Raw genomic sequence first — 56,869 nt, forward strand, 5'->3', positions numbered from 1 at the left:
CAAACGGGCGTATGAATTGAGCGTTTGTATGTCAGACCGCTCGTACGAATCCCGACTATCGCGCTGACGGGTGTGCCTGGTAAGACCGCTGAATAGACAGCGTTTCAGCCAGCGTTCGGCGTGTACAGTTCAGCTTCCATATCGTGGAGATCAGTTGATGATTTACGAAGGTAAAGCCATCACGGTTAAGGCTCTTGAAAGCGGCATCGTCGAACTCAAGTTCGACCTCAAGGGTGAGTCCGTCAACAAGTTCAACCGCCTGACCCTGGACGAACTGCGCCAGGCCGTAGCTGCCATCAAGGGCGACGCTTCGGTCAAGGGCGTTATCGTCAGCAGTGGCAAGGATGTGTTCATCGTCGGCGCCGACATCACCGAATTCGTCGACAACTTCAAGCTGCCCGAGGCCGAACTGGTCGCTGGTAACCTGGAAGCCAATCGCATCTTCAATGACTTCGAAGATCTCGGCGTGCCTACTGTGGCTGCCATCAACGGCATCGCTTTGGGCGGTGGCCTGGAAATGTGCCTGGCCGCCGACTACCGGGTCATGTCCAGCAGCGCCAAGATTGGCCTGCCGGAAGTCAAGCTGGGCATCTACCCAGGCTTTGGCGGCACCGTGCGCCTGCCGCGCCTGATCGGTTCGGACAACGCCATCGAGTGGATTGCCGCCGGTAAGGAAAACCGTGCCGAAGACGCCCTGAAAGTCGGCGCAGTCGACGCTGTAGTCGCGCCTGAGCTGCTGCAGGCTGCCGCCCTGGACCTGATCAAGCGCGCTATCAGTGGTGAGCTGGATTATCAGGCCAAGCGCCAGCCCAAGCTTGAGAAACTCAAGCTCAATGCCATCGAGCAGATGATGGCCTTCGAAACCGCCAAAGGCTTCGTTGCCGGCCAGGCGGGTCCGAACTACCCGGCGCCGGTCGAAGCGATCAAGTCCATTCAGAAAGCGGCCAACTTCGGCCGTGACAAAGCGCTGGAAGTCGAAGCCGCAGGTTTTGCCAAGCTGGCCAAGACTGACGTCGCCGCCAGCCTGATCGGCCTGTTCCTCAACGATCAGGAGCTCAAGCGCAAGGCCAAGGCACATGACCAGATCGCCCAGGACGTGAAGCAGGCCGCCGTGCTCGGCGCCGGTATCATGGGTGGCGGTATCGCCTACCAGTCGGCGGTCAAGGGTACGCCTATCCTGATGAAGGATATTCGTGAAGACGCCATTCAGTTGGGTTTGAACGAAGCCTCCAAGCTGCTCGGCAACCGCGTCGAGAAGGGCCGCCTGACCCCGGCGAAGATGGCCGAGGCGCTCAATGCCATTCGCCCGACCCTGTCCTATGGCGACTTCGCCAATGTCGACATCGTCGTCGAGGCGGTGGTCGAGAACCCCAAGGTCAAGCAAGCCGTGCTGGCTGAAGTGGAAGGCCAGGTCAAGGAAGATGCGATCCTCGCTTCCAACACCTCGACCATCTCCATCAACCTGCTGGCCAAAGCCCTCAAGCGCCCAGAAAACTTCGTCGGCATGCACTTCTTCAACCCGGTGCACATGATGCCGCTGGTGGAAGTGATCCGTGGCGAGAAGTCCAGCGAAGTGGCCGTGGCCACCACCGTTGCCTACGCCAAGAAAATGGGCAAGAACCCGATCGTGGTCAACGACTGCCCGGGCTTTTTGGTCAACCGCGTGCTGTTCCCGTACTTCGGCGGCTTCGCCAAGTTGGTCAGCGCCGGCGTCGACTTCGTGCGCATCGACAAGGTCATGGAAAAGTTCGGCTGGCCGATGGGCCCGGCCTACCTGATGGACGTGGTCGGTATCGACACCGGCCACCACGGCCGCGACGTGATGGCCGAAGGCTTCCCGGACCGCATGAAGGACGATCGCCGCTCTGCCGTCGACGCCCTGTACGAGGCCAATCGCCTCGGCCAGAAGAACGGCAAGGGCTTCTATGCCTATGAGACCGACAAGCGCGGCAAGCCAAAGAAAGTCGCCGATGCCAGCGTGCTGGATGTGCTCAAGCCGATCGTCTTCGAACAGCGTGAAGTCAGCGACCAGGACATCATCAACTGGATGATGATCCCGTTGTGCCTGGAAACCGTCCGTTGCCTGGAAGATGGCATTGTCGAAACCGCCGCCGAAGCCGATATGGGCCTGGTGTACGGCATCGGCTTCCCTCCCTTCCGTGGGGGCGCGCTGCGCTACATCGACTCGATCGGGGTCGCTGAGTTCGTCGCCCTGGCCGACCAGTACGCCGATCTGGGGCCGCTGTACCACCCCACCGCGAAGCTGCGCGAAATGGCCAAGACTGGCCAGCGCTTCTTCAACTGAGCGCCCAAACGAGTTAGAGCGAGAGTATTGATATGAGCCTGAATCCAAGAGACGTGGTGATTGTCGACTTCGGTCGGACCCCGATGGGCCGTTCCAAGGGTGGCATGCACCGCAACACCCGTGCCGAAGACATGTCCGCGCACCTGATCAGCAAACTGCTGGAGCGTAATGACAAGGTCGATCCAAAAGAAGTCGAGGACGTGATCTGGGGCTGCGTCAACCAGACCCTGGAGCAGGGCTGGAACATCGCCCGCATGGCCTCCTTGATGACCCAGATCCCGCACACCTCGGCTGCGCAGACCGTCAGCCGCCTGTGTGGCTCGTCGATGAGCGCGCTGCACACCGCCGCCCAGGCGATCATGACTGGCAATGGTGACGTGTTCGTCATCGGTGGCGTCGAGCACATGGGCCACGTCAGCATGATGCATGGCGTCGACCCTAACCCGCACATGTCGCTGCATGCGGCAAAAGCCTCGGGTATGATGGGCCTGACCGCCGAAATGCTCGGCAAGATGCATGGCATCAGCCGTGAACAGCAAGATGCCTTTGGCTTGCGCTCTCACCAGCTCGCTCACAAGGCGACCTTGGAAGGCAAGTTCAAGGACGAGATCATCCCGATGCAGGGTTATGACGAAAACGGCTTCCTCAAGGTCTTTGACTTCGACGAAACCATTCGCCCTGACACCACCCTGGAAAGCCTGGCCGCCCTCAAACCTGCCTTCAATCCAAAAGGTGGTACGGTCACTGCCGGTACTTCTTCGCAGATCACTGACGGTGCTTCGTGCATGATCGTCATGTCTGGCCAGCGCGCCATGGACCTCGGCATCCAGCCGCTGGCGGTGATTCGCTCCATGGCAGTAGCTGGCGTCGACCCGGCAATCATGGGTTACGGCCCGGTGCCATCGACCCAGAAAGCCCTCAAGCGTGCCGGCCTGACCATGGCCGATATCGACTTCATCGAGCTCAACGAAGCCTTCGCCGCACAGGCCCTGCCAGTGCTGAAAGATTTGAAAGTGCTCGACAAGATGAATGAGAAGGTTAACCTGCACGGCGGCGCCATCGCTCTGGGACACCCGTTCGGTTGCTCTGGTGCTCGTATTTCGGGCACCCTGCTCAACGTCATGAAGCAAAATGGCGGTACCCTGGGCGTCGCCACCATGTGTGTAGGCCTGGGCCAAGGCATCACCACTGTCTTCGAACGCGTCTGATCGCGATCGCTAGGCAGCAACCGGGGCCATGTGCCCCGGTTTTTGTTTTTTACAGAATTTGTTCAAGAGGGTCAGCGAGATGCACATACAGCCAGGCGTATACCGCCACTACAAGGGCCCTGAGTATCGTGTATTCGGCGCTGCGCGGCACTCCGAAAGCGAAGAGTGGGTAGTCTTCTACCAATGCCTGTATGGTGATTACGGGCTTTGGGTGCGACCCCTTTCGATGTTCCTGGAGTCAGTCGAGGTTGACGGCGAGCAGGTGCCACGCTTTGCTTTGGTCACGGCCGAAGAAGGGCGGTTCGAGCATCCCGGTGCAGACCAGGCTTAGTCGACTGCGCTTGACCTCACCCTGTTGCCACTATATATAGCGGTGCCGCGTGCGGCACCTGACGCGTTTTTCATCTTCAGATTCAGGAATACTCCGATCCATGGGCAAATCGCTGGTCATTGTGGAATCCCCGGCCAAGGCCAAGACCATCAACAAGTACCTGGGCAGCCAGTACGTGGTGAAGTCGAGTATCGGCCACATCCGTGACCTCCCCACCAGCGGTTCGGCCAGCACCAGTAAGGAGCCGGCGGCCAAGCGTGGCAAGGCTGCAGCGGGTGAGGCGCCGACCTTGTCGCCGAAAGAGAAGGCTCGGCGCCAGCTGGTCGCGCGTATGGGCGTCGATCCGGATGCGGGCTGGAAGGCCAAGTACGAGATCCTGCCGGGCAAGGAAAAGGTCATCGACGAGTTGCGTCGTTTGGCTAAAGATGCCGACACCATCTATCTCGCGACCGACTTGGACCGCGAAGGGGAGGCGATTGCCTGGCACCTGCGTGAGGCCATCGGCGGTGACGACACTCGCTACAAACGCGTGGTGTTCAACGAAATCACCAAGAAAGCCATCCAGGAGGCGTTCTCGCAGCCAGGTGAGCTAGATATCGACCGGGTCAACGCCCAGCAGGCACGGCGCTTCCTCGACCGCGTCGTGGGCTATATGGTCTCGCCGCTGCTGTGGTCGAAGATCGCCCGTGGCCTGTCGGCAGGTCGCGTGCAGTCGGTAGCGGTCAAGCTGGTGGTCGAGCGTGAGCGCGAGATTCGTGCCTTCAACCCTGAAGAGTACTGGGAAGTGCACGCCGACCTCGGCACCGCCAAGGATGCCAAGGTGCGTTTCGAAGTGGCGCGCGAGAAGGGTGAAGCCTTCAAGCCGCTCAACGAAGCCCAGGCCATGGCTGCCCTGGACAAGCTCAAGGCCTCCAGCTACAGCGTGGCCAAGCGCGAAGACCGGCCAACCAGCAGCAAGCCTTCGGCGCCGTTCATTACCTCTACCCTGCAGCAGGCCGCGAGCAATCGCCTGGGCTACGGCGTGAAGAAGACCATGATGATGGCGCAGCGCTTGTACGAAGCCGGCTACATCACCTACATGCGTACCGACTCGACCAACCTGTCGGCTGACGCTGTGGACATGGCTCGCAGCTACATCGAGAAAGAATTCGGCAAGCAGTACCTGCCTGAAGCGCCGATCGTGTACGGCAGCAAGGCAGGCGCACAGGAGGCGCACGAGGCGATTCGTCCTTCCGATGTCAACACCCATCCCACCAAGCTCAGTGGCATGGAGCGTGACGCCGAGCGTCTGTACGAGTTGATCTGGCGCCAATTCCTGGCCTGCCAGATGCCGCCTGCGCAGTACCTGTCCACCAGCGTCACAGTCAACGCTGGTGACTTCGAGCTGCGTGCCAAGGGCCGTATCCTCAAGTTCGACGGTTACACCCGGGTGCTGCCGCAACAGAGTAAGCCAGGCGAAGACGATGTGCTGCCGGACATGGCCCAGGGCGAGGCGCTCAAGCTGATCAAGCTCGACCCAAGCCAGCACTTCACCAAGCCGCCGGCGCGCTTTACCGAAGCCAGCCTGGTCAAGGAAATGGAAAAGCGTGGCATTGGCCGTCCATCGACCTATGCGGCAATCATTTCCACCATTCAGGACCGTGGCTATGTGACCCTGCATAACCGCCGCTTCTACTCCGAGAAGATGGGTGACATCGTCACCGAACGTCTGTCGGAGAGCTTCTCCAACCTGATGGACTACGGCTTTACCGCCGACATGGAAGAAAACCTCGACGACGTCGCCCAGGGCGAGCGCGATTGGAAGAACGTTCTCGACGAGTTCTACGGCGACTTCAGCAAGAAGCTGCAGACTGCCGAGTCGTCGGAAAACGGCATGCGCGCCAACCAGCCGACCATGACCAACATTCCGTGCAAGGAATGCGGCCGCCCGATGATGATTCGTACCGCCTCCACCGGCGTGTTCCTTGGCTGCTCGGGCTACAGCCTGCCGCCTAAAGAGCGCTGCAAGGCTACCGTCAACCTGGTGCCAGGCGACGAAATTGCCGCCGACGACGAAGGTGAGTCGGAGTCGCGGGTGCTGTTGGGCAAGCATCGCTGCCCGATCTGCGCCACAGCGATGGATGCCTACCTGCTCGATGAGAAGCACAAGCTGCACATCTGCGGTAACAACCCAGATTGCGTCGGCTACGAGATCGAACAAGGCAGCTACCGCATCAAGGGCTACGAAGGGCCGAGCCTGGAGTGCGACAAGTGCGGCAGCGAGATGCAGCTCAAGACTGGCCGTTTCGGCAAGTTCTTCGGTTGCACCAACCCTGCGTGCAAGAACACCCGCAAGCTGCTCAAGAGCGGCGAAGCGGCGCCACCGAAGATGGACAAGGTGGACATGCCGGAGCTCAAGTGCGAGAAGGTCAACGACACCTACGTGCTGCGTGACGGCGCATCGGGGTTGTTCCTGGCTGCCAGCCAGTTCCCGAAAAACCGCGAGACGCGTGCACCGCTGGTAATGGAAATCATCCCGCACAAGCACGAGATCGATCCAAAGTATCACTTCCTCTGCGAAGCGCCGCAGAAAGACCCGGAAGGTCGCCCGGCGGTGATCCGCTACAGCCGTAAGACCAAGGAGCAGTACGTGCAGTCCGAGGTCGATGGCAAGCCGACGGGTTGGAAGGCGTTCTACGATGGCAGCGTGTGGAAGGTAGAAGACAAGCGCTGATATCGCACTGCCTTTCTTGATATGGGGCCGCTTTGCGCCCCTTCGCGGGCAAGCCCGCTCCCACAGGGATTGCGCCGCTTCTCAGGATAAGCGCAATAACTGTGGGGGGCGGGCTTGCCCGCGAAACAGCTCCAAAAACAGCTATGCCCCGCGATATTTTTGAGCTTGCGAGAGGGCGGGGCGATGGCTGAAACTGGGCTATCGCCTTGCAGCCTTTGGGAGGGCATTGAAATGGCCCAGGAACTCTACACTCGCACCAACCAGAAACTGTTCTTTGCCGGTCTTGCACTGGAATCCATGGCCAAGGCTGAGCAAAGCCGGGCGATGAACGCCCAGGGGTTGATCCAGGCCGAGCGCGAATCGGCGCTGTTTCACCTGTACGGCGCGCTGCTGGGGTTGTGCCACGAAATCGGTGGTTTCTATCGTCTGCCCCAGGCTAGCGCCGCGCGTGCTGAGGTGTTGCTCAACGATGAAGTCCTGCAAAGCGTGGCGATTCCGGAAATGGCCGAGATGCTCGAACTGGCGCGCCAACCGGAAACCTGGCTGGCGCAATTGCTAGCAGCTTATGCCGATTTGTTCCGACCACCTGTCGCCAAGAAAGTCGCCAAAACCGACGTTACCCAGCCGCTGATTCAAGCCATAAATCTCGACGAAGCCGAGCAGCCCGCGCTATCTCGGGAAGAACTGGAAAGCTGGCGGAAAAATCTGAAAGATCTGGTGCGACGTTTTCGTGACGCGTTGAGTGAGTGCTGATAGGCCACTTGGCTGGTACAATGCCCGCCTTTCGTGGAGAACAGCCCTTTATGTCAACGTCCTTTCTTGAAATTGTAGAGTTGCCTGATGGCCGGATCGAGCTGCGTCGCGCCGAAGATGAAGGCTCTCTGGTAACCCTGGATTTCTCCGAGGACGCCAAGGCATTCCTGCAGGGACAGCACGTTGAAGTGGCCAAGGCCATGCTCAGTGTTGGTGTGCAGATGGCAGGCAAGCTGGTCGAAGGTGACTTCGAACGCGAAGAAGGCCCGCGCGTTCTGCACTGAGTATCAGCTACACGATAGCGATCAATACAGGCAAAGCCTGAACATCAGCCGAGGCGGATGTTCAGGCTTTGTGCATTTCCACTGTTGGCAGCGCGGATCAGCTGCTGACGGGTGTTGGCGTTGAGGTTGCCCAGCCAGCTGACCACGGTGTGGCTGTGGCCCAGGCGCAGGGCTTCACAGGCCAGCTGCAGGGCGCTCTGGTTGCCGCCCGGTTGCAGCAGCAGGATGCGTTCGCGGTTAAGGCCTGCATCGCGCAGCCAGGCCTGGGTCAGGCTGGAGGGTGGGGCGATCAGGGTCAGCCAGCGTGCATCTTGCTCTTCGCTCAGGTCGCGTAGCACAGGCGCCAACAGGCTTTGGCAGTGACCCGGCGCACCGCGCAGGGCCAGTTCGCTGAACCGCTCGGGCTGGCTGCTCTTGCGCGCGCGTGCGCTAGCCTTCAGGCCCGGCAGTACCGGTGCGGCCAGAAAGGCTTCGAACAGCGGTAGCTGGGCGGACTGGGGTGCGTGGATGAACTGCTGCATGGCGCCTCCTGGATCAGCGGCGTATGACGCCGACACTCAAGCCCTCGATAACCAGCTCCTGTTGTTTCAGGTCGACTTCGATGGGGGCGAATTCGGGATTCTCGGCGATCAGCCAGACCTTGCTGCCTTCGCGCTTGAAGCGCTTGACGGTCACTTCATCACCGATACGGGCGACGACGATCTGGCCATTACGGGCCTCGCGGCAGGTGTGTACCGCCAGCAGGTCGCCGTCGAAGATGCCGACGTCCTTCATGCTCATGCCGTGGACACGCAACAGGTAGTCGGCAGGAGGGTGGAAGAAGGTCGGATTGATGTTGCAGGATTGCTCGATGTGCTGCTCGGCGAGAATCGGCGCACCGGCCGCGACCCGGCCGATGATCGGCAAGCCGCTCTCTTCCGCCTTGGCTTCGTGGCCAGGGATGCGGATGCCGCGGGATGCACCTGGGGTCATCTCGATTGCACCCTTGCGGGCCAGGGCCTTGAGATGCTCCTCGGCAGCGTTGGGCGACTTGAAGCCCAGTTCCTGGGCAATCTCGGCACGCGTTGGCGGGAAGCCGTTGTCGTCGAGGCAGCGTTTGATGAAAGCCAGGATCTCGGCTTGGCGTGGCGTCAGTTTCAACATGGCGAGCGCTCTGTCTTTTTATACAGTGACTGGGATTATATACAGTGTATGGCCCGCTGCAAGCAGTTAACTGAAGAAGATGCGTGAGGGGGCGTATTGCGGGGGCTGCAGCTTGAAGCGCAGCGCTGTGTTTTAATGGCGACCCATGGGTCACCGAGCCTTGACAGATGATGGTCTGAAACGTATGTTTCAAACAACTGTTTGTCAGGCCCCGTCCCGGAGTAGTGAGTAGTCATGGCCCAATCGGAAACCGTTGAACGCATTCTCGATGCTGCCGAGCAGCTATTCGCGGAAAGGGGGTTCGCGGAAACCTCGTTGCGGCTTATCACCAGCAAGGCCGGGGTCAACCTGGCGGCGGTGAACTATCACTTCGGCTCCAAGAAGGCCCTGATCCAGGCAGTCTTCTCGCGCTTCCTCGGCCCCTTCTGTGCCAGCTTGGAGCGTGAGCTGGAGCGTCGCCAGGCGCGTCCGGAGAGCAAGCCCAGCCTTGAAGAACTGCTCGAGATGCTGGTCGAGCAGGCGCTGGTAGTGCAGCCGCGCAGCAACAATGACCTGTCGATCTTCATGCGTTTGCTGGGCCTTGCGTTCAGTCAGAGCCAGGGCCACCTGCGGCGTTACCTGGAAGACATGTACGGCAAGGTATTCCGTCGTTACATGTTACTGGTCAATGAAGCGGCCCCGCGTATTCCGCCGCTCGAATTGTTCTGGCGGGTGCACTTCATGCTCGGCGCCGCGGCGTTCAGCATGTCGGGTATCAAGGCCCTGCGGGCGATTGCCGAGACCGATTTCGGTATCAATACCTCGATCGAGCAGGTCATGCGCCTGATGGTGCCGTTCCTGGCGGCCGGTATGCGCGCCGACAGCGGTGTCACCGATGAGGCCATGGCCGCAGCGCAACTGCGCCCGCGGGCCAAGTCAAGCGCCTCCAGCACCCCCGCCAAGGCCTGAGCGCCGAGGCTGGGCGAGCAAGAGCAGTTGGGCTAAGCTAGCGCCCATGCCCGACCTCGATTTCCTGCACATTTCCCTCGCCGACCAGCACCTCTACGGTTTTGCCCATGGGCAGTTGCGTCTGCGCCTGGCGGTTTCCACCGCGCGCAACGGTGCCGGTGAGCTCAATGGTTCGGGTTGCACCCCACGCGGCCTGCATCAAGTGCGGGCCAAGATCGGTGCCGGCTTGCCCCTCGGCGCGGTGTTGAGCAGTCGCCGCTGGACGGGTGAGGTGTGGTCGCCGGCGCTGCACGCAGCATTTCCCGGGCGCGACTGGATCCTCAGTCGCATCCTCTGGCTCAGTGGCTGCGAACCCGGGGTCAATCGTCTGGGTCGGCGCGACACGTTTCGCCGCTATATCTATCTGCACGGCACGCCGGATACGCAACCGCTGGGTATACCTCTGTCCCATGGCTGCGTACGCCTGCGCAATGTTGATTTACTGGACCTGTTCGATCGCGTGCCCGCCCACTGCCCGGTGCGGATCGACGAGGCCGCATGCCCGCAATGGCTTTCCCTGAATATCGAATGAAGGACTTTCCATGACTGCCAGCCTGCAAGGCTCCCTGATGGTCGACATCGCCGGTCTCTGGCTGACCGCCGAGGACCGGCATCTGCTGCGCCAGCCCGAAGTGGCCGGCCTGATCATCTTTGCGCGTAACATCGACAGCCCGCGCCAGGTGCGTGAGCTGTGCGCCTCGATTCGCGCCATTCGCCCTGACCTGATTCTTGCCGTCGATCAGGAAGGTGGCCGGGTCCAGCGCTTGCGCCAAGGCTTTGTGCGCCTGCCAGCGATGCGCGCAATCGCCGATAACGACAACGCCGAGTACCTGGCCGAGCAGTGCGGGTGGCTGATGGCCACCGAGGTGTTGGCGGTAGGCTTGGACTTGAGCTTCGCCCCGGTGCTGGATCTTGATCATCAGCGCAGCGCAGTGGTGGGTAGTCGTGCGTTCGAGGGTAATCCTGAGCGTGCCACGCAGCTGGCCGGTGCGTTCATCCGCGGTATGAATGCTGCGGGTATGGCCGCTTGCGGCAAGCACTTCCCGGGGCATGGTTGGGCTGAAGCGGATTCGCATGTGGCGATTCCTACTGACGAGCGCAGCCTTGAGCAACTGCGCCAGGCCGACCTGGTGCCCTTCACCCGTCTGAGCGGTCAATTGGCGGCGGTAATGCCGGCGCATGTCATTTACCCGCAAATCGACACTCAGCCTGCTGGTTTTTCCCGACGCTGGTTGCAGGACATCCTGCGCGGCGAGTTGGGCTTCGACGGGGTGATCTTCAGTGATGACCTGTCGATGGCTGGGGCGCATGTGGTGGGCGATGCTGCCAATCGGATCGAGGCGGCGTTGACTGCCGGTTGCGATATGGGCCTGGTATGCAACGACCGGGCGGCGGCGGAGCTGGCGCTGAGTGCGGCGCAGCGCTTGAAGGTCAAGCCTTCGCCGAGGATTGCCGGGATGCGCGGACGTGGTTTTGCACGCACCGATTATCGGCAGCAGCCGCGTTGGCTGGAAGCGTTGGGGGCCTTGAGAGAGGCGCAGCTGGTCGATTGACAGGTTGGCCCTCATCGCGGGGCAAGCCCGCTCCCACAGATCTTATCCATCTCTGTAGGAGCAGGCTCGGCCCGCGATGCGGCTGTGGCAATTATGGCTACTTGCCGCGCTTGCCTGGCAACGGCGCGAACAGCGCTTCAATCTCCTCATCCCCAAGCCGCCACTGCCCGGCCTGGCCGCCATCCAGCAGCCCGGCTGCCAGTGCCGCTTTCTCTTGCTGTAGCAGCTGGATCTTCTCTTCCACGGTTCCTCGGGTAATCAGCTTGAACACGAATACCGGTTTGTCCTGGCCGATGCGGTAGGCTCGGTCGGTAGCCTGGTTCTCGCTGGCGGGGTTCCACCACGGGTCATAGTGAATCACGGTATCAGCCGCAGTCAGGTTCAAGCCGGTGCCGCCGGCCTTGAGGCTGATCAGGAACACCTCGCTATCGCCCTTCTGGAACTGCTGCACCGGCGCGCGCCGGTCACGGGTGTCGCCGGTCAGTAGGCTGTAGCGGATCTCGCGTTTCTCAAGCTCTTGCTCGATCAGCGCCAGCATCGAGGTGAACTGCGAAAACAGCAGTACCCGGCGGCCTTCGCTGAGCAGCTCTTCGAGCATCTGCATCAGGCTGCCTAGTTTGCCTTTGTCGGCCTGGTTGCCTTTGCTCTCCACGCTCTTGACCAAACGCAGGTCGCAGCACACCTGGCGCAGCTTGAGCAGCGCGTCGAGGATGACGATCTGGCTGCGCGCTGCGCCATTGCGCGCCAGCTCGTCGCGGACCTTCTTGTCCATCGCCACCCGTACCGCTTCATAAGTGTCGCGCTGGGCGTCGCTGAGCTCGACCCAGTGAACCATCTCGGTCTTGGCGGGTAGATCCTGCGCCACCTGCTCTTTGGTGCGTCGCAGCAGGAACGGGCGGATGCGACTGGCCAGGTGGGCCATGCGTTCGTGGTCGCCGTGGCGCTCGATCGGGGTGCGGTAGTCGTGGTTGAAGCGTTTGAGATCGCCCAGCCAGCCGGGCATCAGGAAGTGGAACAGCGACCATAGCTCACCCAGGTTGTTTTCCATCGGTGTGCCCGTCAGGCATAGGCGCTGAGTGGCTTGTAGCTCGCAAACGGCCAGGGCGGCCTTGCTGGTGCTGCTCTTGATGTTCTGCGCCTCGTCGAGCACTAGCGTATGCCAAGGCTGTGCGCGTAGGTGTTCAAGGTCGCGCGGCACCAGGGCGTAGGTGGTCAGAACCAGGTCGTACTCACTGAGCGTGGCAAAATGCTTGCTGCGGCCTGGGCCGTGCAGGGCGAGTACGCGCAAGTCGGGGGCGAAGCGCTGGGCCTCGTCCAGCCAGTTGGGTACCAGGCTGGTGGGCATGACCGCCAGGGCTGGCTGCTGCAGGCGTCCGTGCTGCTTTTCCAGCAGTAGGTGGGCGAGGGTTTGCAGGGTCTTGCCCAGGCCCATGTCGTCGCCAAGGATGCCGCCGGTGCCCATCTCGCGCAGCGCCTGTAGCCAGTTCAGGCCCTGTTGCTGGTAAGGGCGCAAGGTGGCCTTGAGCTGTTTGGGCGCCTCGACCTCAAGCTCGCGGGCGTCACGCAGGCGCCGACCGAGGCCGCGTACGTGCTCGCCGCCTTCCCAGTGCAGCGGCAGGTGCTCGATATCGTTCAGGCGGGCGGCGTCGGCGCGGTCCAGGCGCAGGGCGGGGCCTGCGGCGTCCTCGTGCAGGTAGAGCTCGCCGAGGGTGCCCATCACCGCCTTGATGCGGCCGTAGGGCAGGGCTACCCGCAGGGCCGGGCTCTCTGGTCGGCCCCGGTTGAGGTCGATCAGCAGGTGTTCATCGTCATTGCGCCGGGCCAGCTCGCTGGGGCGCAATAGCTCGGGGTTGCTGCGCAGTAGCTGCAGGACGATCGGCAGCAGGCTGTGGCGTTCACCATCGACGACGATGCCCAGCTCCAGATCGAACCATTCATGGCCAGGGGCTTCCTCGACCGTGGCGTACCAGTCGTCCACCTCGTGCAGGTTGAAGGCGAAGTCGCGGTGTACTTCGACCTCCCAGCCGGCCTCGCGCAGGCGCGGCAGGCCTTCGCGGGCGAACTGCAGCCAGGCTTCATCGTCGGGCAGTTGGTGCATGTCGCCAGCGCTGTCGGGCAGGGCCTTGCTCTGCCGGGTGGCCGGCTTGAAGCCGAACTCACGCAGGGTTTTGCGAATGGCCTGCTCGGCCTGGGGTTGGCGCTGGATGCGCTGGCTGGTCTCGCCGACCAGGCGGGTCAGCGGTTTGTCATCAGTGCCGGTGGCGCGCAGGCCGTCGTAGTCGAAGGCGAGGGCGGCGCGGTGTTGCATCTGGCGCTGCATGCGTCCGGTCTTGGGCATGTAGGCGCTGAATTCGAGGCTGCCCAGGGTCAGCCGCGGCGTGGGGGTGAGGCTATCAATGGTTTCACTGCGCACTGGCGTTGGCGTTGGCACGTGACGGTTCAGGGCGTTCAGGCGATGGCTCAAGGGGATGACCAGGTGTTCGGGTACGGTAGGTGCACGTGCTAGTTGGCTGGCTATGAAGGGGTCCAGGTCGTGGCTGAGCTTACCCGCCAGGTGATTTTCGGTATCGATGTAATACAGCGGGTCGAGCGGCAGGGCGAGCAGGGGCATGTGTTCATCGTGGTACCAGGCGCCGCGATAACTGCCGTTGTTCAGCCGCACCCAACGAAACGCGGCATGCCGTACCGGCCCGGCGGCGAGGGTTGCCTGGGGCTCGGCGAGCAGCACCCGCCCGGTTGCCAAGGCGTACTCCAACAGCTCCGCACCCTTCTTGCCTTCCAGGCAAAGCATGGGCAGTGCTGCGCCTCTGCTCTGGGTATCGATCAGGCGTAGCACGCGTGCGTCTTCGTCGGTGACGTAGCGCGGGGTGTAGTAGATCATCTCCGGCATCGAGGTGATCCGGCTCAGCTTCAGGTGGCCGTCGGCTTGCGGCGTGCCCTTCATCGCTGTCAGCAGCCAGCGCTGTTGATCAAGGCTGATCTGGTAATAGATGGCCGGGCCTTTGCGCGAGGCTTCGCGGGCTTTGGCTGCTGGGGTTGGCGTTTCCAGGCCCTCCACCCATTTGCTCAGTTCGTGCGGCAAGGCCAGCGTGTGGTCGTTCAGTGCTGGCCGATCGCCCTGCAGATGAAAAAGGGCGGCGGCGCAGTGCTTGCAGTTGATCCCGACCGGGCAGGAGCAGCGTGCTAGGACCCGCAGCCTGCCAGCATTCATCACCAGGTTGATCTTCTGGCTGTAGAGATGCCGAGCAGAGCCGGTGCAGGTCGACTCGATGGTGTTGTCGTGGATCGAGTGGAGGGTCACGCGGTCCTGTGCCGCATAGTCGCGACCACGCCCAAGGGCGCCGGGATCAAAATCTGCGGTCCAGCTTTCGTGGTCCCTGAGCAGTTGCCGCGCCTCGCTCTCGCTCACTTCACTGCTCCATCATCTCCGGATCCATCACCGGCAGCTTGCGCGCACCAACCGGCGCGACTTTCAGCAGCAGGGCCAGATGCCCACCATCGAGGAAGGTCAGTTGGCCGCTCTTCATATTGCTGTTGGTTTGCTTGAACTGCTCGCTGCGCAGCACGCTGCCATTGCCGTCGAGTTGGTTGACCCAGAAGTTCGCCTCAACTGCGATGAAACGGCCTTCGGTAAGGCTCAGGTTGCCTTCGATGGGAAAGTGGCCAAATTGCTCTTCACCCGCGCCGACGGCAATCCGGCTTGGCTCGCTGCCAAGCTGTTGTTGCCAGGCCTTGTGCAGCAGCACGGTGTAGCTGGGCGTCGCTTCCAGGCGAGTGGCCTCATCGCCCAGCACGGGCGGACGTTCAGCGTCCTTGGCCAGGCGTGGGGCGCCGGCGCTCCAATCTTCCGGGGCGAACTGGCTGGTCACTGCCGGCACCTCGTTCTGGCGCACCAGAATCATTTCTACCTGATACAGGCCTTCGGCGAAGGCGGCCGGCGCAAACAGCGTCAGCAGCAAGGTCAGGCAACGGATGGCACGCATGGATCTTCCTTCAGGCAGTCTGTGGGGTCAGGCGCTCGAACAGCGCCTCCAGGGTATTGAAGCGTTCGTCGGGGCGTTCCATCGGCACCAGGAAACGGAACTGGGTTGCGCCTTCGAACTTATAGCGTTTGGGCTGGCCCTGGATCAGTTTGATCAGGGTCAGCGGGTCGACCGGCGTCTCGGCCTCGAACTCGATCTTGCCGCCATTGGGGCCGCCATCGACTTTCTTGATGCCGAGCTTTTCCGCCTGCAGCTTGAGCTGGGTCAGGCGGATCAGGTTCTTGGTCGGCTCCGGCAGCAGGCCGAAGCGGTCGATCATTTCCACTTGCAGGTCCTTGAGACCTTCTTCGTCGGCCGCCGAGGCGATGCGCTTGTACAGGATCAAGCGGGCGTGCACGTCGGGCAGGTAGTCCTCGGGGATCAGTGCCGGCAGGCGCAGGTTGATCTCCGGGCCGCCGCCCAGAGGTTGCTCAAGGTTTGGCTGGGTGCCCTTGCGAATGGCCTTGACCGCGCGCTCGAGCATTTCCATGTAGAGGGTAAAGCCCACTGCCTGGATTTGCCCGCTCTGGCCTTCGCCGAGCAGCTCACCGGCGCCACGGATTTCCAGGTCGTTGGTGGCCAGGACGAAGCCTGCGCCCAGGTCCTGGGTGTTGGCGATGGCCTCCAGGCGTTTCTCGGCGTCGCTGCTGATTTTCTGCCGGGCTGGCGTGAGCAGGTAGGCGTAGGCCTGGTGGTGGCTACGACCGACCCGACCGCGCAGCTGGTGCAGCTGGGCCAGGCCGAACTTGTCGGCACGCTCGATGACGATGGTGTTGGCGCTGGGCACGTCGATGCCGGTCTCGATGATGGTCGAGGCGATCAGCACATTGAAGCGCTTGTGATAGAAGTCGCTCATCACCTGTTCCAGCTCACGTTCGCGCATCTGCCCGTGGCCGATGCCGATACGAGCTTCGGGAACCAGCTCGGCGAGGTCGGCGGCGCATTTTTCGATGGTTTTCACATCGTTGTGCAGGTAGTACACCTGGCCGCCCCGCAGCAGCTCACGCAGGAGTGCTTCCTTGACCGTGCTGTTGTTCTGCTCCATGACGAAGGTGCGCACCGACAGCCGGCGCGCCGGCGGGGTGGCGATGATCGACAGATCGCGCATGCCGGCCACGGCCATGTTCAAGGTGCGCGGGATAGGCGTGGCGGTCAGGGTGAGGATATCCACTTCGCTGCGCAGGGCCTTGAGCTGTTCTTTCTGACGCACGCCAAAGCGGTGTTCTTCGTCGATCACCACCAGGCCGAGGTCTTTGAAGCGCACATCGTCCTGCAGCAGCTTGTGGGTGCCGATGAGGATGTCGATCTTGCCTTCGGCGAGGTCTGCGGCGGCGCTGGCGATATCCTTGGCCGACTTGAAGCGGCTCATCACCTCGACCGTCACCGGCCAATCGGCGAAGCGGTCACGGAAGCTGTTGTAGTGCTGCTGGGCGAGCAGGGTGGTGGGCACCAGCACAGCCACCTGGCGACCGCTGTGCACGGCGATGAAAGCGGCACGCATGGCCACTTCGGTCTTGCCAAAGCCGACGTCGCCGCAGACCAGGCGGTCCATCGGCTTGCCGGCCAGCATGTCGGCGCGCACCGCTTCGATGGCGTTCTGCTGGTCGGGGGTTTCCTCGAACGGGAAGCCGGCGCTGAAGGTGGCGTAGTCGGCGGCAGGGTCGGCGAAGGCATAGCCTTTGCGCGCGGCGCGGCGGGCATAGATGTCGAGCAGCTCGGCGGCGACGTCACGCACTTGCTCGGCAGCTTTGCGCTTGGCCTTCTGCCAGGTTTCCGAGCCCAGGCGGTGCAACGGCGCCAGGGCGTCATCGCTGCCGGTGTAGCGGGCGATCAGGTGCAGGTTGGCGACCGGCACATACAGCTTGGCGTTCTCGGCGTATTCGAGGGTCAGGAACTCGGCGGCCTGGCCATCGATTTCCAGCGTTGCCAGGCCCAGGTAGCGGCCTACGCCATGGTCGATGTGCACCACCGGGGCGCCTTCGCGCAGCTCGGTAAGGTTCTTGATCACCGCGTCGTTGGCAGCTTCGCCGCGTTTTTCACGGCGGCGGCGCTGCATCACCCGTTGGCCGAACAGCGGGCTTTCGGCGATCAGGGCGATGGCTGGGTCGTCCAGCAGCAGGCCATCGTCGAGTGGGGCGATGGTGATCGCCAGGCGCTCTTTGCCGGTGACGAAGTCGGTCCAGCCTTCGACTGTCTGGGGCCGTAGCTTGAGGCGTTCGAGCAGCTCCAGCAGCACCTCGCGGCGGCCTGCCGATTCAGCGGTGAACAGCACCCGCCCAGGGAACTGGTCGAGGAAGTTCGCCAGTGCCGCCAGAGGCTGGTTGGCCTTGGCTTCGATGGCCAGGTTGGGCAGGGCGCGCGCCGGGAAGCGTTCGCGGCCGGCGGCGGGCTCGACGTCGTCACTGCTGACCACCACGCGTGGCCACTGTTTGAGCTGGGCGAAGCAGTCCTCGACCGGCAGGAACAACTCTGCTGGCGGCAGCAGCGGGCGGGTCAGGTCGCCGCGGCGATCCTCATAGCGCCCACGCACATCATTCCAGAAGTGCTCCGCCGCCTGTTCGACGCCCGGCAACGAAAACACCTGGGTGTCGGCCGGCAGGTAGTCGAACAGGGTCGAGGTTTCTTCGAAGAACAGCGGCAGGTAATACTCGATGCCGGCCGGAATGATCCCGCTGGCCAAGTCCTGGAAGATCGCGCTGCGGCGGAAATCGACATCGAAGCGTTCGCGAAAGCGCGCCTTGAAGCGGGTCACTTCCTCTTTTTGCATCGGGAACTCGCGCGCCGGCAGCAGGCGCACCGAGTCGACCTTGTCGATCGAACGCTGGGTTTCCGGGTCGAACGTGCGCAGGGTCTCGATTTCGTCGTCGAACAGGTCGATCCGGTAGGGCAGCTTGCTGCCCATCGGGTAGAGATCGATCAGTGCCCCGCGCACGGCGAACTCGCCATGCTCGTAGACGGTGTCGACGCAGCGATAGCCGCTGGCCTCCAGGCGGGTGCGCATCTGTTCGACGTCAATCGTCTGGCCAACGTCCAGCACCAGGCTGCTGCCGAGCAGGAACCGCGTCGGCGCCAGGCGGTGCAGGGCAGTGGTGATCGGCACGACCAAAATGCCGTGATCCAGCTCTGGCAGCCGATACAGGCTGGCAATGCGCTGGGAGATGATGTCCTGGTGCGGCGAGAACAGGTCGTAGGGCAGGGTTTCCCAGTCGGGGAACGGCAGCACCGGCAGCTGCGGGGCGAAGAAGCGCAGCTCCTGCTCCAGACGATCGGCCGCCTGGCTGTCGGCGGTCAGCAACAGGGTGAACCGGCGGGCGCCGCTGGCGGCCTCGGCGATGGCCAGGCTGAGGGCGGCACCGGGCAGGTTGCCCCAGGTTTGTTTGCCGGCTGTGGCCGACATTTGCGGTAGGCGCAGAACTGACACGGGAGATTGCACTCCAAGCGTTGCGGCAAAGAGGTCGATTGTACCGACGCCAGTGCCGGCTGTCAGGCTCGCGAGGGCCAGAACAGCGCGGTGTGGCGACGGCGACAGGCGCTCATTGCCCGATACGCTGTGGGGCGTCATAATGTAGCCCCTTTTTTCTCCCCCTACATGTGGAAGGTTCCCGTGACTCAGAAGCCCGACCAGTGTCTTGGTGAGTGGATCGATCGTGAAGCGCTTGCTGAAGCGATGATCCCGCTTATCGGTCAGCTCTACCGCAATAACAACGTGGTGAGCTCGATCTATGGCCGCAGCCTGATCAACCGTTCGGTTATCTCGATCCTCAAAGCCCACCGCTTTGCGCGTCACCGTCAGAGCGACGAGACCGAGCTGTCCGTCCACGAGACATTCCCGCTGCTCAAAGCGATGAGCGAGCTGAAACTGGGCGCCGCTTCGGTCGACCTGGGCAAGCTGGCCAACAAGTTCAAGCTCGAAGGCAATGGCCGCAGCGCCGAGCAGTTCGTGCGCGAAGAGCTGGCTGACGTGGTTGGCCAACAGAACGCCTCGGCGCGCAAAGGCACCGACGTTGTCCTGTACGGCTTCGGTCGCATCGGCCGCCTGCTGGCGCGCATCCTGATCGAAAAAACCGGTGGTGGCGACGGCCTGCGTCTGCGCGCCATCGTCGTGCGCAAAGGCGCCGAGAACGACCTGGTCAAGCGTGCCAGCCTGCTGCGTCGTGACTCGGTGCACGGCCCGTTCGATGGCACCATCACCATCGACGAAGCCAACAACACCATCACCGCCAACGGCAACCTGATCCAGGTTATCTACGCGAAGAACCCAAGCGAAGTCGACTACACCCAGTACGGCATCGAAAACGCCCTGATCGTCGACAACACCGGCGTATGGCGTGACGCTGACGGCCTCGGCCAGCACCTGGCTTGCCCGGGCGCTGCCCGCGTGATCCTCACCGCGCCTGGCAAAGGCGCGCTGAAGAACATCGTGCATGGCATCAACCATGGCGACATCAGCGCAGATGACAAGATCATCTCCGCCGCCTCCTGCACCACCAACGCCATCGTGCCGGTGCTCAAGGCGATCAACGACCAGTACGGCATCGTCAATGGTCACGTCGAAACCGTTCACTCGTTCACCAACGACCAGAACCTGATCGACAACTTCCACAAGGGCAGCCGTCGTGGCCGCGCCGCGCCGCTGAACATGGTTATCACCGAAACCGGTGCTGCCACTGCTGCTGCCAAGGCGCTGCCAGTGCTCAAGGGCAAGCTGACCGGTAACGCGATCCGCGTTCCGACGCCTAACGTGTCGATGGCCATCCTCAACTTGAATCTCGAGAAGGGCACCAGCCGCGAAGAGATCAACGAGTACCTGCGCCAGACCGCCATGCACTCCGAGCTGCACAAGCAGATCGACTACGTCAGCTCGCAGGAAGTGGTTTCCACTGACTTCGTAGGCTCGCGCCACGCTGGTGTAGTGGACGCTGAAGCGACCATCTGCAATGACAACCGCGTTGTTCTGTACGTCTGGTACGACAACGAATTCGGCTACAGCTGCCAGGTGGTTCGTGTGATGGAAGACATGGCCGGTGTGAACCCGCCAGCGTTTCCACGCTGATTCGCTTGTAAGGCAATGAAAAAACGGGAACCTTTGGGTTCCCGTTTTTTTTGTCCAGCCTATTGTGGTATCTGTGCTGGCGCTATCGCGGGGCAAGCCCGCTCCCACGTAGCCCGCTCCTGCGCAGTCTAGTTTCCCCCGTAGCCTAGTCTCCCGCGTAGCCCATGCGCCCCCGCAGCTTGTGTTGTTATACGTGGGAGCGGGCTTGCCCCGCGATAGCGCCGGCCCAGACAACCGAGACTCAATGAATGCGCGCAACGCTCCTGCTCACCCTGCTACTGCTTGGCGCCTGCGACCAGCGCTCAACCCTGGAGCGCCTCAGCGGACCGACCATGGGCAGCAGCTACAGCATCCAGTACGTGCGTGAAGCCGATGGCCCGCCCCCCGAGCAGGTCCGCCAAGCCGTCGAAGCGATCCTGCACGACATCGACCAGCACTACTCCACCTACCGCAGCGATTCCACCGTCAGCCAGTTCAATCAGCTCCCCGCCAATCAGTGCCTGGCCATGCCCGCCGACCTACTTGAATTGGTCGACTTCGGCCAACACCTGGCCGAGCAGAGCGCTGGCGCCTTCGATCTGACGGTCGAACCCTTGCTCGACCTGTGGGGCTTCGGCCCCCAAGCCCGTCATGAGCGGGTTCCTGATCCGCACGCTTTGGCCCAGGCCCGCCAGCGCGTCGGCTACCAGCACCTGCGCAGGGAACCGGGCATGCTGTGCAAGGATGGCGCAGTAGAACTCGACTTCAACAGCATCGCCGCCGGCCATGCCGTCGACCTGATCGCCCAGCGCTTGGCTGCCATGGGCATTGCCAACTTCCTCGCGGAAGCTACTGGGGAGCTCAAGGCAGTAGGGCGCAAGCCCGATGGCAGTCCCTGGCGGATCGCCCTGGAACTGCCGCGCGCAGACCGCCAGATCGCCCGCCAGGTGATCAGCGTCAATGGCCTGGCTGTATCGACCTCGGGTGACTATCGCAACTATTTCGAGGAGAATGGCCGGCGCTATTCGCACACCTTCGATGCGCGCCTGGGGCGGCCGGTCGAACATGAGCTGGCTGCGGTGACCGTGCTCGATGCCTCGGCGCTGCAAGCCGACGGCTATTCGACCTTGTTGTTGATCATGGGACCGGAGCGCGGCTGGGATTACGCCGTCGCCCACGACATCGCCGCGATTCTGGTGACCCGGGTCGAGGGTGGCTTCGTCTCTCAGGCTACGCCCGGCTTCGAGCGGGCAGTGAAAGGCGAGTGAAAGCGTAGGCAGGGATGATCGGCGCCAGGGAATCGGTGAACGATAACGACAATGTAGTGCAGGCAAAAATGGCCTACGACGCGACCAAGGGTTAATGTGCGCGGCGTTCACGCTTGATTAGACTGCACCCGAATTTTCTCATGGCGCCCCGGCGACATGATCGAGTCCCGCGGCTACCGTGGCCGGCGGGCGAGTTCTGAAGGAGTACGCATGGCTGTCTACAACTACGACGTAGTGGTGCTGGGTTCCGGCCCGGCCGGAGAAGGTGCGGCAATGAACGCCGCCAAAGCAGGGCGCAAGGTGGCGATGGTCGATAGCCGTCGCCAAGTCGGCGGCAACTGCACCCACCTGGGCACCATCCCGTCCAAGGCACTGCGTCACTCGGTGCGGCAGATCATGCAGTTCAACACCAACCCGATGTTCCGTGCCATTGGTGAGCCGCGCTGGTTCTCCTTCCCGGACGTGCTCAAGAGCGCCGAGAAGGTCATCTCCAAGCAAGTCGCCTCGCGCACCGGCTACTACGCGCGCAACCGTGTCGACGTGTTCTTCGGCACCGGCAGCTTCGCCGACGAGCAGACCGTCGAAGTGGTCTGCCCCAATGGCGTGGTCGAGAAACTGGTCGCCAAGCACATTATCATCGCCACCGGCTCGCGCCCCTATCGCCCAGCCGATATCGACTTCCATCACCCACGGGTCTACGACAGCGACACCATCCTCAGCCTGAGCCACACCCCGCGCAAGCTGATCGTCTATGGCGCCGGCGTGATCGGTTGCGAATACGCCTCGATCTTCAGCGGCCTGGGCGTACTGGTCGAACTGGTCGATAACCGCGGCCAGTTGCTGAGCTTCCTCGACTCGGAAATCTCCCAGGCGCTGAGCTACCACTTCAGCAACAACAACATCACCGTGCGCCATAACGAGGAGTACGAGCGAGTCGAAGGCTTGGACAATGGGGTGATCCTGCACCTGAAGTCGGGCAAGAAGATCAAGGCCGACGCCTTGCTGTGGTGCAACGGCCGCACCGGCAACACCGACAAGCTGGGCTTGGAAAACATCGGCATCAAGGTCAACAGCCGTGGCCAGATCGAGGTCGACGAGGCTTACCGCACCACCGTGCCGAACATCTATGGCGCGGGTGACGTGATCGGCTGGCCGAGCCTGGCCAGCGCTGCCCACGACCAGGGTCGTTCGGCGGCCGGCAGCATCGTCGACAACGGCAGCTGGCGCTTCGTCAACGATGTGCCGACTGGCATCTACACCATTCCGGAGATCAGCTCGATCGGCAAGAACGAGCAGGAGCTGACCCAGGCCAAAGTGCCTTATGAAGTCGGCAAGGCGTTCTTCAAGAGCATGGCCCGCGCGCAGATCGCCGGCGAGCCGCAAGGCATGTTGAAGATCCTGTTCCACCGCGAGACGTTGCAGATCCTCGGCGTGCACTGCTTCGGCTACCAGGCTTCGGAGATCGTCCACATCGGCCAGGCGATCATGGATCAGCCGGGTGAGCGCAACACCCTGAAGTACTTCGTCAACACCACCTTCAACTACCCGACCATGGCCGAAGCCTATCGGGTAGCGGCCTACGACGGCCTGAACCGGCTTTTTTGAGCGGCTCCGGCCGGTGGCCTGAGCCGGTCGGGGAGTGCGGGTTCAGTCCTTCCCAAGGGTGGTCTTGGCCAAACCGGGAAAGTCTGTAATCAGGCTATCAGCGCCAAAGTCGGCGAGTCGGCGCATCAGTGCCGGCTCGTTGACCGTCCACACCGACACGTGCAACCCCTGGCGCTGGGCCTTGATCAGGCGCTCTGGGGTGCATAGCGTCCAGTTCAGTGCCAGTATCTGGCAGTTGTAGTTCTGCGCGACCTTCAGCGGGTCGAGCCAGGCATATTCGGCGACCAACCCACGCGACACGTCCGGGACCAGCTCCAGGGCGGCGCCGAGCACTTCCCGCGAGCTCGAGGTGATGGTGATCTTGTCCAGCAGGCCGTATTGCTGGGCCAGTTCGCGAATCGCCAGCACAGTGCTGGCAGCGCGGGTGCGCGAGGCGCTCTTGACCTCCAGTTGCCAATGCTCGAAATCACACTTCTCGAACAGCTCCTCAAGACGAGGAATGGGGCACGGCTGGACATGCCCTGGGCCGCCCTTGCGGGCGTCGTAGGTGGCAAGGTCGGCGGCAATGTGCTCGACCACCTTGCCGCGCCGGCCGGTGGTGCGTTTGAGGGTCGGGTCGTGGATTACCATCAGCTGGTTGTCGGCCGACAGGTGCAGGTCCAGCTCGCAACGGTTGACGCCGTGCGACAAGCACTTGCGAAAGCTGGTCAGGGTATTTTCGGGCGCTTCGCCCTTGGCGCCGCGATGGCCGTAGATCAGGGTCACGTTCGTTCCTTCAAATCAAAAAGAGCAGGGCTCAGGAGGCGGGATCGTTCTGTTCCAGCGCCTGGCGTCGTTGCTGTTGCTGGCGCTGCAAGATGTAGCGGGCGAGCAGTTGGCGCTGGGCATCGGTCATGTCGGTGAATTCGGTGCCGACCTCGTAATCGCCATCCGGGCGCAGGTCGCAGTGGCTGACCCTGCCGCGCAGCAGCAGGCCATGGGCGCGGGGCATCAGCACCATTTTCACTTTGACCCGAGTGCCTGCGGCGATCTGCTGGGCCTGGGCGAACTCGATGCCGCCTTCGGACAGAATCACCCGGTGCGGCTGGCCGATTTCGCCCAGCAGGGTTTGGGCGACCACGGCGCTGAGCAGATCGAGGCGTTTGTTCTGGGCGCGCAGAAACGCGGCGAGGGTGCGGTCTTTGTCACTCAACTGGCGTAGCAGATGCTGGGATTCGAAGTCCGACAGGTGCAGTTCGCTGAGCAGGTTGAATAGCGGCGAATCATCCTGCAACAGTTCTGGCTCAAGGGCCTCAGCCGCGCTCAAGGGGCTGATTTCCAGTGCGATCCTGTCTTCGATGCGGTAGTATTCGCGGCGATCTTCATCGTCTAATGTCGTCATGGCGAACCCAAGGTTACGGCGGTGGTCCGAGTGTAAAGCCGCCGTAGGCGCCCCGCCACAAGGACGTTCCCTTTCATCCGAACAAGCCCCGACATGTTCAGACCTCTATTCGCATTCATCGGTACGCGTTATACCCGTGCCAAGCGTCGCAATCACTTCGTCTCGTTCATTTCCCTGACCTCGATGATCGGCCTCGCCCTGGGCGTGGTGGTGATGATCGTGGTGCTCTCGGTCATGAACGGTTTCGACCACGAGATGCGTACCCGCGTGCTTGGCATGATCCCTCACGCCACGCTTGAGAGCGGCCAACCGATCAATGATTGGCCGGCCCTTGCTCAACAAGTAAAGCAGAATCCGCAAGTGCTGGCGGTGGCGCCCTTCACCCAGATGCAGGGCCTGCTGACCCACGACGGCAAAGTCTCCAAGGTGCTGCTCAACGGCATCGATCCGGCCCGTGAGCGGGAGGTGTCGATCATCGACAACTTCATTCGCGAAGGCAGCCTGGACAAGCTTGCACCGGGCGAGTGGGGCATCATGATCGGCGACAAGGCCGCCGCCAAACTGGGCGTTGCCATCGGCGACAAGCTGACCTTCGTCGCCCCCGAGGTCAGCGTGACGCCGGCCGGCATGTTCCCGCGCATGAAGCGCTTTACCGTGGTCGGCACCTTCCACGTCGGCGCTGGCGAGATCGACGGTTATATGGGGCTGACCAACATTGCCGATCTGTCCCGCCTGCACCGCTGGAAGCCCGATCAGGTCCAGGGTGTGCGGCTGAAGTTCGACGACCTGTTCCAGGCCCCACGGGTTGCCTGGGATATCGCTCAGCGCCTGGGCGACCAGGAGTTCTACGCCCGCGACTGGACCCGCAGCCACGGCAACCTGTACCAGGCGATTCGCATGGAGAAGGCCATGATCGGCCTGCTGCTGTTGCTGATCGTCGCGGTGGCGGCGTTCAACATCATTTCCACCCTGGTGATGGTGGTCAACGACAAGAAAGGCGACATCGCCATCTTGCGTACGCTCGGCGCCACCCCCGGGCAGATCATGGCCATCTTCATGGTCCAGGGTACGGTAATCGGCGTGGTCGGGACCTTGATCGGCGCCGTCGTCGGCATCATCGCCGCACTCAATGTCAGCGCCGCGATCGCCGGCCTGGAGACGTTGATCGGGCACAAGTTCCTCAACGCCGATGTGTACTTCATCGATTACCTGCCGTCGCAGATCATGGCCCAGGACGTCTGGCAGGTCTGTGGCGCGGCATTGGTCCTGAGTTTCTTCGCCACCCTGTACCCGGCCTGGCGTGCGGCCCGCACCCAGCCTGCAGAGGCGCTACGTTATGAGTGAGTCGCGCATGAGTGATAAAGCCGTTCTGAGTTGCCGCAACCTGGGCAAGTCCTACGACGAGGGCCCGGAGTCGGTGCAGGTGCTGGCCAATCTGCAGCTGGAGCTGCACCCCGGCGAGCGTGTGGCCATCGTCGGTAGCTCAGGTTCGGGCAAGAGTACCTTGCTCAACCTGCTCGGCGGTCTCGACACCCCAAGCCAGGGCAGCGTGTGGTTGGCCGGCGAGGAGTTGTCGGCGCTCGGTGAGCGCGCCCGCGGCCTGCTGCGCAACCGCGCGCTGGGCTTCGTCTACCAGTTCCACCACCTGCTGGCCGAGTTCACCGCTCTGGAAAACGTCTGCATGCCGCTGCTGATCGGTCGCACGCCGATCCCGGAGGCGCGCGAGCGGGCTGAAGCGCTGCTAAAACGCGTGGGCTTGAGCCATCGCCTGAGCCACAAGCCGGCTGAGTTGTCCGGTGGTGAGCGTCAGCGCGTGGCGATTGCCCGGGCGCTGGTCAATCGCCCAGGCCTGGTGATGCTCGATGAGCCGACCGGCAACCTCGACCATCACACCGCCCAGGGTATTCAGGAGCTGATGCAAGAGCTTTCCAGCGCTTCGCAAACCGCCTTCCTGGTGGTCACCCACGACCTCAACCTGGCGCGTCAGATGGACCGCGTATTGAAGCTCGAAGACGGCCACCTGGTGGCGATCTGAGTCGCTTGCCCGGGGCGGGATAAACCGCCCCGCAACTTTTTTCTTGGGTGTTTTCGTACATGTTCAGACCCTTGCCCTTGTTCATCGGTGCTCGCTACACCCGTGCCAAGCGCCGCAATCACTTCATCTCGTTCATCTCCATGACCTCGATGATCGGCCTGTCCCTGGGCGTGCTGGCGATGATCGTGGTGCTGTCGGTGATGAACGGCTTCCAGCGTGAGATGAGCTCGCGCATTCTCGGCTTGGTGCCGCATGCCAGCATCCTTGGCGTGCAACCGCTGGATGATTGGCAAAAAATCGCCGATGCCGCGCTGAAGAACCCGGCAGTGATCGCCGCGGCGCCGATTACCGAAATGGAAGGCATGCTGTCCTACAAGGGCGCGATGCAGCCGATTCAGGTGGGCGGTATCGACCCGGCCGAAGAGGGCAAGGTTTCCATCGTGGGTCAGCACATCGTCCAAGGTAGCCTGCAAGACCTGGTGCCGGGTGAATACGGCGTGGTCATCGGCGAGCTGACAGCGCGACGTTTCCGCCTCAATACTGGAGACAAACTGACCCTGATCGTTCCTGAGATCAGCAAGGCGCCGGGCGGTATCACCCCGCGCATGCAGCGCCTGACTGTGGTTGGCATCTTCAAGGTTGGCGCCGAACTGGATGGCTCGCAGGCCTACATCAACGTCGCTGATGCCGGCGAGATGCAGCGTTGGGCACCGGGTAGCGTGCAGGGCGTGCGGCTCAAATTGCATGACTTGTATGCCGCGCCGCAGGTGTCCAAGGCAATTGCTGCGCAGCTGGGGGCGGCCTATCACGCCGATGACTGGTCGCACACCCAAGGCAGCCTGTTCAGCGCCATGAAGATGGAAAAGACCATGATTGGCCTGCTGCTGATGATGATCATCGCGGTGGCGGCGTTCAACATCATCGCCACCTTGGTGATGGTGGTGAACGACAAGGGTTCGGACATCGCCATCCTGCGCACCATCGGCGCCACGCCTGCGCAAATCATGGGGACGTTCATGGTCCAGGGCAGCTTGATCGGTATTGTCGGCACCTTGATCGGTGGCGTGCTTGGGGTGATTGCCGCACTCAACGTCAGCCAGATCGTTGGCTGGCTGGAGCGGGTCAGTGGCCAGCATATCTTCACATCCGATGTGTACTTCATCAGCAGCCTGCCTTCGCAGTTGCAATGGACTGATGTGGCAATAATCTGCACGGCAGGGTTGGTGATGAGCTTCCTGGCGACTATCTATCCGGCGTACCGCGCTTCGCAGATCGAGCCGGCCATGGCGCTGCGTTACGAGTGATGGATTGGGGGCCGCTTTACGGCGGCCCCGGTCATCCCGGTAGGTTGATCACAAATCGCGTCCAGCCACCCTCACATTCCGCCCGAATCCCCCCGCCATGCGCCTGGACGATCGACCGGGTAATCGCCAGTCCCAAGCCCGCATGCTCGCTGCTGCCTTCCCGTCGCGCAGGATCAGCCCGGTAGAAGCGATCAAACAAGCGCTGCAACGCCCCCGCCTCAATCGCAGGCCCGGTGTTGGCCACTGTGATACTCAACCCCGCAGCCAAGCTCACCTTGATCGTGCCACCTTGAGGGGTGAAGCGCAGCGCATTGTCCAGCAGGTTGGAAAGCGCCCGCCGCAGCATGTGCCGATCGCCCTCGATCGTCGCCGCGCCCTCGCGTAGCAGTTGCACGTCGCTTTCCTCGGCCAGCGCAGCGTAGTAGTCGAGCAGGGCATCGATCTCCGCAGCCAAATCCAGCGGCTGGCGGTTGGGCATCAACAAGCCATGGTCAGCCTTGGCCAGGTAGAGCATGTCGTTGACCAGTTGGGCCATCCACTGCAGCTCTTCGAGGTTGCCATGTAGCGCCTCGCGATACTCTTCCAGGCTGCGCGGACGGGTCAGGGTGACCTGGGTGTGGGTCAGCAGGTTGGACAGCGGCGTGCGCAGCTCATGGGCGATATCGGCAGAAAATGCCGAGAGCCGCTGGAAGGCGTCATCCAGACGCTGCAGCATGGCGTTCACCGTGCTGGCCAGCTGCGCCAATTCTTCTGGCATCTGCGCCACCGGCAGGCGCGTGGTCAGGGACTGGGCACTGACGCTCGCCGCCACTTCGCCGATCTGTCTTAACGGTCGTAGCCCGCGCCGCGCGGCCCAGGCGCCGAGCAGGGCGGTGGCCAGTGCCGACAGGCCGACGGTGAGCCAGATCAGTCGCTGCATGCCCTGCAAGAAGTGTTGGTGGTGGGTAATGTCGAGGAACAGGGTCAGTTGCGCGGCGTGCTCAGCGTGCTCATCGAGCGGCACGGACAGGCTGCGGTAATCGACGTTGTCGGCACGCAAGGTGGCCAGGCCAGGTTGCACCGCATCCTCAGGCAGCCCGGGGCGACTCTGGAACCACAGCTCGCCTTCGGCGCCACGAATACGCAGCGCGAGATCGGCCTGGTGGCTGAGTTCTCCACGCAGCGCTGGCAGTCGGGTGGCCAGTTTGTCCGCCGAGTCGACCCCGGCCAGTTGGCTGCGCAACTGCGACAGGCGGGCGCCGAGCAGTTGTTGGTCGAGTTCGATGAAATGGTGTTTGCTGGCATGGCTGAACAACAACCCGGCAGTCAACGACACCGCCGCGGTGCAGGCGGCGAACAGCAGGGCCAGGCGGCTGCCCAGCGACAATTGGCGCATCAGTCCTGGCGCTCCTCAAGCACGTAGCCCATGCCGCGCACGGTGTGGATCAGCTTGTTGCGATGGGCATCATCGATCTTCAGGCGCAAGCGGCGGATGGCGACTTCGATGACATTGGTGTCGCTGTCGAAATTCATGTCCCAGACCTGGGAAGCGATCAATGACTTGGGCAGTACCTCGCCTTGGCGACGCAACAGCAGTTCGAGCAGGGCGAACTCCTTGGCGGTAAGGTCGATGCGCAGCCCGGCGCGCTCGGCGCGGCGACGAATCAGGTCCAGACGTAAATCGGCGAGGGTCAGCGTGGTGTCAAGGCTAGGGCTGGCACCGCGTCGTAACAGGCTGCGCACGCGCGCTAACAGCTCGGAGAAGGCAAACGGCTTGACCAGGTAATCGTCCGCGCCAAGTTCCAGGCCGTGCACGCGATCCTCCACGGCATCGCGTGCGGTCAGAAACAACACTGGCGTCTCCAGGCCCGCCTGGCGCACGGCTTGAAGAATCTGCCAGCCGTCACGGCCAGGCAGCATCACATCGAGGATCAATAGCGCATGATCGCCGGTCAGCGCCAGGTGCAGGCCGGTTTCGCCATCGGCGGCAAGCTCGGTGGCGAAGCCTGCTTCGCTCAGGCCCTGGCGCAGGTATTGGCCGGTCTTGGCCTGGTCCTCGACGATCAGCAGTTTCATGCACGGTCCTTCTCATGTTGAAGCCCATCGCCCGGCTGGATGCGCTGGCGTGCGGAAATGATACGTGATGGTTTTGCCCTTCGCCCAAGCTGACAAAGTTGTAATCTTCCTGTCAGCTAGCTGCCAGTCATTGCCCCATAAAGTCGCTTCATCATCGCTGTAACCCCGGAGTAGATATGAAACACCCGCTCATCGCCGCCGCCCTCGCGCTGTTCAGCCTACCTGTGCTGGCTGATAGCAGCCATGGCTTGGCCTTTGGCGAGCCAGCCCCGGCAGCCAAGGCCACGCGCACCATCGAGGTTGTGCTCAAGGACATTTCCTTCGAACCGAAAAGCCTGCAGATTAAAGCCGGAGAAACGGTGCGCTTCGTCCTTATCAACCAAGGCCAATTGCCCCACGAGTTCAACCTGGGCGACAAGGCCATGCACGTCGAACACCAGAAACAGATGATCGCCATGCAGGGCAAGCTGTTTACCGCCGGGATGAATCACGAGGGCATGGACCACAACCAAATGGGCCATGGCGAGCACGGCCATGCGAGCGGCAATACGGTACTGCTGCAGCCTGGTCAGCGCGGCGAGTTGACCTGGACCTTCCGCACCTCGGCACCGATCGAATTCGCCTGCAACGTGCCCGGCCACTACCAGGCTGGCATGGTCGGGCCGTTGACCATCGAGTGACTTGCTGCCCAAGGCGGGGTGCAAAACCGGTAGACTAGGGGCAGTTTCGAACTTTCAGGTCAGATTCCATGCACCCCGCAGCCGAACACTCTCCGCTGGGCAAGTCCAGCGAATACATCTCTACCTACACGCCATCGCTGCTGTTCCCCATCCCACGCCTGGCCAAGTGGGCCGAGCTTGGGGTCAGCGGCGATGCCCTGCCATGGCAGGGCGTCGATTACTGGAACTGCTTCGAGCTGTCCTGGCTGCTGCGGTCGGGCAAGCCGGTGGTAGCCATCGGCGAGTTCGCCATACCGGCAGATTCACCGAATATCATCGAGTCCAAATCGTTCAAGTTGTACCTCAACTCGCTGAACCAGACGGTCTTCGCCTCTACCGATGAGCTGCAGGCGTGCCTTGAGAAGGACCTGTCGGCTGCGGCTGGCAAGCCGGTAGCGGTGCGCGTGCGCACCCTGGCCGAGGTTGAAGGTGAGGGCGTGGTGGCGCTGCCGGGGCAGTGCATCGATGGTCTGGATGTGGCGATCAGCAACTACGAGCAGCCACAACCACAGTTGTTGCAGTGCGATCCGCAGCGGGTGGTGGAGGAGGCGGTTCACAGCCATCTGCTCAAGTCCAACTGCCCGGTCACTGGCCAGCCTGACTGGGGTAGCGTGGTGGTGGAGTACAAGGGGCTGGCGCTGGATCATGCCAGTCTGCTGACCTATCTGGTCAGCTTCCGCCAACATGCAGACTTCCATGAGCAGTGTGTGGAGCGGATCTATCTGGACCTCAAGCGCTTGCTCAAGCCGGAGTATCTGACAGTGTATGCGCGCTATGTGCGCCGGGGGGGCTTGGATATCAACCCGTATCGCAGCACTGGGGCGATCAGACCGAACAATCTGCGACTGGTTCGTCAGTGACAATGTAGGGGCCGCTTTGCGGCCCCTACATTGTTGCGCGGGTTTAGATGCCCATGCTGTGCAGGCTATTGGCGATACTGCGCAGGGTGGCAGTCAGGTCCGGGTGTTCGACTTCAAAGCGCTCGACCGCCAGGTTGAAACCATCAGCCAGGTTGTTGTCCGGCGTAGCTTCCTCAAGCTTCAACTGAGCTTCGATCTGTCTGGCTTCTTCATGCAGCGCGGCCAACTCTTCTTCCGTGAGCGGCACATTTCGATCCAGTTGCTCGCGCAGGCTGTTCAGCCGCTCTTGCAGTTCGCGGGCAGGCATTGGGTGTTCTCCCTCTATGGCTTGGCAAAGCATGGACCTCGGCAACTAGGCAAAGGTTCTCACCTGTCTTCAAGCGTAATCCACTCGCTGCTGCTTTGCATGATCCGCGTCAATCACCCTGTGTCAGGGTTTTTCGCCCTTGCGCCGACGTTGGGCGATGTCCGCCAGGCAGGTATCGAGTGCTTCCAGATGATCGATCACCGAGTGCACGCCCAGGCTGAACAGCTCAAGGGTCGCCTTGCCTCGCGCGAGCTCGCGATCTTGCGGGTTCATGGCTTGCCACTGGGTCGAGGAAAGATCGCACGAGGGGCTACAGGCCGCCAGGCCTACCGTCCACAGCCCAGCGTTGAGCCCGCACTGCAGCAAGCGCGGGTCGCCGCTGACCACCACGCAACCGTCTAGCTGCTGGCTTTGCAATTGCATCAGCGCGTGCCAGCAGGCGTTGGGCGCAGGCCAAGGGGGAGAGGCGGTCAGCTGCCCCGGTAGCCACTCAGGCAGCACACTGGCCAAGCGCTCGCCTTGGGCGGTGTTGAGTTCATCGAGCCAAATGCAGGGAATGCGTTGCTGACGCAGGCCGGCTAGGGTTTGCAGGGCGCCGGGGGCGGGGAGGGGGTTGCCCTCGGCTGGCTGGACCAGGCAGCTGCGCAAGCCGAAGAGCACAGCGGTGAATGCGGGTGCGTCGTGCATGGTAACGTCCCTGAAATACTGCGCAGGCTATGCGTCGATTGTTACCGTGGGATGACTTCGCAACAGATGTTCACAAAATGTTGAGCAATAATGTGTAAGGCTGTTTATCAGCCAGCGACCCTTTATACTGTCGCCTTCTTAAGCAGCGCACCAAGGCGCCTGCGACCGTGAAATCCGATGGAGAAACATCTATGCATAGGATCGGTGCCGGAGTGATCGAGCGAATCACCCACGCCTGTGTCTGCGCCAGCCTGCTATTGGCGCCCGTGGCGGCCACCCAGGCGGCGACCGAAGAAGATCCCTGGGAGGCGGTCAACCGCCCGATCTTCAGGTTCAACGACACCCTTGATACCTATGCCCTCAAGCCGCTGGCCCAGGGTTACCAGGCGATCACCCCGCAGTTTCTCGAAGACGGCATTCACAACATCTTCCGTAACCTGGGCGATGTTACCAACCTGGCCAACAATGTCCTGCAGCTCAAGCCGCACGCGGCTGGCGTGGATACCGCGCGGTTGATCGTCAACACCACCTTTGGCCTGGGCGGTTTCTTCGACGTCGGCACCAAGATGGGCCTGCAGCGCAACGACGAAGACTTCGGCCAGACCCTGGGTTACTGGGGCGTAGCCAGCGGCCCGTATGTGGTGATTCCACTGCTTGGTCCAAGCACCGTGCGCGATGGCCTGGCCAAGTATCCGGACACCTACACCGAACCCTACCGGTACATCGACCACGTGCCGACGCGTAACTCGATCATTCCCGTGGACATCATCGACACCCGCGCCAGCCTGCTGTCGGCCGAGAAGCTGATCAGTGGCGACAAGTACGTGTTCATCCGCAACGCGTACTTGCAGAATCGCGAGTTCAAGGTCAAGGATGGCGAAGTCGAAGACGACTTCTGATCTCAGTATTTTGTGAAACTGGGGCCGCTTCGCCGCCCTTCGCGGGCAAGCCCGCTCCCACAGGGTTCGACGCTGTACTGGTGGGAGCGGGCTTGCCCGCGAAGGGCGGCGAAGCGGCCCCAGTTTTTTCGTAACAGATCAATGCATCGCCAGAATCCGCAGGCCGAACTTCTGCTGGCCGCCAGGCTGATCGGCGATCCACACCACCTCGGTACTGGCGTGCAAACCCTTGAGCGCCGGGTGGTCGGAGTCAATGCTCACCTCGATCTGGTCGCCTACCTGGTAGCGTTGCGGGGCCTTGATCTGCATGCCGCTGCTGGACAGGTCCACGCATACCGCAGAAATCACCTGGCCAGCATGCAGCAGGCTGACTTGGGCATCGATTCGCATGCGGATGAAATCGCGCTTTTCGCTGTGATTACTGGGTGTCTGGTGCATGCATGATCCTTTCATCGGGTTGCGTTCTACGGGTTTCTTATAACTCTCAGCAATTTGCCCGGTAAAGTGCACTGCACCCGACCCTCGCATGCTTGAAACGCCTGGCGGATGGGAGTACCGTCTGCGCCTTACAGGGCACCTCTGCTGGTTGCCGGACAAGGGTTCTTGTCCTACAACTCAAAGAGTAGAGCAGCCAAAGAGTATTCCAGTAGTGCTCGTCGCTTTTCATGACGATCCTACGCCAACCCAATCCGGCGCCGTTCGCCCACATGCAGAAAACCAGTGCAACGCTGCTGATCATCGATGACGACGACGTGGTCCGTGCGAGCCTCGCCGCCTATCTGGAAGACAGTGGCTTCAGCGTCCTTCAGGCCGGCAATGGCCAGCAGGGGCTTCAGGTCTTCGAAGAACACCAGCCCGATCTCGTGATCTGCGATCTGCGCATGCCGCAGATGGGCGGCCTCGAACTGATCCGTCGGATCAGCGAGTTGGCCCCTCAGTTGCCGGTGATCGTGGTGTCCGGTGCCGGTGTCATGAGCGACGCCGTCGAGGCCTTGCGCCTGGGCGCTGCCGATTACCTGATCAAGCCGCTCGAAGACCTCGCCGTCCTCGAGCACTCGGTGCGCCGCGCCCTCGATCGCTCACGCCTGGTGTTGGAAAACCAACGCTACCGCGACAAGCTGGAAGCGGCCAACCGCGAGCTTGAGGCCAGCCTGCACCTGTTGCAGGAAGACCAGACCGCCGGGCGCCAGGTGCAGATGAACATGCTGCCCGAGAGCCCGTGGGTGGTGGATGACTTCGCCTTCGAGCACCAGATCATCCCGTCGCTGTACCTTTCGGGTGATTTTTCCGATTACTTCCGCGTGGATGATCGGCGCATTGCGTTTTACCTGGCAGATGTCTCCGGCCATGGTGCCTCGTCGGCGTTTGTCACGGTATTGCTGAAATTCATGACCACCCGCCTGCTGTTCGAATTCAAGCGCGGCGGCAAGATGCGTGATTTCAAACCCTCGGAAGTGCTCAGCCACATCAACCGTGGGCTGATCAACTGCAAGCTGGGTAAGCATGTGACCATGGTCGGTGGCGTGATCGACCAGGATACGGGTCTACTGACCTACGCCGTCGGTGGCCACCTGCCGCTGCCGGTGCTGTACACCCCAGGTCAGGCCCGCTACCTCGAGGGCCGCGGTCTGCCGGTTGGCTTGTTCGAAGAGGCAACCTATCAGGATGTGGTCATGGAGCTGCCCGAGCAGTTCAGCCTCAGCCTGATGTCGGACGGCATACTGGACCTTTTGCCTGGGGACACGCTCAAAGATAAAGAAGCTGCCTTGCCGGATATCGTCAAAGCAGCGGGTGGCAGCCTGGATGGGCTGCGCCAACGTTTCGGATTGGCTACGCTTGGGGAGATGCCGGATGATATCGCCCTATTGGTGTTGAGCAGGAACCTTCAATGAGTACCGGTAGAATCCAGTTCGCCGAGCAGAGCGGTACCTTCGTACTGAAATTCGTCGGTGAAGTGCGCCTGACCCTGTGTTCGGCCTTGGATGCGACGATCGAGAAGATCTTCACCGCGCTGAACTTCTCGGCCATCGTCATCGACTTGACCGAGACCGAAAGTATCGACAGCACTACGCTGGGCCTGTTGGCCAAGCTGTCCATACTGTCCCGGCAGAAGGTCGGCCTGTTGCCGACCGTGGTCACCACCAACCCGGATATCTCGCGCTTGTTGCAGTCGATGGGCTTCGATCAGGTGTTCAACATCGTCGATCGTCCGGTACCCTGCCCAGAGTGCCTCACCGACCTGCCATCGCAGGACCAGAACGAAGACGTAGTGCGCTCCAAAGTGCTTGAGGCGCACAAGATCCTCATGGGCCTGAACGATTCCAACCGTGAAGCGTTCCATGACCTGGTGAGCGCGCTGGAGCGTTCATGATTCGAAGCCGCTCACACATGATCGCGGCAATCCAAACCCTGTGATCACCGCGCCCCTGTAGGCGCGGGCTTGCCTCGTGAAGGCGTCAGCTCAATCACCGCCCAGTCCGCCAGGCTCACTGATCCCGGACAAACTCATTCGCCGTCGAGCCATCGGCATTCAACTGAAACACCCGCTCCGGCTGCCCCTGCGCATTGAAAAACACCTGCCCCAGGCCGGCGCTATTCCACAAGCGCTCGCCAGCCTCACTGCGGCTCGGCAAGCGCGGCGCCACTTCCATCAAGCGCCGCTTGGTAAACCAGTTGAGCGGTGAGCGTGGCGAGTACAGCCAGCGATTAAGCCTGTCGAGCACATCCAGCAAACGCTTGGGAAACTCGTTCTTGATCCCGCTGCTGGTGATCTGCCACAGGTGCGGATTGCGCTGGCGATGGCGGATCATCACCTCATAGACGAACGAATAGTGCACATCCCCCGACAGCACCACGTAATGCCCCGGTGTGCGTGAGTGGCGGAAGATATTCAGGATCACTTGCGCAGCGCCGCGGTGGGCCATCCAGTTTTCCGCATCCACCAGTAGCGGATAACCGCACCAGCTAAATACCCGCTGCACGGTTTCAATCAGCTTTACCCCGAAGATCGGCGCCGGTGAGACGATAATCGCCGATGGGTGATCGAGCAGCGACTGCTGCAGTTCACTCAGCGCCTCCCAGTCGAGCAAGCCGGAAGGCTTTTTCAGGCTGCTCTCACTGCGCCAGCGCCGGGTGCGGGTGTCGAGCACCAACAGCGGCGGATTGCTCGGCAGATCGTACTGCCAGCCCTGAAAGCGCAGCAGTTCGCCAATCAGGGCGTCCTGAGCCTGTTTGTTCAGATGCCGCTCGATACTGTTATCGCCCAGCGTCGCGCAGTGCTGGACCAGTTCTTTGCAGCTATCTGGATCGTTGCCCCAACCCTGGCAGAGCAAGTAGCCGAGCAAGGCATTACCGATGATCCGTCGCGAGAACGGATGGCCGTAGGCCGTTTCTTCCCATTGCGCCGAAAGGTTCCAGTCGTCGGTAATATCGTGGTCGTCGAAGATCATCAGGCAGGGCAGGTGCGCCATTACCCGTGCCACCTGGCCAAGGCCAGCAGCGAAGGCTTCGATCAGCGGCAGCTCTGCTTGGTAGCGCGCCTGCCGCTGTTTGGTGAGACCCTCGGGCATGTTCATGTCTACCAGCGCCCACGGCGTCGGCGACCAGACCAACAGATACATCGCCATCACCTCAGCGAAGGTCACCAGGTGGTTGTCGGCGTTGCTCGAGGAGAAAATCGGCTTGCGCTTGCCGCCGAAGAAGCGTTCGCGCAGGCTCTCGTTGCTCTCCTGGGCCGGCAGCAGGTCGGCGCGGTGGTAATAGCAAGCTGGATGGCGATACAGCGCTGTGCTGTCGTCGACCAAGGCGCCGTCCAGCGCTTCCTTGAACAGGCCCAGGCGCTCGATCAAACGATGGATGGCGCGCAGCATCGGGCCGGCGACATCGTCGGCATAGACCTGGTCGCCGCTCATCAGTAGCAGGGCAGGGCGCTGCTCGGGGCTGGCGCAGTCTTGCAGCAGCCGGTCGGCGCAGAGCAGGCCGTCGGCAGCCGGATGATGAGGCTTGCGGCACGAGCCGTGGAGCAGCTGTTCGATCCGCTCGCGCAAGACCAGGCTTGGCCGGCTGGCGCCGGGATACAGCAGGTGCGGTGCCCAGGCGGCAATGCCTTCACCGGTGCTCAACTGCAGGTCGTATTCAATCGCCACGTTGCACGGCAACGGGGTGTCGAAGTGGACATCCAGCAGGTGTACGAATGCGTGCGTACCCATTGCAATCACTTGGCAGTCAACGCTCGCCTGGATGCCTGGGCAATCGAGAATAAAGCGCGGATCAAGCGGTTGCGAACCGACCAGCCAGATGGCCAGGCGCTGGGGTTCCAGGCGGCGCAGCACAGGCCCGGCCAAGACGGGGGGGAGGAGATCGGCAGAGGGTGTCATCGACAGCTCAAATGGGTAGCAGCAAGCCAAGCCCGCCCCCGCAGGATACGCGCAGTCCCTGTAGGAGCGGGCTTGCCCGCGAAGAAGTCAGCAAATTCAACACAACATCCGGACTTGTAAGCAATGGGCGCAAGATGCTCGGCACTTTACGCCCGTCAGGCAAACCCGATTTGTATCAGGCTTTTTCTGCCAGCAGTGCTTCCAGCTTTTCCTGGTCCCGGGCGAACTGGCGAATCCCCTCGGCCAGCTTCTCGGTACCCATTGCATCTTCGTTCATCGCCCAACGGAACTGGCTCTCGCTCAGTTGCTGTTTGGCCTCGCCTTGATTGCCTGGCTTGAGAATGCGCGGCAGCTCGCCCTGATCATCGCTCAGCTGTTGCAGCAGTTCAGGGCTGATGGTCAGGCGATCGCAGCCAGCCAGTTGCTCGATCTGGCCGATGTTGCGGAAGCTCGCGCCCATCACCACAGTCTTGTAACCATTGGTCTTGTAGTAGTCGTAGATGCGCGTGACCGACTGCACGCCTGGATCCTCGGCACCGACGTACTCCTTGCCGGTACTTTTCTTGTACCAGTCGTAGATCCGCCCTACGAACGGCGAGATCAGAAATACCCCGGCATCGGCGCAGGCCTGTGCCTGGGCGAAGGAGAACAGCAAGGTCAGGTTGGTCTGGATGCCTTTCCCCTCCAGCTTCTCGGCGGCGCGAATGCCTTCCCAGGTCGAGGCCAGCTTGATCAGCACGCGATCGCGGCCGATGCCAGCGCCATCGTACAGCTCGATCAAGTGCTCGGCCTTGGCCAGCAGCGCAGCCTCATCGAACGACAGCCGTGCGTCGACTTCAGTCGAGATCCGCCCCGGAATGACCTTGAGAATCCCCGCGCCCACGGCTACGGCGAACTTGTCGCAGGCCAGGTCGACATTGCCCTTGCTATCGGCCTTCACTTGCTTGAGCAGATCGGCATAGCCAGGGATGGCTGCGGCCTTGAGCAGCAGCGACGGGTTGGTGGTGGCATCGACCGGCTTGAGCCGTGTGATGGCGTCCAGGTCCCCGGTGTCGGCGACCACGGTGGTGAACTGCTTGAGTTGTTCCAGCTTGGAGGTCATGGGCGTGCTCTGTCCTGTGCAATGACTCGACATTACCCGACCCCCGACGGCCGCTCAAGGGCCGTCAGAGTGTCAGGCACAACCATCGCGAATTCACGCAAAACCCTGTAGCAGCGGGCGTGCCCCGCGATGGGCTGAGTACCAGCCTCGGGATCGACGGCCGTACCGAGATCCCCAGGCTATACGAAAGGTGAAGCTTCGAGTCAAAACCCAGCCCAGGGTTCCGCTCGCTTGCTTGATGCACGCATTGCGCGACCCGCGAAGAGGCCAGCCCAGCCCCCACTCATCTTTGGCAATACCCTAGCTCAGCGACCCTGCAGCAATTCAGCAGCCTGATCCAGCACCGCCAACGGCGCGTCAGTCTTGTGAATATCCGCCGACAGCAATTGGCGGAACCGCCGCGCCCCCGGGAAGCCCTGGCCAAGCCCGAGAATATGCCGCGTCACATGGTGCATCGCGCCACCGCTGTCGATATGTGCAACGATGTAGGGCCGCAGCCGCTCCATCGCCTCACTGCGGCTAACCACCGGCGCGTCACTGCCAAACAGCTGCTGATCCACTTCGGCCAGCACATACGGATTGTGGTACGCCTCGCGCCCCAGCATCACCCCATCGAAGGTCGTCAGGTGCGTGCGGCACTCATCCAGCGTCTTGATCCCACCGTTGAGCACGATTTCCAGATCAGGGAAGTCCGCCTTCAACTGCGCCGCGACGTCATAGCGCAGCGGCGGGATCTCCCGGTTCTCCTTGGGCGACAGCCCCTCAAGAATTGCAATCCGCGCATGCACGGTGAAACTACGGCAGCCCGCCTCGCGCACCTGGCCGACGAAATCGCACAGTTCGGCATAGCTGTCACGCCCGTTGATACCGATGCGATGCTTGACCGTAATCGGCGTTGCCACCGCATCACGCATGGCCTTGACGCAATCGGCCACCAGTGCCGGGTGGGCCATCAGGCAGGCACCGATCATGTTGTTCTGCACCCGGTCGCTGGGGCAGCCGACATTGAGGTTGACCTCATCGTAGCCCGCCTGCTCGGCCAGCCGCGCGCAGGCCGCCAAGTCAGCCGGCACGCTACCGCCCAGTTGCAGGGCCAGCGGGTGCTCGGAGACGTCATGGCGCAGGAAACGGTCGGCGTCGTTGTGCAGCAGGGCGCCGGTGGTGACCATTTCGGTGTAGAGCAGGGTGTGCTTGGAGAGAAGGCGCAGGAAGAACCGACAGTGGCGGTCGGTCCAGTCCATCATCGGTGCAACGCTGAAGCGGCGGGAGGGCTCAGGGCGGCTGGTCAGCGGCGTTGTGGAGGCTTCGAGAGGCATTTTTAGGTACGCGTAATGTGCTGGTTCGGCGCGCTTGAGGGCGCGGTCCAAATCAGCCTTGGAAATTGAGGCCTCAGATTGTACCAGAGTGACGGCGTTGACCCGCAGAACACGATGGTCCACGCCCCTGGTGCAGTTGATTGCCTGCATCAGGCGTCGATGCGCTTGTGTTGGTTGTTGCGCAGGGGGGCGCTTTGCCGCCGATCGCAGGCTTTGCCCCTACAGGATGGTGGGAATCGCCAATCACAGCCTGGACGCATGGGCACTAGCCAGCCTTGGCCTTGAGCCCGTCCAGATCGGTCCTGAATCGCAAGCAAATCCGCGTGCCCTGGGTCGTGAGGTTGTGCAAGCTGGCCTCGCCACCAAACCGCTCCATGATCTGCCGGACCATCACCAAGCCAATCCCCAGACGGCCTTGCTTGGTGCTGTAGAACGGCTTGAACGCCATCATTTCCTGCTGACGGCTCAGGCCTTGCCCGGAGTCGTCGATGCACAGCAGCAACTGGCCTTCATCTAGCCGATCAAGGGTCAACACCAGCTTGCCGCCCTCTGGCATGGCTTCGATGGCATTGGCCAGCACGCTGTTGAGCAATTGCCCAAGCAGCAGCGCGTTACTCAACACTGGCGGCGCGCTGTCTGGATTGAAGACGGCTTCGATTCGCGCTTGGCGCAGCTGCGATTCGAACGTGCCCAGGGCCGTGCGCACGGCGCTAATCAGGTCCACCGGCTCGGGTTCGCCGCGCAGGGGGCGTAAACACAGCAGCAGATCATGCAACCACCCCGACATGCGGTCGACCTGGCTGATGATGTCGGTGATGTTGCCGGTCGCGGGTTGGCCGGGCACCACCTGGGCCAGCTCGGCGCTGCTGCGAATGCTTGCCAGGGGGTTGCGCAGGCTGTGGGCGACGGCGGTGGACATCTCTACCAGGCCGCCGTAGGTCTTGTTCGCCAGCAAGCGCGAGGCGCGCCAGACGATCCAGAACAGGCCGAAATAGATAGTCAGCCCGCCGAGCGCAGTGGCGGCCCAGATCAGCTTGTGGCCGCGGTCGATCCGCTCGATCAGGTCGACCGGCTCTTTGTAGATCTCGACCATGGCCAGCACCTTGCCTTGGTCGTCGACCAGCGGGATGTAGTGCTCGACGAAGAACATCTTCGGCGCACGTACGAATTGCTGCTCGGTGCGGCCGGCCTCGACCTCGTTGTAGCGCGCGCTGACTTGGCCATGCGAGGCGAAGGCTTGTTCCAGGGCTGAATCTTCATGCACCTGGCGGCCGATCAGCGCCGGGTTGGTCGACCAGATCACCTTGCGCTCGGGGGAGAAGATGCTGGCCAGCAGCACGTCGGGCAGGTGCGCCAGGTGGTCGAGGAACTCCGAGCGGGCGCGTTCGCGGTTCTTGCCGGTTTCGCCGGTGAGCATGCCGTACTGGGTCGAGGCCAGCACGTCGCCCATCTTCATGCCATCCAGGTCGTGGTGGCGAATCTCGCCGAAAGCCATCGACTGGATGAATTGCGCCGACAGCAAGGCATCGCGCTCCAGGCTTTCATTGACCAGAAACCGCGTCGACAGCGAAGCCAGGCCGATCGCCACGGCGCTGATGATGACGAAGCTGATCAGCGAGAAGCGCCGCATGAGGTTGAACGGCTTGACCGGTCCCGGCTGGGAGAACCGTCGGCGGATGGGCGCGAGCCAGGCTGACAAGGATGGCATCGGGAGACCCCTGGTCGAGAGTTTTGGACGGTGCAGGCCCGACGGCAGGGGCGCGCGGGACTGATGGCATTTAGTACCTAGTCTAGGTGCATACCGGCGCAGTGAGGGGATTGCTTGCGGGGTAGACCAGCCGGTTTAACCACCTTGCAGCAACATCGTGAAAAACCAGGACAACGCCCGACACATTGTCCGGCGCTGCGCCGATTTAAGCGCTGCCATAGTTATTCAAGGGTGGCGCTGGTTGCATGTGCACACAGGCAGGCTGCCGTTGGTCGCTCGAATCCGCTGGGAGGTGGATTCGCTTTCTATTTTGTACGATGATTTTCGTATTGGCAGGGATGGCTATGAAAGATGGGTTCAGGAAGGCCCGGCACGATGTGATCGCTGCGCTGGAGTCCGGTAACTACCTGCATGTTGCGCGTGGCGATATCGAGGTGAAAAACCTGCTAGCGATGGGCGAGGTTACGGCTGAGGTGCTTATTCGCGTTATTCGCTCCTGCAGCGGCGTCCATCACCACTGCAGCCCTCACCACGCCGTGCCGGCCATCGATGTGCATGTGCTCAAGCGCCTGGGGTGGTACATCAAGTTCTATTTCATCGAGCCAGATACCTGGTTCGTCAGTGTTCATCAGTGAGTGACAGATCATGAAGATCTTCTTCGAAGGCGACACCGGCAAGGCGCTCTGTGAGCAGTGCCAGGCACTGGTGCAGATGCGCTATGTGCGTCGCGACGTGCCGTTCAGCGATAGCCAAGGCCAGGCCAAGGACGTGCTGGTGGGGGTATGCCTGGGCTGCGATAGCGTGGTCGCGATCCCGCCGCAATCCACGCCGGCGATTCGCGAGGCGCGCAAGCAGCAGCTCAAGTCGATCGAGGCGCGCCTGCCGGCGGTCTATCTGGATGTACTGGACACCGCTATGCATGCCGTGAGCAACGATGCGGGGGCCAGCCTGCGCAAGCTGTTCCTTGGCTACTATTTTCATGCTTTGGCTCACGCCCAAGGCGCGGCGGGGCTGCCGGCGGCGCATGCGACGTTCAGTGCTGCGCTGGAGCAGCAACTGCACATGCGTGCACTCGCTGCACCAGCGGCCACGCGGCGGCTGTCGATGAAGGTCAACGCCCATGTGGCCCAGGATTACCTGGCGTTGCTGCAGGCCACCCAGATGAGCCAGACGGAGCTGCTCAAGGCCGTGATCGCGCGTATTCAGGCCGATGTACTCCAAGCGCGTGATCCTGCGGTGATCGGCGACTTGCAGCGTCTGGTGCACTTGGCCATTTGAAGGTGCCCAGCGGCTGGCTTTGCAAATCGGCCTTGGCGAGTGGCTAGGTCGGTTTCAGGATACGCCTGGTCGTTCGCACGCAACCTCCAGGCGACAGGAGTGCCATGCTGTGAGGATGCCCTCAGGACCAGTGCACGTAGATGCACGGCCACGGGCAAGGAGGTGCCCGCAGACCACGCGCCCGTGACGTGGCCGGTGCACCGCAGCAGAACACGCCGGAACCAGGCCTGCCCACGTGCAGCCTGGTCCGTGATGCCGAGGTCCGCTGTATGCCTGATCCGACCCTTGAACTGCCCGTGATCCAGCGTGTGCTGGATCACCACCGCGACACCCCTGGTGCGCTGTTGCCGATTCTCCATGCTATCCAGGCTGGCAGCGGCTACATCCCCGACGCCGCCGTACCTGAGATCGCCCATGCCCTCAACCTGAGCCAGGCCGAAGTGCGCGGGGTGATCAGCTTCTACCACGACTTCCGCACGTCGCCGCCTGCGCGCCACACCTTGCGCCTGTGCCGGGCCGAATCCTGTCAAAGCCGTGGCGCCGAGGCGCTGGCCGCGCAACTGCGTGAACAACTGGGGCTTGATGATCACGGCACTAGCGCCGATGGCGCCGTCAGCCTGCGCCCGGTCTATTGCCTGGGCGCTTGCGCTTGCTCGCCAGCGCTGGAGCTCGATGGCCAGGTGCATGCCCGGCTTACCCCTGAGCGCCTGCGTACGCTGGTCGACGGCTGCCTGCAGGAGGCCAAGCCATGCTGAAGCTGTTCATCCCCTGCGACTCGGTCGCCCGCGCGGTCGGCGCTGATCAGTTGGCCGCTGCCCTGGCCGCTGAGGCCGAGCGTCGGCAAATTGCGCTGCAGATCCTGCGCACCAGCTCGCGTGGCCTGTACTGGCTGGAGCCGCTGGTCGAACTGGACAGCGCCGCTGGCCGCTTGGGCTTCGGCCCGGTGATGGTCGAGGATGCGGCCTCGCTGCTCGATGCCCTGGTTGCAGATCCCGCCAGCCATCCGCTGGCACTGGGTTTGGTCGAGCAGATTCCGTATTTGAAGACGCAACAGCGCCTGCTGTTCGCGCGTGCCGGCATTACTCGGCCTCTGTCGTTGGATGACTACCGCAGCCATGGCGGCTTTGACGGGCTGGCCAAGGCGGCGCTGATGGATGGCGCGGATGTGGTCGCTGCGGTGCTCGACTCCGGCTTGCGCGGGCGCGGCGGCGCGGCGTTCTCGGCGGGGATCAAGTGGCGCACCGTACGCGATGCCCCGGCAGGGCAGAAGTATGTGGTGTGCAACGCTGACGAGGGTGACTCCGGCACTTTCGCCGACCGCATGCTGATGGAGGGCGACCCGTTCCTGTTGATCGAAGGCATGATCATCGCTGGCCTGGCGGTGGGGGCGAGCAAGGGCTACATCTATGTGCGCTCGGAATACCCTGACTCGGTTCGGGCGCTGAACGAGGCAGTGCTGCTCGCCCGTGAAGCGGGTTATCTGGACGCTACTGGCAGCGGTGTGGCCTTCGACCTGGAGGTGCGGGTGGGGGCTGGCGCCTACATTTGCGGCGAGGAAACCGCGCTGCTCGAATCGCTCGAAGGCAAGCGCGGGATCGTCCGCGCCAAGCCGCCACTGCCGGCGCTCGAAGGCCTGTTCGGCCAGCCGACCCTGGTGCATAACGTGCTCACCCTGGCCTCGGTGCCGATCATTCTGGCCAAGGGCGCGCCGTTCTACCGCGACTTTGGCATGGGTCGTTCGCTGGGTACCTTGCCGTTTCAGCTGGCGGGGAACGTCCGCCAGGGTGGGCTGGTCGAGCGCGCGTTCGGCCTGACCCTGCGCGAACTGGTCGAGGGCTACGGCGGCGGCACGGCCAGTGGCCGGCCACTGAAGGCTGCGCAGGTCGGTGGCCCACTGGGCGCCTGGGTGCCGCCAAGCCAGTTCGACACACCGCTGGACTACGAGGCCTTCGCCGCCCTCGGCGCGATGATTGGCCACGGCGGAGTCGTGGTCGCCGACGACACCCTGAACATGGCTGGCATGGCACGTTTTGCCATGCAGTTCTGCGCCGAGGAGTCGTGCGGCAAATGCACCCCGTGCCGGATCGGCTCGACCCGTGGCGTGGAGGTGGTCGAGCGCTTGATCGCCAGCAGCGACCCAGCCTATCGCCAAGAGCAGGCCGACCTGCTGCGTGACCTGTGCGACACCCTGCAGTACGGCTCGCTGTGCGCCATGGGCGGGATGACTTCGTATCCTGTGGCCAGCGCTCTCAAGCATTTCCCTGCCGACTTCGGTCTGGCCAGCCCGGAGGCCGCGCAATGATCAATTTCTTCGACCCCGCCAGTGACATCGACCTGGGCACCCCTGCGCGTGATAGCGAGGTACAGGTCAGCCTGAATATCGATGGCCGCGCGATCAGCGTGCCTGCCGGCACCTCGGTGATGCGCGCTGCGTCGCTACTGGGTACCAGCATCCCCAAACTGTGCGCCACCGACAGCCTGGAAGCGTTTGGTTCGTGCCGCATGTGCATGGTGGAAATCGACGGCATGCGCGGCTACCCCGCCTCGTGCACCACGCCGGTCACCGAGGGCATGGTGGTGCGCACGCAAACCGCGCGCCTGGCCGACCTGCGGCGTAACGTCATGGAACTGTACATCTCCGACCACCCGCTGGACTGCCTGACCTGCTCGGCCAACGGCAACTGCGAGCTGCAGAGCGTGGCCGGCCAGGTCGGCTTGCGCGAGGTGCGTTATGGCTATGCCGGTGACAATCACCTGGCCGAGGCCAAGGATGTTTCCAACCCCTACTTCGACTACGAGCCAAGCAAGTGCATCGTCTGCAGCCGCTGCGTGCGCGCTTGCGAAGACATCCAGGGCACGTTCGCCCTGACTATCACAGGGCGCGGCTTCGACTCGCGAGTGGCAGCGGCGGGTGGCGACAACTTCCTCAATTCCGAGTGTGTGTCTTGTGGAGCGTGTGTGCAGGCCTGTCCGACCGCGACCCTGACCGAGAAGAGCCTGGTGCAGCTCGGCCAGCCGGAGCGCGCGGTGATCACTACGTGCGCTTATTGCGGCGTGGGCTGCTCGTTCCGTGCCGAGATGAAGGGCGATCAGCTGGTGCGCATGGTGCCGGACAAGAACGGCGGCGCCAACCATGGCCATGCCTGCGTCAAGGGCCGCTTCGCCTGGGGTTATGCGACCCACCCCGATCGCATCACCACGCCAATGATCCGCAAGCACATCGACGACCCTTGGCAAGAGGTCAGCTGGGACGAGGCCGTCAGCTATGCGGCCAGCGAGCTGCGCCGGATCCAGCTCAAGTACGGGCGCGATTCGATTGGCGGGATCACCTCCAGCCGCTGTACCAATGAAGAGGCCTACCTGGTACAAAAGTTGGTGCGTACCGCCTTTGGCAACAACAACGTCGATACCTGTGCGCGGGTCTGTCATTCGCCCACCGGCTACGGCCTCAAGCAGACCTTGGGCGAGTCGGCTGGCACGCAAAGCTTCGACTCGGTGATGCTCGCCGACGTGATCCTGGTGATTGGCGCCAACCCCACCGATGCCCATCCGGTGTTCGGCTCGCAACTCAAGCGGCGCCTGCGCCAAGGCGCCAAGCTGATCGTCATCGACCCACGGCGTATCGATCTGGTCGACTCGCCGCATGCGCGCGCCGAACTGCACCTGCAATTGCGCCCAGGTACCAACGTGGCCATGCTCAACGCCTTGGCCCATGTGATCGTCACGGAAGGGCTGCTCGATCAGGGCTTCGTCGATAGTCGCTGCGAAGCGGCGGAATTTGCCCGCTGGCGCGACTTCGTCAGCCTGGCGGATAACGCCCCTGAAGCGCTCGGGCCGATCTGCGGCGTACCCGCCGAGCAGATCCGCGCTGCTGCCCGGCTGTACGCCAACGGCGCCAATGCGGCCATCTACTACGGGCTGGGTGTTACCGAGCACAGCCAGGGCAGCACCGCGGTGATGGGCATCGCCAACCTGGCCATGGCCACCGGCAACATTGGTCGCGAAGGGGTAGGGGTCAACCCGCTGCGTGGCCAGAACAACGTCCAAGGCTCCTGCGACATGGGCTCGTTCCCGCATGAGCTGCCCGGCTACCGGCACATTTCCAACGAGGGCGTGAGGGCTGAGTTCGAGCAGGCCTGGGGCGTGACCTTGCAGCCCGATCCGGGCCTGCGTATTCCCAACATGTTCGAAGCGGCCTTGGATGGCAGCTTCAAGGCCCTGTACTGCCAGGGCGAGGACATCGCCCAGAGCGACCCCAACACCCAGCACGTCACTGCCGCCTTGCGCGCCATGGAATGCGTGGTGGTGCAGGATATCTTCCTCAACGAGACGGCCAAGTTCGCCCATGTGTTCCTGCCGGGCAGTTCGTTCCTGGAAAAAGACGGCACCTTCACCAACGCCGAACGGCGTATCTCGCGGGTGCGCAAAGTTATGGAACCGCTGGCTGGCAAGGCGGACTGGGAAGCAACCGTGGCCCTGGCCAACGCCTTGGGCTACCCGATGGACTACCGCCACCCGTCCCAGATCATGGATGAAATCGCCCGCCTGACGCCGACCTTCCACCGCGTCAGCTACGCCGAGATCGATCGCCACGGCAGCCTGCAATGGCCGTGCAACGAGGCCGCGCCCGACGGCACCCCGACCATGCACATCGGCCAGTTCGTGCGTGGCAAGGGGCGCTTCATGCTCACCGGTTACGTGCCCACCGACGAGAAGGTCAACAGCCGCTATCCGCTGTTGCTGACCACCGGGCGCATCCTCAGCCAATACAACGTCGGCGCCCAGACCCGGCGCACCGGTAACGTCGCCTGGCACGCCCAGGACCGCCTTGAGATCCACCCAAGCGATGCTGAAAGCCGCGGCATCGTCGAGGGTGATTGGGTCGGCATCGGTAGCCGCGCCGGGCAAACCGTGTTGCGTGCGCAGGTCACTAGCCGGGTCGCGCCGGGGGTGGTGTACACCACCTTCCACTTCCCCGAGTCGGGCGCCAACGTGATCACCACCGACAACTCCGACTGGGCCACCAACTGCCCCGAGTACAAAGTCACGGCGGTGGAAGTGGTGCGCGTGTCGCAGCCTTCGGCCTGGCAGCAGCGCTATCAGGCGTTCAGTGACGAACAACGGCGCTTGCTCAAGGAGCGCCGCCACAGCGACCAACCGGAGACTGCCGAGGTGCGCCGATGAGCGTCGACAATCTGATCAAGATGGCCAACCAGATCGCCCATTACTTCGACAGCGAGCCAGACCGCGCCCTGGCGGTGCAAGGGGTGAGGCAGCATCTGCACAGCTTCTGGGCCCCGGCGATGCGCCGGCAACTGGTCGAGTGGATGCAAGCCAATCCGGGGGAGGGGATCGACCCGTTGGTGCGCGAGGCGCTGGCTTCAGAGACGGTGGCGGCCTAGGTGTTTGCAGGGTGTCATTGGCGGCCCTTCGCAGGCTTACCTGCGAAGGGCCGCGCTCGACCCGAACTAGAACAGCGTCGCCTGCGGCGTCTCCAGCACGATCAATTGCGCCCCCTCGTTGCGCACATTACCCACGGCCTTGCTCACCGCAAACCACTCGAACGCCTCCACCGGCAGGCATTGCTCACGGGCTAACTGCTGCGCACGTTCTGCGGGGAGTTCAGGGTCCAACCAAGCCCGGGCGTGTTCCGGCGCCAGTACCAGTGGCCGGCGATCATGGATATCCAGCATGCCCTGATCGCTGGCGGCAGTGATGATCACAAAGCCATCGCCTTCACTCGACTCCAGCCCCGCCCGCACCTGGGCCAGCGCCGCCATGAACATCGGTGCCTGGCTTTTCAGGCGAATGAAATAGGGTTGCTTGCGCTTGGGGTCGTGCGGGTCGGTTACCCACTCGTACCAGCCATCGGCCATTACCAGCGCCCGACCCTGCGGCCACAGGGCCTGGAAAAACGTGCCGGTGGTGACTGTTTCGACCCGCGCATTGATCGGCGCCGGCCGTTTGCCAGTGGCCCAGAACGGCGCCCAGCCCCAGTGGCAGGGGTCGATGCGCAGGCCATCTTCGGCCGTGTGCAGGATCAGTACGCGGCTACCGGGGGCGACGTTGTAACGGCCCACGGGGCTATTGTCATAGCCACTGACCACGTCTTGCTCGGCGTCCAGCTCGCGCAGATAGTCGGCCAAGCCTTGGTACTGGACGAAGCGTCCGCACATTGCAGGTCTCCCACTTGTCGAAATTTCCTACGCCGAAATTGACCGAAGGCCCGGCGATCGATTAACTGTATATTCATACAGTTTATTTGCAAGGCTGGCTCATGACTTCCATTCTTGGCCCGATCGCTTCAGGCGGCAGTGCGCTGCCGCGCTATCTGTTTCGCGTGCCGGCGGGGTTTCCCTCGCCCGCTGCGGACCACATGGAGCAACCGATCTCATTGGATGAGCTGTTCAACCTGCGCGCACCGCACATGTATCTGGTCAGGATAGACGGCGACAGCATGCAAGGCGCTGGGATCTTCGACGGCGACCTGGTGCTGGTCGATCGCTCGGTCGAGGCCCACCACGGCCACATAGTCATCGCTGCCGTCAATGGCGAGCCGCTGTGCAAGCGCTTGCACAAGGTTGCTCGGCAGGTGTCGCTGCATTCGGAGAATCCCCGTTTCGCGCCGCGTTACATCCTTGAGGGCGACGAGTTGACGATCTGGGGCGTGGTGACCTTCAGTGTGCGTAGCCATGACCCAAAGGCCTGAAGCGGTGTTCGCCCTGATCGACTGCAACAGCTTCTACGCCAGTTGCGAGCGGGTGTTCCGCCCAGACCTGCGGCGCACCCCGATTGTGGTGCTGAGCAACAACGACGGTTGTGTCATCGCCCGCAGCGCCGAGGCCAAGCAGTGGGTGAAGATGGGCCAGCCGTATTTTCAGGTCAAGGACGTGCTGCGCCGCCATGGGGTGGTGGCGTTCTCCTCCAATTACGCACTGTACGGCGACATGAGCCAGCGGGTGATGACCGTGATCGAAGGCATGGTCCCGGCGCTGGAGGTGTACTCCATCGATGAAGCGTTCGCCGACCTCAGCGGCGTGCCTGGTGACCTCAAGCGCCTGGGCCGCGACATCCGCGAGCGGGTGCTGCAGTACACCGGTATTCCGGTTGGCGTGGGTATCGCCGGTACCAAGACCTTGGCCAAGTTGGCTAACCATGCGGCCAAGCGCTGGCAGGAGCAAAGCGGCGGGGTGGTGGATTTGCGTGACCCGGGCCACCGTGACTGGGTACTGAAAAGGTGTGACGCCGCAGATGTCTGGGGCATCGGCCCGCGCATGGCCGCCCATCTGCGCGGCCTGGATATCCGCAGCGCCTGGGATCTGGCCCAGGCCGACCCGCGCAGCCTGGGCCAGCAATTTAGCGTGGTCATTGAAAAGACCGTCCGCGAGCTTGCCGGTACGCCATGCCTGGCGCTGGAGGAGGTGGAGCCGCCACGCCAGGAAATCTGCTGCAGCCGCATGTTCGGCAAACGCCTGACTGAACGTGCGCCAATCAGGCAGGCGGTGGCCAGTTATGTCATGCGTGCCAGCGAAAAACTGCGTGCGCAACAGTCCCTGGCGCGCAAGCTGCGGGTGAGCATTCGTACGGGCATGTTCAACCCCGACGAAGCCAAGTATGCCAATGGCGTGGTGGTGCAGTTGCCTTATCCCACCGATGACGTGCGCCTGCTCACCCGCCTGGCCATCGAGGCGCTGGATAGGGTGTTTCGCGAGGGCTTCAAGTACAGCAAGGCCGAGGTGTTGCTGCTGGAGCTGTGCCAGCGCGGGGAGTACACCGATGACTTGTTCGCCGCCTCGCAACCGCTCAAGAGCGGGCGGCTGATGAGCGTGCTCGATGGGGTGAATGGGCGCTGGGGCAGTGGGACCTTGCGGCCCGCTGCAGTGCCGGCGCTGCCCGACTGGGGGATGCGCCGGGAGTTGATGAGCAACAGCTTCACCACGCAGGTTTCTGGGCTTTGGCAGGTGAGATGATGGACGTCTGAGTTAGCGCATAGGGCTTTGCTGGGTCGGTGCCGGCCTCTCGCCCATTACAGGTGCAGCGGCGATCTTTAGCAACACGAAGCCTGTGGGAGCGGGCTTGCCCACGAACAGGCAGGCACGAACTTACCGACTTCAAATCGCCCGCTGATTCACCCGCGCCGACAACTGCTCGGCACTTTCCTTGCGCTCCGAGTAGCGGTCCACCAACTCCGGCGCATGATCGCGCAGCAAGCGGGTGAACTTGACCAGCTCCTCCATCACATCCACCACCCGGTCGTAGTACGGCGAGGGCTTCATCCGGTCGTGCTCGTCGAATTCCAGGTAAGCCTTGGGCACCGAGGACTGGTTGGGGATGGTGAACATGCGCATCCAGCGGCCGAGCACGCGCAATTGGTTGACTACGTTGAACGACTGCGAGCCGCCGCACACCTGCATCACCGCCAGGGTCTTGCCCTGGGTCGGGCGAACGGCGCCAAGGCTGAGCGGGATCCAGTCGATCTGCGCCTTGAACACCGCCGACAGCGCGCCATGACGCTCGGGCGAGCACCAGACCTGCCCCTCGGACCACAGCACCAGATCGCGCAGCGCTTGCACCTTGGGGTGGTCGAGCGGAGCGTCGTCGGGTAACGGCAGGCCGCTAGGGTCGAAGATGCGCGTTTCGGCACCGAAGTGCTCCAGCAGACGCGCAGCTTCCTCGGTCAGCAGGCGGCTGAACGAGCGTTCGCGGGTCGAGCCGTACAGCAGCAGGATGCGCGGCTTGTGGCTGCTCGATTGGCTCACCTGCGGCGGGGTATCGAACAGGCTCAGGTCGAGATTGGGCAAATCAGGGTTCATCGGGCCTCCAGATCAAAGTGTGCCAATGCGTTGCAGTTCAGCCTTGAGCGCAGCAGGGTCGAGCTGGGCGAAAGGCAGGGCGAAGAAGGCGCGGCAGCGCGTCTCGATGCGTGCTAGGGTGGCGCGGAAGGCGGCGTCGATGGTCGCCTCGTCGCCTTGCACCTCGGAAGGATCTTGCAGCCCCCAATGCGCTTTGAGGGCGGGGCCGAAGTACACTGGGCAGGCTTCACCGGCGGCCTTGTCGCAGACGGTGATGACGATATCCGGTGGGTTGTCGGCAAACGCTTCGTTGCCTTTGCTGGCCAGGCCGGCAGTGGCGATACCGGCCTGCTGTAGGGTGAGCAGGCTACGTGGCAGCACCTCGCCCTTGGGAAAACTGCCGGCGCTCACGGCGCTAAAACCCTGTGGCGCCAGGTGATTGAACAGGGCTTCGGAAAGAATGCTGCGGCAGCTGTTGGCCGTGCACATGAACAAGATACGCATGCGGGACTCCAGTGATCAGACGCTCAGGCGCAAGGCCAGGGCCGAAAGGGTGATAAGCAGGACGGGCAGGGTCAGCAACAGGCCGACCTTGAAGTAGTAGCCCCAGGTGATCCGCACGCCTTTACGGGCTAGGACGTGTAGCCAGAGCAGGGTGGCCAGGCTGCCGATGGGGGTGATCTTCGGTCCCAGGTCGCAGCCGATGACGTTGGCGTAGATCATCGCCTCGCGCACCACCCCGTGGGCGTCGCTGGCATGAATCGACAGGGCGCCGATCAGCACGCTGGGCAGGTTGTTCATCACCGACGAGAGCACCGCCGAAATCAGCCCGGTGCCCAGGGTCGCGGCCCACAGGCCATGTCCGGCCAGAGCATCGAGGACGCGGGCCAGGGCGTCGGTCAGCCCGGCATTCCTCAGGCCATAGACCACCAGGTACATGCCCAGTGAGAACACCACGATCTGCCAGGGTGCTTCGCGCAGTACCCGGCGAGTGGAGATCACATGGCCGCGGGCGGCGACGGCGAACAGCACTGCCGCGCAGACCCCGGCCACGACGCTGACCGGGATGCCCAGCGGCTCAAGGATGAACAGACCCGCGAGCAGGCCGACCAGTACCACCCAGCCCACCCGGAAGGTCGCTCGGTCGCGGATGGCCAGGGCAGGGTCTTTCAATTCGTCCAGTGCGTAGTGCGCCGGAATGTCGCGGCGAAAGTACCAGAGCAGCACCAGCAAGGTTGCCGCCACCGCCGCCAGGTTCACCGGCAGCATCACTGCCGCGTATTGGTTGAAACCGATGTTGAAGTAATCCGCCGAGACGATGTTGACCAGGTTCGACACCACCAGCGGCAAGCTGGCAGTGTCGGCGATAAAGCCTGCGGCCATGACGAAGGCCAGGGTCGCAGCAGGCGAGAAGCGCAGGGCGATCAGCATCGACATCACGATTGGCGTGAGGATCAACGCCGCGCCATCGTTGGCGAACAGTGCCGAGACCGCCGCGCCGAGCAGCACGATGAAGGCGAACAAGCGCCGGCCATCTCCGCGAGCCCAGCGGGCCACATGCAGCGCCGCCCATTCGAAGAAGCCAGCCTCATCCAGCAGCAGGCTAACGATGATGATGGCAATAAAGGTAGCGGTGGCGTTCCAGATGATCGCCCACACGGCGGGGATGTCGTGCAGCGACACTGCCCCCACAAGCAAGGCGAGCAGGGCGCCGATGCTGGCGCTCCAGCCAACGCCCAGGCCTTTGGGCTGCCAGATGACCAGGATCAGGGTGAACACGAAGACGGCGGCGGCTATCAGCATGGCATTAGGCTCGGCGTGGCATTAGCAGCAGGTGGCGCGCGCGGGGCGGCCAGCCATGGTCTGCAGGCGGGCGCTGTCGGCTTCGAGCCAGGCGCTGTTGGCGTGCAAGGTGGTGCTCAGCACGGTATGGACCCAGGCCGGCAGCGCAGGGTTAAGGCGGTAGTACACCCACTGGCCTTGGCGACGGTCGAGCAAGATACCGGCACCGCGCAGCTGCGCCAGGTGGCGGCTGATCTTGGGCTGGCTGTCGTTCAGCGCGCACGTCAGCTCGCAGACGCACAGCTCGCCTTGCTCGACAATCAGCAGGGTGGCGCGAGTGCGCGTCTCGTCGGCGAGGGACTTGAAGAGCTCGGGAGGCGTGAGGGGAATCATATGTATATATGTAAATTCGAATATACGGATTTGCATATATTAGTCAGGCCTTGCTGCTATCAGCAAGGGTCTTGTGTCGGCAATGCTGCGCGAGGCAGGTAAGCAAAGTTCCCCGCGCAATCTGTAAATTTCGTAAATAAGATTTAAACCTATTTGAGAATCATTATATTCACCGTCCCATTGGCCCCCAAGCTTGCTTGTGAGGCCGGTGGGCGTGAGCCTTCCGGTTTCCTGGTGCTGGGCGTGGCCTTCGTCCATGAATCAGGAGATGTGTCGATGCAATCCAGAACCTCACCCAACGGCCTGGCCCTAGCCTTCGTCGCGCTGGCCTCGCCGGCCATGCTTGCGACTGCGGCCAACGCCCAGGAGCAGCAGTCTGCCGAGGTGCTGGAAGTGCCGGTCGACAGCAACGCGTTGGTGATCCAGGACACTCTGGTAACCGCCGAGCGTGAGGCCCGCCAGGCCCTGGGTTCGTCGATCATCACTGAAGAAGACATCAAGCGTCGCCCGCCCGCCAATGACCTGTCCGACATCATCCGCCGCGAGCCTGGGGTCAACCTGACTGGCAACAGCGCCAGCGGTGCGCGCGGTAACAACCGCCAGATCGACCTGCGCGGCATGGGCCCGGAAAACACCCTGATCCTGATCGACGGCAAGCCCTCCAATGCCCGCAACGCAGTGCGCTACGGCTGGAACGGCGATCGTGACACCCGCGGTGAAACCAACTGGGTACCGGCCGAGGCGGTCGAGCGCATCGAGATCCTGCGGGGCCCGGCAGCGGCGCGTTATGGTTCGGGGGCGATGGGCGGGGTGGTCAACATTATCACCAAGCGTCCCACCGACGAGCTCAAGGGCAGCGTCAACTTCTACACCCAGATGCCTGAAGACAGCGCCGAGGGCGTTAGCCGCCGGACCAACTTCAACCTCAGTGGCGGGCTGACCGATAACCTCGGCTTCCGGGTCTACGGCGGCTTGGCCAAGACCGACGCCGATGACCTGGACATCAACGCCGATCATGCTGGCAGTTCGACGGTTGCCGGCCGCGAAGGCGTGCGCAACAAGGACATCAATGGCCTGCTGAGCTGGAAGCTCAACGATGAGCACCGCGTGGAAATGAGCGCCGGCTACAGCCGCCAGGGCAACATCTACGCTGGCGATACCATGAACAGCAACGGTGGTGGCAACCCTGAACTGATCGCCGACTTGTATGGTCATGAGACCAACGTCATGCAGCGCAATACCTACGACCTGACCCACCTGGGCGACTTCAGTTGGGGGACCAGCAAGACCGTGCTGGCCTACGAGTACGTCCGTAACTGGCGCCTGAACGAAGGCCTGGCCGGCGGCCCGGAAGGTGCGATCAATGACAGCGGCGCGGCCATGTCGCGACTGCGCAACACCCGCCTGAGCAGCGAAGTGAACCTGCCGTTTGCCATGGGTAGCACCGAGCACGTGCTGACCCTGGGCGGCGAATACCTCTACGAAACCCTCAATGACCAGGGTTCGTTCCGGCCGCAGAGCTTCGATCCGAGCGGTAACGGCAACAACGTCATCAATGGCTTTGACCGTAGCGACTCGAAGATGTCGGCCAAGAGCTATGCGTTGTTCGTCGAGGACAACATCATCGTCGGCGACACCACCGTCACCCCGGGCCTGCGTCTGGATCACCACGAGGAGTTCGGTGACAATCTGAGCCCAAGCCTGAACCTGTCGCACAAGTTGACCGATCACCTGACCGTCAAAGGCGGCATCGCCCGGGCCTACAAGACGCCGAACCTGTACCAGTACAACCCCAACTACCTGCTCTACAGCCGTGGTCAAGGATGCAGCGTGCAGCAGACCAACTCCGGAGGTTGCTACCTGCAGGGTAACGCCGACCTCGAGCCGGAGATCAGCGTCAACAAGGAAATCGGCCTGCTCTACGATCGTGGCACCTGGCGTACCAGCGCGACCTACTTCCGCAACGATTACAAGAACAAGATCATCGGCGGCACCGATGTGCTCTACGCCATCAACAACGGCCGCCGCGTGACCCAGTTCGAAAACGCCGGTGAAGCGCGGGTCGAAGGTATCGAAGGCAATTTCTTCATGGAGTTGACCCCGAGCCTGGACTGGAACACCAACCTGACCTGGATGCTCGACAACGACAACCGCGAAACCGGTGAGCCGCTGTCGGTGATTCCTGAGTACACCGTCAACAGCACCCTGGACTGGCGTGCAACCGACAAGCTGTCGTTCCAGGTCGCCGGCACCTACTTCGGCAAGCAGAAGTCGCCGACCTACAACTACCGCACCCAGCAGAGCTACGACCAGGACGCCCAACAGGACGTCGAAGCCTACGGCCTGGTGGATATCAGTACCGGTTACAAGTTCAACCAGAACTATGACGTGCGGGTTGGGGTGAACAACGTCTTCGACAAGCAGATCCTGCGCGGCGGCAATGCCAGCAGTGCAGGGGCCAATACCTACAACCAGCCGGGGCGTGCGCTGTTTGCCTCGCTGAACATCTCGTTCTGATCATCGCTAACGGGGGCCGCCTTGCGGCCCAATCGCGGGGGCAAGCCCGCTCCCACGCCAGCCGCAACTACCGGGCTGGCGTGGGAGCGGGCTTGTCTCGCGATTGGGCTGTACGGCAGCCCCTCTCATGCTTAAGAGGAACCTCTGATGAGTG

General features: G+C 62.6%; 51 protein-coding genes (1 of these 51 cut by a window edge). 30 read left to right on the forward strand and 21 right to left on the reverse strand.

Going from position 1 to position 56,869, the window contains the following annotated elements; translation table 11 throughout:
- Window positions 1-157: 157 nt before the first annotated feature.
- From fadB to OIU19_RS13625, 6 genes are all read left to right on the forward strand, one after another.
- A complete protein-coding gene (gene fadB / locus OIU19_RS13600; RefSeq protein WP_264235426.1) occupies window positions 158-2,305 on the forward strand; it encodes a fatty acid oxidation complex subunit alpha FadB in 2,148 nt (715 codons plus the stop codon).
- Between the two features lie 32 nt (window positions 2,306-2,337).
- Window positions 2,338-3,513 (forward strand): acetyl-CoA C-acyltransferase FadA, encoded by a 1,176-nt coding sequence (fadA, locus tag OIU19_RS13605; RefSeq protein ID WP_186556329.1) that lies wholly within the window; start codon window positions 2,338-2,340, stop codon window positions 3,511-3,513.
- Between the two features lie 79 nt (window positions 3,514-3,592).
- Complete coding sequence (locus OIU19_RS13610; protein WP_186556330.1) at window positions 3,593-3,844, forward strand: DUF1653 domain-containing protein; 252 nt, start codon at window positions 3,593-3,595, stop codon at window positions 3,842-3,844.
- Window positions 3,845-3,944: 100 nt separating this feature from the next.
- On the forward strand, window positions 3,945-6,557 hold the full coding sequence (gene topA / locus OIU19_RS13615) for a type I DNA topoisomerase (protein WP_264235427.1): 2,613 nt from the start codon (window positions 3,945-3,947) through the stop codon (window positions 6,555-6,557).
- 231 nt (window positions 6,558-6,788) lie between these two features.
- Window positions 6,789-7,310: a DUF6586 family protein gene (locus OIU19_RS13620; protein ID WP_264235428.1), complete on the forward strand. Its 522-nt coding sequence runs from the start codon at window positions 6,789-6,791 to the stop codon at window positions 7,308-7,310.
- Between the two features lie 50 nt (window positions 7,311-7,360).
- Entirely contained in the window at window positions 7,361-7,594 is a 234-nt protein-coding gene (locus OIU19_RS13625; RefSeq protein WP_138220148.1) for a hypothetical protein, read from the forward strand.
- Window positions 7,595-7,638: 44 nt separating this feature from the next.
- Here OIU19_RS13625 and sulA read toward each other — a convergent pair whose 3' ends face one another.
- Complete coding sequence (sulA, locus tag OIU19_RS13630) at window positions 7,639-8,115, reverse strand: SOS-induced cell division inhibitor SulA (RefSeq protein WP_264235429.1); 477 nt, start codon at window positions 8,113-8,115, stop codon at window positions 7,639-7,641.
- Between the two features lie 13 nt (window positions 8,116-8,128).
- Complete coding sequence (lexA, locus tag OIU19_RS13635; protein WP_264235430.1) at window positions 8,129-8,737, reverse strand: transcriptional repressor LexA; 609 nt, start codon at window positions 8,735-8,737, stop codon at window positions 8,129-8,131.
- A 234-nt stretch (window positions 8,738-8,971) separates the two neighbouring features.
- Between lexA and OIU19_RS13640 the strand changes: the two genes are divergently transcribed.
- From OIU19_RS13640 to nagZ, 3 genes are read left to right on the forward strand one after another with little or no spacing between them, the layout of a single operon-like run.
- Entirely contained in the window at window positions 8,972-9,685 is a 714-nt protein-coding gene (locus OIU19_RS13640; protein ID WP_264235431.1) for a TetR/AcrR family transcriptional regulator, read from the forward strand.
- A gap of 46 nt (window positions 9,686-9,731) precedes the next feature.
- The gene (locus OIU19_RS13645) at window positions 9,732-10,256 is read left to right on the forward strand and encodes a L,D-transpeptidase (RefSeq protein ID WP_186556336.1); all 525 of its coding nucleotides are present in this window, start codon (window positions 9,732-9,734) and stop codon (window positions 10,254-10,256) included.
- Window positions 10,257-10,278: 22 nt separating this feature from the next.
- Window positions 10,279-11,277, forward strand: a complete 999-nt coding sequence (nagZ, locus tag OIU19_RS13650; RefSeq protein ID WP_264235612.1) for a beta-N-acetylhexosaminidase — start codon at window positions 10,279-10,281, stop codon at window positions 11,275-11,277.
- A 97-nt stretch (window positions 11,278-11,374) separates the two neighbouring features.
- On the opposite strand, the gene OIU19_RS13655 is transcribed toward nagZ, so the two are convergent.
- The 3 genes from OIU19_RS13655 to mfd are packed head-to-tail and all read right to left on the reverse strand — an operon-like array spanning window position 11,375 to window position 18,720.
- Entirely contained in the window at window positions 11,375-14,686 is a 3,312-nt protein-coding gene (locus OIU19_RS13655; protein WP_264235432.1) for a DEAD/DEAH box helicase, read from the reverse strand.
- Window position 14,687: 1 nt separating this feature from the next.
- Window positions 14,688-15,260, reverse strand: a complete 573-nt coding sequence (locus OIU19_RS13660; protein WP_264235434.1) for a peptidoglycan binding protein CsiV — start codon at window positions 15,258-15,260, stop codon at window positions 14,688-14,690.
- Between the two features lie 10 nt (window positions 15,261-15,270).
- Entirely contained in the window at window positions 15,271-18,720 is a 3,450-nt protein-coding gene (gene mfd / locus OIU19_RS13665; protein WP_264235435.1) for a transcription-repair coupling factor, read from the reverse strand.
- 168 nt (window positions 18,721-18,888) lie between these two features.
- Here mfd and OIU19_RS13670 point away from each other — a divergent pair, with 168 nt between their 5' ends.
- The 3 genes from OIU19_RS13670 (at window position 18,889) to sthA (ending at window position 23,204) form a co-directional block, all read left to right on the forward strand.
- On the forward strand, window positions 18,889-20,352 hold the full coding sequence (locus tag OIU19_RS13670; RefSeq protein WP_186556340.1) for a glyceraldehyde-3-phosphate dehydrogenase: 1,464 nt from the start codon (window positions 18,889-18,891) through the stop codon (window positions 20,350-20,352).
- 248 nt (window positions 20,353-20,600) lie between these two features.
- A complete protein-coding gene (locus OIU19_RS13675) occupies window positions 20,601-21,599 on the forward strand; it encodes an FAD:protein FMN transferase (protein ID WP_264235436.1) in 999 nt (332 codons plus the stop codon).
- 210 nt (window positions 21,600-21,809) lie between these two features.
- On the forward strand, window positions 21,810-23,204 hold the full coding sequence (sthA, locus tag OIU19_RS13680) for a Si-specific NAD(P)(+) transhydrogenase (protein WP_186556342.1): 1,395 nt from the start codon (window positions 21,810-21,812) through the stop codon (window positions 23,202-23,204).
- Window positions 23,205-23,246: 42 nt separating this feature from the next.
- Here sthA and OIU19_RS13685 read toward each other — a convergent pair whose 3' ends face one another.
- Both OIU19_RS13685 and OIU19_RS13690 read right to left on the reverse strand, forming a co-directional pair.
- Window positions 23,247-23,969, reverse strand: a complete 723-nt coding sequence (locus tag OIU19_RS13685; RefSeq protein ID WP_264235437.1) for a glycerophosphodiester phosphodiesterase — start codon at window positions 23,967-23,969, stop codon at window positions 23,247-23,249.
- A 31-nt stretch (window positions 23,970-24,000) separates the two neighbouring features.
- Entirely contained in the window at window positions 24,001-24,585 is a 585-nt protein-coding gene (locus OIU19_RS13690; RefSeq protein WP_264235438.1) for a PilZ domain-containing protein, read from the reverse strand.
- 93 nt (window positions 24,586-24,678) lie between these two features.
- On the opposite strand from OIU19_RS13690, the gene OIU19_RS13695 reads away from it, so the two are divergent.
- From OIU19_RS13695 to OIU19_RS13705, 3 genes are read left to right on the forward strand one after another with little or no spacing between them, the layout of a single operon-like run.
- Complete coding sequence (locus tag OIU19_RS13695) at window positions 24,679-25,929, forward strand: lipoprotein-releasing ABC transporter permease subunit (RefSeq protein WP_186556345.1); 1,251 nt, start codon at window positions 24,679-24,681, stop codon at window positions 25,927-25,929.
- Between the two features lie 7 nt (window positions 25,930-25,936).
- Window positions 25,937-26,620 carry a lipoprotein-releasing ABC transporter ATP-binding protein LolD gene (gene lolD / locus OIU19_RS13700; protein ID WP_186556346.1) on the forward strand — a complete coding sequence of 228 codons (684 nt, stop codon included), beginning with the start codon at window positions 25,937-25,939 and terminating at the stop codon, window positions 26,618-26,620.
- 59 nt (window positions 26,621-26,679) lie between these two features.
- Entirely contained in the window at window positions 26,680-27,924 is a 1,245-nt protein-coding gene (locus OIU19_RS13705; RefSeq protein ID WP_264235440.1) for a lipoprotein-releasing ABC transporter permease subunit, read from the forward strand.
- A gap of 31 nt (window positions 27,925-27,955) precedes the next feature.
- Here the strand turns inward: OIU19_RS13705 and OIU19_RS13710 are convergent, their stop codons facing one another.
- Window positions 27,956-29,299, reverse strand: a complete 1,344-nt coding sequence (locus OIU19_RS13710; protein WP_319004513.1) for a heavy metal sensor histidine kinase — start codon at window positions 29,297-29,299, stop codon at window positions 27,956-27,958.
- Window positions 29,299-29,979: a heavy metal response regulator transcription factor gene (locus tag OIU19_RS13715; RefSeq protein WP_264235441.1), complete on the reverse strand. Its 681-nt coding sequence runs from the start codon at window positions 29,977-29,979 to the stop codon at window positions 29,299-29,301. The genes OIU19_RS13710 and OIU19_RS13715 overlap by 1 nt, the downstream gene beginning before the upstream one ends.
- Before the next feature lie 176 nt (window positions 29,980-30,155).
- Between OIU19_RS13715 and OIU19_RS13720 the strand changes: the two genes are divergently transcribed.
- On the forward strand, window positions 30,156-30,659 hold the full coding sequence (locus OIU19_RS13720) for a cupredoxin family protein (RefSeq protein WP_264235442.1): 504 nt from the start codon (window positions 30,156-30,158) through the stop codon (window positions 30,657-30,659).
- Window positions 30,660-30,727: 68 nt separating this feature from the next.
- A complete protein-coding gene (gene queF, locus OIU19_RS13725; RefSeq protein ID WP_264235443.1) occupies window positions 30,728-31,558 on the forward strand; it encodes an NADPH-dependent 7-cyano-7-deazaguanine reductase QueF in 831 nt (276 codons plus the stop codon).
- Window positions 31,559-31,601: 43 nt separating this feature from the next.
- On the opposite strand, the gene OIU19_RS13730 is transcribed toward queF, so the two are convergent.
- Both OIU19_RS13730 and OIU19_RS13735 read right to left on the reverse strand, forming a co-directional pair.
- Window positions 31,602-31,865, reverse strand: a complete 264-nt coding sequence (locus OIU19_RS13730) for a DUF4404 family protein (protein WP_209871096.1) — start codon at window positions 31,863-31,865, stop codon at window positions 31,602-31,604.
- Between the two features lie 123 nt (window positions 31,866-31,988).
- On the reverse strand, window positions 31,989-32,552 hold the full coding sequence (locus OIU19_RS13735) for a phosphonoacetaldehyde phosphonohydrolase-related protein (protein ID WP_264235444.1): 564 nt from the start codon (window positions 32,550-32,552) through the stop codon (window positions 31,989-31,991).
- Between the two features lie 191 nt (window positions 32,553-32,743).
- Here OIU19_RS13735 and OIU19_RS13740 point away from each other — a divergent pair, with 191 nt between their 5' ends.
- Window positions 32,744-33,451, forward strand: a complete 708-nt coding sequence (locus OIU19_RS13740; RefSeq protein ID WP_186556354.1) for a VacJ family lipoprotein — start codon at window positions 32,744-32,746, stop codon at window positions 33,449-33,451.
- 138 nt (window positions 33,452-33,589) lie between these two features.
- On the opposite strand, the gene OIU19_RS13745 is transcribed toward OIU19_RS13740, so the two are convergent.
- Window positions 33,590-33,889, reverse strand: a complete 300-nt coding sequence (locus OIU19_RS13745; protein WP_264235445.1) for a PilZ domain-containing protein — start codon at window positions 33,887-33,889, stop codon at window positions 33,590-33,592.
- Between the two features lie 269 nt (window positions 33,890-34,158).
- Here OIU19_RS13745 and rssB point away from each other — a divergent pair, with 269 nt between their 5' ends.
- Both rssB and rssC read left to right on the forward strand, forming a co-directional pair.
- Window positions 34,159-35,343 carry a two-component system response regulator RssB gene (gene rssB / locus OIU19_RS13750; RefSeq protein ID WP_264235614.1) on the forward strand — a complete coding sequence of 395 codons (1,185 nt, stop codon included), beginning with the start codon at window positions 34,159-34,161 and terminating at the stop codon, window positions 35,341-35,343.
- Window positions 35,340-35,822, forward strand: coding sequence for an anti-sigma factor antagonist RssC (gene rssC, locus OIU19_RS13755; RefSeq protein WP_186555062.1), 483 nt, complete (start codon window positions 35,340-35,342; stop codon window positions 35,820-35,822). The genes rssB and rssC overlap by 4 nt, the downstream gene beginning before the upstream one ends.
- A 115-nt stretch (window positions 35,823-35,937) precedes the next feature.
- Here rssC and OIU19_RS13760 read toward each other — a convergent pair whose 3' ends face one another.
- The 4 genes from OIU19_RS13760 to OIU19_RS13775 all read right to left on the reverse strand — a co-directional run bounded on the left by OIU19_RS13760 (window position 35,938) and on the right by OIU19_RS13775 (window position 41,953).
- On the reverse strand, window positions 35,938-37,827 hold the full coding sequence (locus OIU19_RS13760; protein ID WP_264235446.1) for an alkaline phosphatase D family protein: 1,890 nt from the start codon (window positions 37,825-37,827) through the stop codon (window positions 35,938-35,940).
- 175 nt (window positions 37,828-38,002) lie between these two features.
- Window positions 38,003-38,929, reverse strand: a complete 927-nt coding sequence (tal, locus tag OIU19_RS13765; protein ID WP_264235448.1) for a transaldolase — start codon at window positions 38,927-38,929, stop codon at window positions 38,003-38,005.
- Window positions 38,930-39,234: 305 nt separating this feature from the next.
- Window positions 39,235-40,245: a tRNA dihydrouridine(20/20a) synthase DusA gene (gene dusA, locus OIU19_RS13770; protein WP_264235449.1), complete on the reverse strand. Its 1,011-nt coding sequence runs from the start codon at window positions 40,243-40,245 to the stop codon at window positions 39,235-39,237.
- Between the two features lie 265 nt (window positions 40,246-40,510).
- A complete protein-coding gene (locus OIU19_RS13775) occupies window positions 40,511-41,953 on the reverse strand; it encodes a HAMP domain-containing sensor histidine kinase (RefSeq protein WP_264235450.1) in 1,443 nt (480 codons plus the stop codon).
- 344 nt (window positions 41,954-42,297) lie between these two features.
- Between OIU19_RS13775 and OIU19_RS13780 the strand changes: the two genes are divergently transcribed.
- From OIU19_RS13780 to OIU19_RS13805, 6 genes are all read left to right on the forward strand, one after another.
- Window positions 42,298-42,588, forward strand: coding sequence for a hypothetical protein (locus tag OIU19_RS13780; protein WP_264235452.1), 291 nt, complete (start codon window positions 42,298-42,300; stop codon window positions 42,586-42,588).
- A 10-nt stretch (window positions 42,589-42,598) separates the two neighbouring features.
- Complete coding sequence (locus OIU19_RS13785; protein WP_264235453.1) at window positions 42,599-43,231, forward strand: hypothetical protein; 633 nt, start codon at window positions 42,599-42,601, stop codon at window positions 43,229-43,231.
- Window positions 43,232-43,500: 269 nt separating this feature from the next.
- The gene (locus OIU19_RS13790) at window positions 43,501-43,986 is read left to right on the forward strand and encodes a formate dehydrogenase subunit gamma (RefSeq protein ID WP_186555056.1); all 486 of its coding nucleotides are present in this window, start codon (window positions 43,501-43,503) and stop codon (window positions 43,984-43,986) included.
- Window positions 43,980-45,533 (forward strand): NADH-quinone oxidoreductase subunit NuoF, encoded by a 1,554-nt coding sequence (locus OIU19_RS13795; protein WP_264235454.1) that lies wholly within the window; start codon window positions 43,980-43,982, stop codon window positions 45,531-45,533. The genes OIU19_RS13790 and OIU19_RS13795 overlap by 7 nt, the downstream gene beginning before the upstream one ends.
- Complete coding sequence (gene fdhF, locus OIU19_RS13800) at window positions 45,530-48,415, forward strand: formate dehydrogenase subunit alpha (protein WP_264235455.1); 2,886 nt, start codon at window positions 45,530-45,532, stop codon at window positions 48,413-48,415. The genes OIU19_RS13795 and fdhF overlap by 4 nt, the downstream gene beginning before the upstream one ends.
- Window positions 48,412-48,633, forward strand: coding sequence for a formate dehydrogenase subunit delta (locus OIU19_RS13805; RefSeq protein WP_186555053.1), 222 nt, complete (start codon window positions 48,412-48,414; stop codon window positions 48,631-48,633). Before fdhF ends, OIU19_RS13805 begins: the two co-directional genes overlap by 4 nt.
- 66 nt (window positions 48,634-48,699) lie before the next feature.
- Here OIU19_RS13805 and OIU19_RS13810 read toward each other — a convergent pair whose 3' ends face one another.
- Window positions 48,700-49,407 carry an SOS response-associated peptidase family protein gene (locus OIU19_RS13810; protein ID WP_264235456.1) on the reverse strand — a complete coding sequence of 236 codons (708 nt, stop codon included), beginning with the start codon at window positions 49,405-49,407 and terminating at the stop codon, window positions 48,700-48,702.
- Between the two features lie 101 nt (window positions 49,408-49,508).
- Between OIU19_RS13810 and OIU19_RS13815 the strand changes: the two genes are divergently transcribed.
- Window positions 49,509-49,940, forward strand: coding sequence for a LexA family transcriptional regulator (locus OIU19_RS13815; RefSeq protein WP_264235457.1), 432 nt, complete (start codon window positions 49,509-49,511; stop codon window positions 49,938-49,940).
- Window positions 49,924-51,201 carry a Y-family DNA polymerase gene (locus OIU19_RS13820; RefSeq protein ID WP_319004515.1) on the forward strand — a complete coding sequence of 426 codons (1,278 nt, stop codon included), beginning with the start codon at window positions 49,924-49,926 and terminating at the stop codon, window positions 51,199-51,201. The genes OIU19_RS13815 and OIU19_RS13820 overlap by 17 nt, the downstream gene beginning before the upstream one ends.
- Window positions 51,202-51,342: 141 nt before the next feature.
- On the opposite strand, the gene arsH is transcribed toward OIU19_RS13820, so the two are convergent.
- From arsH to OIU19_RS13840, 4 genes are read right to left on the reverse strand one after another with little or no spacing between them, the layout of a single operon-like run.
- A complete protein-coding gene (gene arsH / locus OIU19_RS13825) occupies window positions 51,343-52,044 on the reverse strand; it encodes an arsenical resistance protein ArsH (protein ID WP_264235458.1) in 702 nt (233 codons plus the stop codon).
- Window positions 52,045-52,056: 12 nt separating this feature from the next.
- Window positions 52,057-52,527 carry an arsenate reductase ArsC gene (locus OIU19_RS13830; protein ID WP_264235459.1) on the reverse strand — a complete coding sequence of 157 codons (471 nt, stop codon included), beginning with the start codon at window positions 52,525-52,527 and terminating at the stop codon, window positions 52,057-52,059.
- Between the two features lie 15 nt (window positions 52,528-52,542).
- Window positions 52,543-53,826, reverse strand: coding sequence for an arsenic transporter (locus OIU19_RS13835; protein ID WP_264235460.1), 1,284 nt, complete (start codon window positions 53,824-53,826; stop codon window positions 52,543-52,545).
- A 21-nt stretch (window positions 53,827-53,847) separates the two neighbouring features.
- Window positions 53,848-54,198 (reverse strand): metalloregulator ArsR/SmtB family transcription factor, encoded by a 351-nt coding sequence (locus OIU19_RS13840; RefSeq protein ID WP_372353313.1) that lies wholly within the window; start codon window positions 54,196-54,198, stop codon window positions 53,848-53,850.
- Window positions 54,199-54,474: 276 nt separating this feature from the next.
- Here OIU19_RS13840 and OIU19_RS13845 point away from each other — a divergent pair, with 276 nt between their 5' ends.
- Window positions 54,475-56,715 carry a TonB-dependent siderophore receptor gene (locus OIU19_RS13845; protein ID WP_264235461.1) on the forward strand — a complete coding sequence of 747 codons (2,241 nt, stop codon included), beginning with the start codon at window positions 54,475-54,477 and terminating at the stop codon, window positions 56,713-56,715.
- 147 nt (window positions 56,716-56,862) lie between these two features.
- A protein-coding gene (locus OIU19_RS13850) for an iron transporter (RefSeq protein ID WP_264235462.1) crosses the window boundary here: on the forward strand, window positions 56,863-56,869 show its start. The gene runs 281 nt beyond the window's last position; only the first 7 of its 288 coding nucleotides appear in the window; it begins with the start codon at window positions 56,863-56,865; the stop codon falls past the right edge of the window.

The organism is Pseudomonas sp. BT-42-2 (assembly GCF_025847435.2).
Lineage (GTDB): Bacteria > Pseudomonadota > Gammaproteobacteria > Pseudomonadales > Pseudomonadaceae > Aquipseudomonas > Aquipseudomonas urmiensis.

Bases quoted from the DNA above. Each gene is read 5' to 3' on its own strand.
- fadB (WP_264235426.1), top strand. From the start codon at position 158: ATGATTTACGAAGGTAAAGCCATCACGGTTAAGGCTCTTGAAAGCGGC.
- fadA (WP_186556329.1), top strand. From the start codon at position 2,338: ATGAGCCTGAATCCAAGAGACGTGGTGATTGTCGACTTCGGTCGGACC.
- OIU19_RS13610 (WP_186556330.1), top strand. From the start codon at position 3,593: ATGCACATACAGCCAGGCGTATACCGCCACTACAAGGGCCCTGAGTAT.
- topA (WP_264235427.1), top strand. From the start codon at position 3,945: ATGGGCAAATCGCTGGTCATTGTGGAATCCCCGGCCAAGGCCAAGACC.
- OIU19_RS13620 (WP_264235428.1), top strand. From the start codon at position 6,789: ATGGCCCAGGAACTCTACACTCGCACCAACCAGAAACTGTTCTTTGCC.
- OIU19_RS13625 (WP_138220148.1), top strand. From the start codon at position 7,361: ATGTCAACGTCCTTTCTTGAAATTGTAGAGTTGCCTGATGGCCGGATC.
- sulA (WP_264235429.1), bottom strand. From the start codon at position 8,115: ATGCAGCAGTTCATCCACGCACCCCAGTCCGCCCAGCTACCGCTGTTC.
- lexA (WP_264235430.1), bottom strand. From the start codon at position 8,737: ATGTTGAAACTGACGCCACGCCAAGCCGAGATCCTGGCTTTCATCAAA.
- OIU19_RS13640 (WP_264235431.1), top strand. From the start codon at position 8,972: ATGGCCCAATCGGAAACCGTTGAACGCATTCTCGATGCTGCCGAGCAG.
- OIU19_RS13645 (WP_186556336.1), top strand. From the start codon at position 9,732: ATGCCCGACCTCGATTTCCTGCACATTTCCCTCGCCGACCAGCACCTC.
- OIU19_RS13660 (WP_264235434.1), bottom strand. From the start codon at position 15,260: ATGCGTGCCATCCGTTGCCTGACCTTGCTGCTGACGCTGTTTGCGCCG.
- OIU19_RS13670 (WP_186556340.1), top strand. From the start codon at position 18,889: ATGTGGAAGGTTCCCGTGACTCAGAAGCCCGACCAGTGTCTTGGTGAG.
- OIU19_RS13675 (WP_264235436.1), top strand. From the start codon at position 20,601: ATGCGCGCAACGCTCCTGCTCACCCTGCTACTGCTTGGCGCCTGCGAC.
- sthA (WP_186556342.1), top strand. From the start codon at position 21,810: ATGGCTGTCTACAACTACGACGTAGTGGTGCTGGGTTCCGGCCCGGCC.
- OIU19_RS13690 (WP_264235438.1), bottom strand. From the start codon at position 24,585: ATGACGACATTAGACGATGAAGATCGCCGCGAATACTACCGCATCGAA.
- OIU19_RS13695 (WP_186556345.1), top strand. From the start codon at position 24,679: ATGTTCAGACCTCTATTCGCATTCATCGGTACGCGTTATACCCGTGCC.
- lolD (WP_186556346.1), top strand. From the start codon at position 25,937: ATGAGTGATAAAGCCGTTCTGAGTTGCCGCAACCTGGGCAAGTCCTAC.
- OIU19_RS13705 (WP_264235440.1), top strand. From the start codon at position 26,680: ATGTTCAGACCCTTGCCCTTGTTCATCGGTGCTCGCTACACCCGTGCC.
- OIU19_RS13710 (WP_319004513.1), bottom strand. From the start codon at position 29,299: ATGCGCCAATTGTCGCTGGGCAGCCGCCTGGCCCTGCTGTTCGCCGCC.
- OIU19_RS13715 (WP_264235441.1), bottom strand. From the start codon at position 29,979: ATGAAACTGCTGATCGTCGAGGACCAGGCCAAGACCGGCCAATACCTG.
- OIU19_RS13720 (WP_264235442.1), top strand. From the start codon at position 30,156: ATGAAACACCCGCTCATCGCCGCCGCCCTCGCGCTGTTCAGCCTACCT.
- queF (WP_264235443.1), top strand. From the start codon at position 30,728: ATGCACCCCGCAGCCGAACACTCTCCGCTGGGCAAGTCCAGCGAATAC.
- OIU19_RS13730 (WP_209871096.1), bottom strand. From the start codon at position 31,865: ATGCCTGCCCGCGAACTGCAAGAGCGGCTGAACAGCCTGCGCGAGCAA.
- OIU19_RS13735 (WP_264235444.1), bottom strand. From the start codon at position 32,552: ATGCACGACGCACCCGCATTCACCGCTGTGCTCTTCGGCTTGCGCAGC.
- OIU19_RS13740 (WP_186556354.1), top strand. From the start codon at position 32,744: ATGCATAGGATCGGTGCCGGAGTGATCGAGCGAATCACCCACGCCTGT.
- OIU19_RS13745 (WP_264235445.1), bottom strand. From the start codon at position 33,889: ATGCACCAGACACCCAGTAATCACAGCGAAAAGCGCGATTTCATCCGC.
- rssB (WP_264235614.1), top strand. From the start codon at position 34,159: ATGCAGAAAACCAGTGCAACGCTGCTGATCATCGATGACGACGACGTG.
- rssC (WP_186555062.1), top strand. From the start codon at position 35,340: ATGAGTACCGGTAGAATCCAGTTCGCCGAGCAGAGCGGTACCTTCGTA.
- OIU19_RS13760 (WP_264235446.1), bottom strand. From the start codon at position 37,827: ATGACACCCTCTGCCGATCTCCTCCCCCCCGTCTTGGCCGGGCCTGTG.
- tal (WP_264235448.1), bottom strand. From the start codon at position 38,929: ATGACCTCCAAGCTGGAACAACTCAAGCAGTTCACCACCGTGGTCGCC.
- dusA (WP_264235449.1), bottom strand. From the start codon at position 40,245: ATGCCTCTCGAAGCCTCCACAACGCCGCTGACCAGCCGCCCTGAGCCC.
- OIU19_RS13775 (WP_264235450.1), bottom strand. From the start codon at position 41,953: ATGCCATCCTTGTCAGCCTGGCTCGCGCCCATCCGCCGACGGTTCTCC.
- OIU19_RS13780 (WP_264235452.1), top strand. From the start codon at position 42,298: ATGAAAGATGGGTTCAGGAAGGCCCGGCACGATGTGATCGCTGCGCTG.
- OIU19_RS13785 (WP_264235453.1), top strand. From the start codon at position 42,599: ATGAAGATCTTCTTCGAAGGCGACACCGGCAAGGCGCTCTGTGAGCAG.
- OIU19_RS13790 (WP_186555056.1), top strand. From the start codon at position 43,501: ATGCCTGATCCGACCCTTGAACTGCCCGTGATCCAGCGTGTGCTGGAT.
- OIU19_RS13795 (WP_264235454.1), top strand. From the start codon at position 43,980: ATGCTGAAGCTGTTCATCCCCTGCGACTCGGTCGCCCGCGCGGTCGGC.
- fdhF (WP_264235455.1), top strand. From the start codon at position 45,530: ATGATCAATTTCTTCGACCCCGCCAGTGACATCGACCTGGGCACCCCT.
- OIU19_RS13805 (WP_186555053.1), top strand. From the start codon at position 48,412: ATGAGCGTCGACAATCTGATCAAGATGGCCAACCAGATCGCCCATTAC.
- OIU19_RS13810 (WP_264235456.1), bottom strand. From the start codon at position 49,407: ATGTGCGGACGCTTCGTCCAGTACCAAGGCTTGGCCGACTATCTGCGC.
- OIU19_RS13815 (WP_264235457.1), top strand. From the start codon at position 49,509: ATGACTTCCATTCTTGGCCCGATCGCTTCAGGCGGCAGTGCGCTGCCG.
- OIU19_RS13820 (WP_319004515.1), top strand. From the start codon at position 49,924: ATGACCCAAAGGCCTGAAGCGGTGTTCGCCCTGATCGACTGCAACAGC.
- arsH (WP_264235458.1), bottom strand. From the start codon at position 52,044: ATGAACCCTGATTTGCCCAATCTCGACCTGAGCCTGTTCGATACCCCG.
- OIU19_RS13830 (WP_264235459.1), bottom strand. From the start codon at position 52,527: ATGCGTATCTTGTTCATGTGCACGGCCAACAGCTGCCGCAGCATTCTT.
- OIU19_RS13835 (WP_264235460.1), bottom strand. From the start codon at position 53,826: ATGCTGATAGCCGCCGCCGTCTTCGTGTTCACCCTGATCCTGGTCATC.
- OIU19_RS13840 (WP_372353313.1), bottom strand. From the start codon at position 54,198: ATGATTCCCCTCACGCCTCCCGAGCTCTTCAAGTCCCTCGCCGACGAG.
- OIU19_RS13845 (WP_264235461.1), top strand. From the start codon at position 54,475: ATGCAATCCAGAACCTCACCCAACGGCCTGGCCCTAGCCTTCGTCGCG.